Below are 57,671 nucleotides of genomic sequence, written 5' to 3' on the forward strand. Positions count from 1 at the left end.
CAGTTAACAGTGAATAGTTAACAGCCACGCGATCAGCGTTGGGCTGTATCTGAAACGCAAGAGGCCGCGCCCAGAATATGGGCGCGGCCTCTTGTGTTTCAGACCCCACGGCGAGATCGCCGCGCGCTGTTAACTGTTCACTATTAACTGTTAACTATCCAACGCCTTCCTATACGCCTGCGTATGCAGCAACTCCACCAGCTCTTTCTCCGGCACCGGGCGGCTGATCAAAAAGCCCTGGATGCTGTCGCAGTGCATGTCGCGCAGGATGCTCAGGTGGGCTTCGGTTTCCACCCCTTCGGCGACTACGTTCATCTGCAGGCTGTGGGCCATGTCGATGATGGCGCGGGTGATGGCAGCGTCGTCCGGGCTCTTGTCCAGATCCATGATGAAGGAACGGTCGATCTTCAGGGTATCCACCGGGAAACGCTTCAGGTAACTCAGTGAGGAATAGCCGGTGCCGAAGTCGTCCAGGGCCAGCTCGATGCCGCGGGTACGCAGTTGCTGGAGCAGTTCGATGTTCTGCTCCATGTCTTCCATGATCAGGCTTTCGGTGAGCTCCAGTTCCAACAGGTGGGCGGGCAACTCGGTGCTTTCCAGTACCCGGTCGACGATCTCGGCCACATTGCCCTTGCGGAACTGGTGCGCCGACAGGTTCACCGATACACAGATATTGCCCAGCCCCTGTTTGTACCACTGGTGGGCCTGGCGGCATGAACGTTCCAGCACCAGCTCGCCAATGGCGGAGATCAGCCCGGTTTCCTCGGCCAGGGGAATGAAATCCGCCGGCGGCAGCAGGCCCATGGTCGGGTGTTGCCAGCGCACCAGCGCTTCTACTGAGGTAATGCGGTTGCTGGCCAGGTCCATCTTCGGCTGGTAATAGACCACGAATTCGTTCTTGAAGATGGCCTTGCGCAGGCTGGTTTCCAGGGCCAGCTGTTCCACCGAGGCCACGCGCATGTTGCTGCGGTAAAACTGGAAGTTGTTGCCGCCGCTGCGCTTGGCCTGATACACCGCCATGTCGGCCTGATTGATCATGCTCTGGGCTTCCTTGGCGGTGTCCGGGAACACGCTGATGCCAACGCTGGCGCCGAGCAGCAGTTCGTGGCCGTCAATCATGAAGGGCTTCTTCATGGCATTGATCAGCTTCTGGCAATGCTGGCTGATGGCCCCTTCGCCGCCGTGGTTTTCCAGCAGCAGGGTGAATTCATCGCCGCCCACCCGGGCGAGATTTTCTTCGCCCCCGGCGTGCTGGGCCATGCGCTCGGCGGCGGCCTTGAGCAGACGGTCACCGATTTCATGGCCCAGGGATTCGTTGATCGGTTTGAAGCGGTCCAGGTCGATCATCAGCAGCGCCACCTTTTCCCGGTTCAGTCGTGCCAGGGTCAGGGACTTGTGCAGGTGTTCGCGGAACTGGGTGCGGTTGGCCAGGCCGGTGAGGCGGTCGTAATTGGACAGGAACTGCAGCTGCTGTTCGGTTTCCTTGCGGGTTGTCAGGTCGGACATCATGCCGACAAAACGGATCACCTTTTTGTGTTCGTCGCGAACCGCACTGACCTGCAGCCATTCCGGGAAAGGCTCGCCATTTCGGCGGGTCTCGCTGATTTCCCCTTCCCAAAAACCGGTCTCTCGCAACGCGGCGGTAATCATCTTGTAGGTGTCGCGGTTGGCGGCGGTTTCCTGATGATCCAGCACCTGCTTGCCCAGCACCATGGATTCGCTGTAGCCGGTAATCTGCTCGAAGCGGGCATTCACTGCCAGGAAGCGGAACTTGTGGTCGAGGATGAAGATGCCTTCCGGGGCGTTGTCGAAGACGGTGGCAGCCAGCCGCAGCTGCTCCTGGCTCTGGCGGTCTTCGGTGATATCCCGGCGGGTGCCGATCATGCGCAGAGCGCGGCCCTGATCAGACCAGGTCACCACCCGTCCCTCATCCTCGATCCAGCGCCAGCTGCCATCCGCATGGCGGAGCCGATACACGGCATGGTAACGGTCATCCTGGCCCTTGAAGTGGGACACCATGGCGCGGCGGATGCGGGTCAGATCTTCCGGGTGAACCAGGGTTTCCAGGTCGCCGAAGAAATTCTTGAAGTAGGCGCCGTCGTAACCCAGCAGGCGGTCGAAGTTGGTGTGGTAGTTGCGCCCGGTATCCAGCATCCAGTCCCACAGGCCGATATTGCTGGCTTCCAGCGCCAGTTCCAGTCGTTCACCGGTGGCTGCCAGGGCCTGGTTGGTTTCGCCCAGGGCCCGGGTGCGCTCCTGCACCATGGATTCCAGTCGCTCGTTGGTCTCCTGCAGGCGCTGGCGGGCTTCCTTACGCTCGTAGATTTCCTGAGCCAGCTTCTCGTTGAGGGCTTCCGCATCGCTGCGGGCCCGGTTCAGGTAGTCGATCAGCGACCGGTTGCTGGCCTGCAGCATCATGGCCTGGTGGCCGGTCTGGTTGATGCGGCGGGCGGCGAACAGGAAGAACAGTCCCAGCAGGGACATCAGCAGCATCAGCGAGAGCTGGCCATGGGCCTGGGTCTCCGACAGTCGCAGCATGCCGGGGCCGAGCAGCATCAGCAGATACAGGAAAACGGTGGGAAAGTGGCTACTGTAGGCGGCCAGAGCCATGGTGCTCAGGCCCAGCCCCAGGCAGGCAATGGTGAGCTGGGCGGCCAGCATGTCGCTGGCGAACAGGGTATCCAGGGGATTGAACAGGTAACCGGCGGTGCCCAGGATCAGTGGGGTGCTCAGGGCGACGGCAGAAAGAATGCGACGGCAGTGTGGGGTGGCCAGATCGTTGCGCAGGCGCCGATGGCAGAAGGGCAGGGCGATCAACTTGCCGACCTGGACGGCAGCTACCAGTCCCAGCCAGATCAGCAAGTGCTGCCGGGGAATGGGGGTGCTCCAGTAGGCCCATACCAGCGTGACGGCACTGGCTATTTCCAGCAACATCAGCACCGCAATGCCACTGAGTAACAGTTGGCACTGTTCAGTAAGCACGCCATTGAACGGCGGAGCGGTTCGGGTTTGCGGAGACTGCGAAGACACCTTGATTATTATCCTCTGGCGTTTAGCCGAGTGTTTTTCTTTGTCAGTTTACCTATCGGCGATGCCAAGGGAAACCGCCATCTCACTCTTGATAGTGGCGTATTGCCATGCTGCACGGGTTCATCTAACCGGGTTCAGTATGCAGGCATCGCGCCAGCGGACATTCTGCTAAACTCCCGCGCCATGGATGACGTAACTTCCCTTATTGATGGCTTGAACCCGGCCCAGCGCGACGCGGTGGCTGCCGATGACCGACATTTACTGGTGCTGGCTGGTGCCGGCTCGGGCAAGACCCGGGTGCTGGTGCACCGTATTGCCTGGCAGATCGCCACCGAGCAGGCCTCGCCGTTCGGTATTCTAGCGGTGACCTTTACCAACAAGGCCGCTGCCGAAATGCGCGGGCGCATCGAGCAGTTGCTGGACATGTCCGCCGACGGCATGTGGGTGGGCACCTTCCACGGCATTGCCCATCGCCTGCTGCGCGCCCACTGGCAGGAAGCGGGCCTGCCCCAGGGCTTCCAGATCATCGATGCGGATGATCAGATCCGGCTGATCAAACGGGTGATCAAGGAGCTGGGGCTGGACGAGCAGCGCTGGCCGGCCCGTCAGGCCACCTGGTTTATCAATGGCCAGAAGGATGAGGGCCTGCGTGCCAAGCACATGGACGCCAATGGCGATCTGTTCGTGCAGACCATGCAGAAGATCTACTTCGGCTACGAAGAAGCCTGCGAGCGCAGCGGCCTGGTGGACTTCAACGAAATGCTGCTGCGGGTGCTGGAGCTGTTCCGCGACAACGATGGCCTGCGTGGCCATTATCAGCGTCGCTTCCGGCACATTCTGGTGGACGAGTTTCAGGATACCAACAGCATCCAGTATGCCTGGCTGCGGTTGCTGGCCAACGACGATAATGCCGTCACCATCGTCGGCGATGATGACCAGTCCATCTACGGCTGGCGCGGCGCCAAGATCGAGAATATCCACAAGTTCAGCCGCGATTTCCCGGATACCCGCACCATTCGCCTGGAGCAGAACTACCGCTCCACCGGCACCATCCTGAAAGCGGCCAACGCCGTGATTGGCAACAATGCCGACCGGCTTGGCAAGGAACTGTGGACCGAGGGCAGCGACGGTGATCCGATTCGCCTCTATGCCGGGTTCAATGAAGTGGACGAAGCCCGCTTTATTGCCGGGCGGGTGGAAAAGCTGTTTCAGGAAGGCACCGCGCGGCGGGAAATGGCGGTGCTGTACCGCTCCAACGCCCAGTCCCGGGTGCTGGAAGAAGCTTTTTTGCAGGCCGGTATTCCCTACCGTATTTACGGTGGTCAGCGCTTCTTCGAGCGGGCGGAAATCAAGAACGCCCTGGCCTACCTGCGCCTGCTCAGCCATCGCGATGCGGATGCCGCCTTCGAACGGGTGGTGAACACCCCCACCCGGGGCATCGGCAACAAGACTCTGGAAAGCCTGCGCGAGCTGGCACGTCAGCGTGGCGTGTCCCTGTGGGCTGCGGCTCAGGCGCTGATCAGTGAGCAGTTACTTACCGCCCGGGCCACCAATGCCCTGGCGGTGTTTCTGAACCTGGTGGCGCAGCTGGAGCAGCAATGCGATGGCTTGTCGCTGGCGGAAACCACCGAACATGTAATCGAAGCCAGTGGCCTGGTGGATTTCCATGGCAAGGAAAAAGGCGAAAAGGGCCAGCAACGGCTGGAAAACCTGCGCGAACTGGTCTCCGCCACTCGGGAATTCGGTGACGAGGATGAAGACTCCGAACTGGATAGCCTGACTGCCTTTCTCGACCACGCCGCCCTGGAATCCGGCGAGGGCCAGGCCGACGCCCATGAGGACGCGGTGCAGATGATGACCCTGCATTCCGCCAAGGGCCTGGAATTTCCGGCGGTATTCATCTGTGGCATGGAGGAAGGTCTGTTCCCCCACCAGATGTCCAGCCAGGAGCCGGGCCGCATGGCCGAAGAGCGGCGCCTCTGCTACGTGGGCCTGACTCGCGCCATGCGCGAGTTGTACCTGACCCATGCGGAAAGCCGTCGCCTCTACGGTAATGAAAACCATAACCCGCCCAGTCGTTTCCTGCGCGAAATTCCTGCCGAGTTTCTGGAAGAAATCCGCGCCCGGGCCGGCTTCAGCCGGCCGGTGGGCGGCGCGTCGCGGCCGATTCGGGAAACCGAGTCCAATGGCATCAACCTGGGCGCGCGGGTATTGCACCCGAAATTCGGCGAAGGCACCGTATTGCACTTCGAAGGCCAGGGCCCCAACGCCCGGCTGCAGATCAATTTTGACGGCGCCGGCACCAAGTGGCTGGTCAGCCAGTACGCCCGGCTGGAAGTGATATAACGCCGGATACTTGACGCAGGACGTGAGAAGCGTCGTGCATCAGGCCTCAGGTCGAAAAAAATAACCCGAAAGCGGCAGAGCGCTGCCGCCCTTTATCGGAGGAGCTACCTTGGATCGTCGTAAATTTGTTTCCGCCCTGGGTCTTGGGCTGGGTGGCCTGGCACTGGCTGGCTGCGAACAGAAAGACTGCCCGCCCGTGGAGGGTCAGGCTGCTGCCGGCGCGGAGCCGGAAAAGAAAAAGCCTGAACAGCAGACCTACGAATGGAAAATGGTGACCACCTGGCCGAAGAACTATCCCGGCCTGGGTGCTGGCGCCAACCGGTTTGCCAAGCGCGTGGAAGAAATGTCTGCCGGGCGTATCAAGATCAAGGTCTATGGCGCCAAGGAACTGGTGCCGGCCTTTGAAGTGTTCGATGCGGTGCGCCAGGGCAGCGCCGAGATGGGCCACGGGGCCGCCTACTACTGGAAAGGCAAGCACCCGGCCGCGCCGTTCTTTACCGCCGTCCCCTTCGGGCTTACGGCCCAGGAAATGAATGGCTGGTTGCACCATGGTGGCGGTCAGAAACTGTGGGACGATCTCTATGCCCAGTTCAATCTCAAGCCGTTTGCCTGTGGCAACACCGGCACCCAGATGGCGGGTTGGTTCAACAAGGAAATCAACAGCGTGGAGGACCTGAAGGGTCTGAAGATGCGTATGCCGGGCCTCGCCGGAGAGGTGCTGGGCAAGGTGGGTGCCACGCCAGTGCAGTTGCCGGGTGCCGAGGTGTTCACCTCCATGCAGACCGGTGCCATTGATGCGGCGGACTGGGTCGGCCCCTACAACGATCTGACCTTTGGCCTGCACCGGGTCGCCGAGTACTACTATTACCCGGGTTGGCAGGAGCCGGGCCCGACCCTGGAACTGACCATCAACAAGACGGTATGGGACAGCTTGCCGGCGGACCTGCAGGCGATCATCCGTTACGCCGCCCAGTCGGAAAACCAGGACATGCTCGACGAGTATACCGCCCAGAACAACGCGGCCCTCCAGGAGCTGGTCAACAAGCACGGAGTGAAACTGCGCCGGTTGCCCGATGATGTCCTCAAGGCACTGAAGGAGGCCAGCGACGAGGTGATCGAAGCGCTGGTGGCCGACAACAGCGAAGCGCGCAAGGTGTACGAGTCCTACCGCAGGTTCCGCGACCAATCCGTGGAATACATGGCGGTGGCGGAGCAGTCGTATATGAACGTGCGCAGTGAGTTAGCCAAAGGTTGAGCGGAGGCGCCTCAAGAGGCGTATCTACGAAGCCGCTGTAGGAGCACCGCTTGAGGTGCGAACCGCGCTTGCGCGGAAATCGCCCGTAGGGCGATCAGGGATCTCAGTGCCCAACAGACCTTTCCGGAAAGAATAGCGCCAACCTCAATCCTCAGGCCTCGCTACGCTCGGTTCGCACCTCAAGCGGTGCTCCTACAGAAAACCGAACCCCAACCGTAGGAGCGCCGCCGGCGGCGCGATAACCAAACGGCAGGCTTCGGTCAGTCCCTCGGCACCGCCCGGGTCCGCCCGGTGTCATCAATGGCCACGAAGGTGAAGTGCCCTTCGGTCACCTTGGACAGGGTGCCGGTGTCTTCGCGGATCCACACTTCCACCAGAATCTGCATGGAGCTGCGGCCCACATCCTGCAACTGGGTGTAGCAGCTGACCACGGCGCCCACCGGCACCGGGCGCAGGAAGGCCATGGAATCAATCGCTACGGTGGCCACCCTGCCACGGGCTTTCTTGCGGGCGGTGACAGCACCGGCGAGATCCATCTGCGATACCAGCCAGCCACCAAAGATATCGCCATTCCAGTTGGCGCTCTGCGGCATGGCGATGGTCTGAATAGCCAGGGTGCCGATGGGCTGGGGCATGTCGTCGGTGTTATCGGTCATGTTTGTTATCCGTAATATTTTGAGCCGGTTTAGATTGCAGTCTATACACTGCCGCGCCGCAGTTCATTTACCCGTAAAGTTGATCGGGGAGCCAGGTGGCCAGTTCCGGGAACAGCGCCAGTATACCCAGCATTAGTAGCTGGATAATGATAAAAGGTATCACGCCCTGGTAAATCTGCGTGGTTTTTACCTCTGGCGGCGCCACCCCGCGCAAGTAAAACAGGGCAAACCCGAAGGGTGGGGTCAGAAAACTGGTTTGCAAGTTCAGGGCGATCATTACCCCCAGCCAGATCGGGTCCAGACCCATGGCTAGCAGTACCGGGCCGACGATGGGCACGACGACAAAGGTAATCTCGATAAAGTCGAGGATAAAGCCGAGCAGGAAGATCAGCAGCATCACCAGCAGGGTGGCGCCGATCACCCCACCGGGCAGGCTTTCGAACAGGGCATGGACCGCCTCCTCGCCACCGAAACCGCGAAACACCAGGGAAAACAGGCTGGCGCCGATCAGGATCATGAACACCATGGCGGTGACCCGGCTGGTGGCGCGCACCACCTGGCCGAGAATCTGTCCGTTGAGGTGCCGGTTGCCGGCAGCCAGCAGCAGCGAACCGAAGGCGCCGACGCCGGCGGCTTCGGTGGGGGTGGCCTTGCCGGTGAGAATGGAGCCCAGCACCGCTGCAATCAGCAGCAGCGGCGGAATCAGGCCGCCCAGCAGGGGCCGCCAGCCGCGCGGTTCGTCATCACGAAACTGAAACGCCGGCGCCCACTCCGGTTTCAGCAGGCTGATGGCCACCACATACAAGAGATACAACCCCACCAGAATCAGGCCGGGAATCAGCGCGCCCACAAACAGATCGCCTACCGACACCGTATCCAGTGACCACAACCCCTGCTTGAGCTGGGCTTCCTGATAGGCGTTGGCCAGCACATCGCCCAGTAGCACCAGGGCAATGGAAGGGGGGATGATCTGCCCCAGGGTGCCGGTGGCACAGATCAGCCCGGTGGAAAGCTGTGGCTGATAACCCTGACGCAGCATGGTCGGCAGCGACAGCAGGCCCATGGTCACCACGGTGGCACCGACGATGCCGGTGCTGGCGGCCAGCAGCGCCCCCACCAGAATGATGGCCACACCCATACCGCCGGGCAGGCCGCCGAACAGCTGGCCCATACTGGCCAGCAATTTTTCCGCCACCCGCGATTTCTCCAGCATGACCCCCATGAACACGAACAGGGGCACCGCCATCAGGGTGGTGTTGTCGATGATGCCGAACAGGCGGTTGGGCACAAAGGTCAGATCCGCCGGGTTGAACGTGCCGGTCACCATGCCGGCGGCGGCGAACAGCAGGGCGGTACCGCCCAGCACAAAGGCCACCGGGTAACCGCTGAGCAGCACCAGGCACACCACCACAAACATGATCAGGGGAACCCATTCCATCACAGGCCCTCCCCGGGGTGGTCCTGGGGAGCGGGCGGCGCCGCCCCCAGCAAGGTCAGGCCGTGGCGCAACAGCTCCGCAAGCGCCTGCACGGTGAGCAGGGCGGGCAGGATCAGCAGCAGGGTTTTCAGTAGATAGACAAACGGCAGGCCGCCATTGGCGGAGGCTTCCTGCTCGCGCCAGCTACTGACCACATAGTCCAGCGATAGCCAGAAAGTGGCCGCACACACCGGCAGCAGCAGAAACAGGGTGCCCAGCAGATTGACCCAGGCCCGGCCCCGGGGGCTGAAGCGCTGGTAGAGCACATCCACGCGCACGTGCTCGTCCTCGGCCAGGGTATAGGCAATTGCCAGCATAAAGAGGCTGCCGTGCAGATAGGTGAGCGATTCCTGCAGGGCGATATTGCCGATGCCGAAGCCGTAGCGCAGCACCACCACCAGCACCATGCCCAGTACCAGCAGCAGGGCCAGCCAGGCGCTGCTGCGGCCCACCAGGGTGGTAAAACCGGCCAGACGTTGCTGCCAGCGTAATAGTTGTTGTGTCATAAAAACCTGTGCCCCGGGAGACTGGCTCCGGTGCCATCTGTGATACGGATGCATCCCGCGAAAACCCGCATTATACGGGGGCTGCCGGCTAGAACCAGAGTATCGGGCGGGATTGCCGGTAAAACTGACAGATCACAGGGGCGCAATGATCCTGTAATGTTGCTGTCATAAACCCTCTCTAGCATGCGCTGTGCTGAAACATGAACTGGTTTGCAAAGATTGCAAGAACAAAACCGGGGTGGGGTCAAACCTGACAAGCGCCGGTGCCATGTAACTAGGAGGCTTAACCGTGAACTTCAAGATGAAAGCAACTCTGGCAGGTGCCGCCGCTGCACTGGCCATGGCCAGCGTACCGGGTACTGCCATGGCGCGTGACACTATCTCCATCGTGGGTTCCTCCACGGTATATCCGTTCGCCACCGTGGTGGCCGAGCGTTTCGGTCGTACCGGCAACGCCACCCCGAAAATCGAATCCACCGGTTCCGGCGGCGGCATGAAGCTGTTCTGCCAGGGCGTTGGTACCCAGCACCCGGACATCACCAATGCGTCACGTCGCATGAAGAAGTCCGAGTTCGAGCTGTGCCAGAGCAATGGCGTGAAAGACATCACCGAAGTGAAGGTCGGCTACGATGGCATCGTTATCGCCAACTCCGTGAAGGGCGAGCACATCGATCTGTCCCTGCGTGACATCTTCCTGGCCCTGGCCAAGGATGTACCGAACCCGGATGGCAGCGAAGAGCTGGTTGCCAACCCTTACAAGACCTGGAAAGACGTGAACCCGGCGCTGCCCAACACCGAAATCGAAGTGCTCGGTCCGCCGCCGACTTCCGGTACCCGTGATGCCTTCAACGAGCTGGCCATCGAGGGTGGTTGCAAGACCTTCCCCTGGCTGAAGGCCATCAAGAGCGAAGACAAGTCCAAGTACAAGGCCATCTGCCGCAGCGTTCGTGAAGACGGTGTTTATGTGGAAGCCGGTGAAAACGACAACCTGATCGTGCAGAAACTGGAAAAGAACCCGGCCGCCTACGGTGTGTTCGGTTACTCCTTCCTGGATCAGAACCGCGGTGTGGTACAGGCTGCCAACGTGGATGGTGTTGAGCCGACCTTCGAAGCCATCGGCTCCGGCGACTACCCGGTATCCCGCTCCCTGTTCTTCTACGTGAAGAAAGCCCACGTGGGTGTGGTACCCGGTATCGAAGGCTACGTGAAAGAGTTCACCAGCGAGAAAGCCTGGGGCGACCAGGGTTACCTGGGCGAGAAAGGCCTGATCCCGCTGGGTGATGACCTGCGCAAGAGCATGGCCAAGCAGGCCCGCAGCCTGAAGTCCATGACTGGCGAAGAGTTGTAAGGGAATAACAAAAAGCATGGATGCTTTCGGCCCGGTGGTGTTTGCCACCGGGCTTTTTCGCCCCTGAAAAACCTGTATTTGTTCCACCAAGATCATTGCGGTGATTTTGTTTGAGCAAATCCGATCGGAGTACTACATGCAAACCGGAAACCTGCTGTTACTGCTGGTGGTGATGGTGGCTGGCGCCTACTTTGTGGGGCTTCGCCGCTCCTACGCGCTGGCCCGTCCCCTGGGGGGGATTCGCCACCTGCACTCGCTGCCGTTTTACTTTGCCATGCGTTCGGCCATGTGGTGTGCCATTCCTGCTCTGGTGGTGCTGGGCCTGTGGCTGGCGTTTGATGACAGCATTATCCGCCAGCAGGTGCTTGCCGGCTTGCCGGCGGAGCTGCAGCCGACGGATGCGTCCAGCTATAACCTGACGCTCAGCAAGATCCAGAACGTGGCCAGCGGTGCGCTGCCTGCTAATTTCGTCGAAGCGCCCATTGCTGCCGCGGCAGAGAACCTGCAGGCCCTGCGCCAGACCAGCGCCATGGCCCTGACCGTGGTGATTATCGTGCTGTGCATGTTCGGCGGCGCCTGGGCCTGGCTGAAAGTGTCACCGCAGTTGCGCGCTCGCCAGCAGGTGGAGCGGGTACTGCAGACCCTCTTCATGCTGTGTGCCACGGTGGCGATCCTGACCACCGTGGGCATTGTGCTGTCGGTCCTGTTCGAATCCATCCGCTTCTTCGGCAAGGTGCCGGTCACCGATTTCCTGTTCGGGTTGCAGTGGAGCCCACAGACTGCCCTGCGCGCCGATCAGGTAGCGTCCGGCGGTGCCTTCGGTGCCGTGCCATTGTTCATGGGCACCATGCTGATTTCCGCCATTGCCTTGCTGGTGGCGGTGCCGGTGGGACTGATGTCCGCCATCTACCTGGCGGAATACGCCAGCAACCGGGTTCGTACCGTGGCCAAGCCGGCACTGGAAGTACTGGCCGGGGTGCCCACTGTGGTGTACGGCTTCTTTGCCGCCCTGACGGTGGCGCCTTTCATTCGTGGCATGGGCGAATCCATCGGCCTGGATGTGGCGTCGGAATCGGCTCTGGCTGCCGGCCTGGTGATGGGCATCATGATTATCCCCTTCGTGTCTTCCCTGGCGGACGATGTGATTACTGCCGTGCCCCAGGCCATGCGTGATGGTTCTCTCGGGCTGGGCGCCACCAAGAGCGAGACCATCAAGAAGGTGATTTTCCCGGCGGCCCTGCCGGGCATCATGGGCGGCATCCTGCTGGCCGCCTCCCGGGCCATTGGCGAAACCATGATCGTGGTGATGGCCGCTGGCCTGGCGGCCAATCTGACCGCCAATCCGCTGGAAGCGGTGACCACCATCACCGTACAGATTGTGACTTTGCTGACCGGCGACCAGGAATTCGACAGCGCCAAGACCCTGGCGGCCTTCGCCCTGGGCCTGATGTTGTTCATCACCACCCTGGTCATGAATATCTTCGCGCTGCATATCGTGAAGAAATACCGCGAGCAGTACGACTAGGAGCCGGAGAGAGACCATGAGCGAAACCACGGAAAAAGTTCGCAAGACGCTGGCCCGGCGCTACCGGGCCGAGAAGCGCTTCAAGGCATTTGGCATCGGCTCCATCGGCATTGGCTTGATGGCCCTGGTGCTGCTGTTCACCGACATTATTGGCAAGGGTCACAGCGCGTTCTTCGAGTATGAAGTCCAGCTGCCGATCACCTTTGACGCCGAGGTGCTGGATGTCAGCGACCCCCGCGACGAGGATGAACTGAACTACGGTAATTATCAGGGGGTGATCCGCGACGCCCTGGCAGAGCGCTTCCCCACCGTGGAAGGCCGCCAGGATACCCGGGCGTTGAACCAGCTGGTGAGCACCGGCGCCGGTTATGCCCTGCGCGATATGTTGCGCGAAGATCCTTCCCTGCTGGGCGAGACTCGCACCCTGTGGTTGCTGGCCGATGACGACGTGGACCTGTTCCTCAAGGCCAGTGAAAAGCAACGCGAAGACAGCCGCCTGAATACCAAGCAGCAGCAGTGGGTCGCCGAGCTGGAAGCCTCCGGGGAAACCCGCATGGTATTCAACCAGTCCCTGTTCAGCTACGGCGATTCCCGTGAGCCGGAACAGGCCGGTATTCTCGGCGCCATTCTCGGGTCGCTGTTCACCATGATTGTGACCCTGGTGTTGAGTTTTCCGGTGGGTGTGGCCGCGGCGATCTACCTGGAAGAATTTGCCCCGAAGAACAAGTTCACCGATTTCATTGAAGTGAACATCAACAACCTGGCGGCGGTACCGTCGATCATCTTCGGCCTGCTGGGTCTGGCGGTGATCATCGGCCTGTTCGGCCTGCCCCGCTCGGTGCCACTGGTGGGCGGTATCGTACTGACGTTGATGACGCTGCCGACCATCATCATTTCCAGCCGCGCCGCCATCAAGGCGGTGCCGCCCAGCATTCGCCAGGCGGCCATGGGGCTGGGGGCGTCGAAGATGCAGGTGGTATTGCACCATGTGCTGCCGCTGGCGCTGCCGGGCATGCTCACCGGTGCCATCATCGGTATGGCCCAGGCCCTGGGTGAAACCGCACCGCTGCTGATGATCGGCATGGTGGCCTTTATCGTCGATCTGCCCGCCGGCCCGCTGGATGCTGCCACGGTACTGCCGGTACAGATCTACCTGTGGGCAGACAGCCCGGAGCAATCTTTCGAAGCGTTGGCGTCCGCCGCGATCATGGTGCTGCTGGCCTTCCTGATCACCATGAACACCCTGGCGGTGGTACTGCGCAAGCGTCTTGAGCGGCGCTGGTAACGGACCGGTAACGAGGATTTGAGTGATGGAAACCGCACAGCAACTGGACAAACCGTCTCTGGGCAACAATGATGCGGCCAAAGACAAGGCCATAAACGAGCGTGACGCAATGACACAAGACACTCCCTATCCCGATCAGACCGTGGGTCAGCCCTTTGTGGACAACCCGAAAATGCGCCTGCGTGATGTGGAGGTGTTCTACGCCGATAATCAGGCTATCCATGGCGTCAGCCTGGATATCGGCAAGAACGAAGTGGTCTCGCTGATTGGTCCGTCCGGTTGCGGCAAGTCCACCTTCCTGCGCTGCCTGAACCGCATGAACGACACCATTGATATCTGTCGGGTGAAGGGCGATCTGCATCTGGAAGGGCAGGATCTTTACGACCCGAAACTGGATGTGGTGGAGCTGCGTGCCCGGGTGGGCATGGTGTTCCAGAAACCCAACCCGTTCCCCAAATCCATCTACGATAACGTGGCCTATGGGCCGCGCATCCATGGCCTGGCCAACAAGAAATACGACCTGGATGAGATCGTGGAAAACAGCCTGCGCAAAGCCGGCCTGTGGGATGAGGTGAAAGACCGCCTGCATGCGTCCGGCACCGGCCTGTCCGGTGGCCAGCAGCAGCGTCTGTGTATTGCCCGCACCATCGCGGTGAGCCCGGAAGTGGTGCTGATGGATGAGCCCTGCTCCGCGCTGGACCCCATCGCCACTGCCAAGATCGAAGAGCTGATCAGCGAACTGAGCGAGTCCTACACCATCGCCATCGTTACCCACTCCATGCAGCAGGCCGCGCGGGTGTCACACCGCACCGCCTACTTCCACCTGGGTCGTCTGGTGGAAATGAATGACACCGAGACCGTGTTCACCAAACCGGAACACGATCTGACGGAAGCCTATATCACCGGGCGCTTCGGCTAAGCGCCGCTCGGAGGAAAACAGATCATGGATCGCATGCATTTTGGTGAGCACAGCTCAACCCAGTTCAATGAGGCGCTGGAATCCATCCGCAACAATCTGATGGAGATGGGTGGCCTGGTGGAAAAGCAGGTGGTGGATGCCTTGCAGGCGCTGCTGCATGCAGATTCCGACCTGGCCCAGAAGGTGCTGGAGACGGAAGACAAGGTCGACAAGCTGGAAATGCTGATCGACGAGGAATGCACCCGGGTATTGGCCTTGCGCCAGCCTGCGGCCTCCGACCTGCGTCTGATCATTGCCGTGACCAAGGCCGTCTCTGACCTGGAACGGATCGGCGACGAATCGGCCAAGATTGCCCGCATGGGCCAGCAGCTTGCGGAAGAAGGCGAGTCCCCCCGTGGTTACGTGGAAGTGCGGCACATCGGCAACCACGTGCGCAACATGCTGCGCGATACCCTGGACGCGTTCGCCCGTTTCGATGCCAAGAAAGCCCTGGCAGTCGCCGCCGAAGACAACGAAGTGGACATGGAATACCGCAGCGCCATGCGCTCGCTGGTGACCTTCATGATGGAAGATCCGCGCTCCATTACCCGGATCCTAAACATCATCTGGTCCCTGCGCGCCCTGGAGCGCATCGGTGACCACGCCCGCAACATCGGCGAGCAGGTCATCTACCTGGTGGAAGGCAAGGACGTACGCCACATCACCGTGGACGAGATCGAAGCCAAGCTGAAGAAATAAAGGCAGCTACAAGCTACGAGCAAAACCTGCTACGAAGCCGCTGTAGGAGCGTCGCTTGAGACGCGAACCGAGCCTTCGCGAGGAATGAGCTTCAATCTAGCCATAACCTTTATATGGATATGGATAGCCCTGTGGAGCTCTACAGTCCTGATCGTCCTGCGGGCGATTTCCTCGCTGCTCGAGGTTCGCGTCTCAAGCGACGCTCCTACGGCCCTTTCAAAGGCCGCGCCTTACCTTCAGGCACGGCCTTTGCCTTTCCAGCATCGTCACAAAACCTTCCCGCGTTGAAACTTGTATCTTGCAACGTGCCTCTTTAATATCCGTATTTCCGAATATACGAATACAGGGCGACCCATGCTCACTCCCACCCAGCTCTGCAAATGCCTCGGCGATGACCTTCGCCTGAGTCTGGTCTGCCTGTTGCACGGTCAGGGCGAGGTCTGTGTGTGCGACCTGGTGGATGCGGTCAGTGCGCCGCAGTCCACGGTATCTCGCCACCTGGCTCAGCTGCGCCAGTGTGAGCTGGTGGTGGCGCGACGGCAGGGTACCTGGATGCATTACCGCATTAACCCGGAACTGCCTGCCTGGGCCCAACAGACGTTGGCGAGTCTGGTATCACCGGCTTGCGAGGCCCTGTCTCTGAACCTTCCTGTCCCTGCCTGCTGCGAGAACTGACATGCAACTGCAACCCATGACGATTCTGGTGCTGTGCACCGGCAACTCCTGTCGTTCCATTATTGGCGAAGCATTGATCAATGCCCTGGGCAAAGGCCGTTTCCGGGGCCTCAGTGCCGGTAGCCATCCTACCGGCCAGGTGAACCCGGGAGCGCTGGCAGTGCTGGCCCGCCATGGCATTACCCCGGACAACCCCGGTTCCAAATCCATGGATGATCTGGCCGGTGAAGATATCGATCTGATTATTACCGTCTGCGACAGCGCCGCCGGGGAAGCCTGCCCAGTGTGGCTGGGGGATGTGCCCAAACTGCATTGGGGCCTGCCGGACCCGGCTCATGTGGAAGGCACGGAAGAGGAGATTGCTGCGGCCTTTGAGGCTACCTACCAGCAACTGGAAAGTCGTCTGCAGGCACTGTTCGACGTTTCGCTGGATGACCTCAACGGCAAAGGCCTGGTGGCCTGCGGTGAGCAGATCCATCGGGACATGGAGGATCACTGATGCCGTTTTTCGAACGTTACCTGAGCGTCTGGGTGGGCCTGGCGATTATTGCCGGGGTCGCCCTGGGCTTGGCAGTACCGCCTCTTTTTCAGGCGGTGGCAGCGTTTGAGTACGCCCACGTGAATCTGGCGGTGGCGGTGTTTATCTGGGTGATGGTCTACCCGATGATGATCCAGATTGATTTCACCGCGATCAAGAAAGTAGGACAGAACCCACGGGGGTTGCTGCTCACTCTGGCAATCAACTGGTTGATCAAGCCGTTCACCATGGCGGCGCTTGGCTGGCTGTTTTTCAAGGTATTGTTCGCCGGCTGGGTGGACCCACAGACCGCCACCGAGTACATCGCCGGCATGATCCTGCTGGGCGTGGCGCCCTGTACCGCCATGGTGTTCGTGTGGAGTCACCTGACCAAGGGCGATGCCAACTACACCCTGGTACAGGTGTCGGTGAACGACATCATCATGGTATTCGCCTTTGCCCCCATCGCGGCCCTGTTGCTGGGTGTCAGTGACATCACCGTTCCCTGGGATACGCTGTTGTTGTCCGTGGTGCTCTATGTGGTGCTGCCGCTGATTGCCGGTTTCCTCACCCGCCAGATGCTGGTGGCTAAAGGGGGCGAGGCGAAAGTGGAACGCTTCGTTGCTGCCCTCAAGCCGATCAGTGTGATGGGGCTGCTGGCCACGGTGGTGCTGCTGTTCGGCTTCCAGGCGGAAACCATCCTCGCCAAACCCATGGCCATCGTGCTGATCGCTATCCCGCTGCTGATCCAGACCTACGGCATCTTCGTGATTGCTTACTGGGCGGCCCGTCGCCTGCGGCTGAAACACAACGTGGCCGGCCCCGCCTGCCTGATTGGCACCAGCAACTTCTTCGAGCTGGCGGTGGCCGTGGCCATCAGCCTATTCGGCCTGCACTCCGGTGCGGCGCTGGCCACCGTAGTGGGCGTTCTGGTGGAAGTGCCGGTGATGCTGACGCTGGTAGCGATTGTGAATCGTACCTCGCACTGGTTCGAAGAAAATCCTGCGTAATCCTGTAGGAGCCCATGCTTGCATGGCGAAAGTCTGTCAGATTCATACCTGCTTTCAGGAAACAGAACCCTTCGCCATGCAAGCATGGGCTCCTACAAAAAATGAGAGCTTCGATGAAAGATCTACCCAACCTCGATAACGATTGCTTCCAGGTCCCCGCTACCGACAGCGTGTTCCGGGATCAGCCGTCTACCCATAAACCGCGCATCCTGTTGTTGTATGGATCGCTGCGTCAGCGTTCCTTCAGCCGTCTGGTGGTGGAGGAAGCGGCTCGCCTGCTGGAAGCCATGGGCGCGGAGCCGAAAGTGTTTCATGCCGATGGCCTGCCGCTGCCGGACAGCGAGGATGCCAGCCATCCCAAGGTGCAGGAGCTGCGCGATCTGGTGACCTGGAGTGAGGGGATGGTGTGGTGTTCGCCGGAACGGCATGGCGCCATGACCGGCATCATGAAGGCGCAGATCGACTGGATTCCATTGTCGCTGGGCGCAGTGCGCCCCACCCAGGGAAAGACCCTAGCGGTGATGCAGGTGTGTGGTGGCTCGCAATCGTTCAATGCGGTGAATCAGCTACGGGTGCTGGGCCGCTGGATGCGCATGCTCACCATCCCCAACCAGTCGTCGGTGCCGAAAGCGTTTCTGGAATTCGATGAAAACGATCGTATGAAAGCCTCCGGCTTCTACGACCGTATCGTGGATGTGCTGGAAGAGCTGGTGAAGTTCACCTACCTGACCCGCGACCGCAGTGACTATCTCACCGATCGTTATTCCGAGCGTAAGGAAAGCGCCGAAGAACTGATGAAACGGGTTAATCAGCGCAGCCTGTAAGGGGATGCCGGGCCCGGGACGTTCGCCTTGTGAGCAAAGCTCCCGTTGGAGCTTTACTCGCAAAGCCAAAGATCAGCCGTTAGCGCTGCACAGGAAAAAGCCCTTCGCTTTGCAAGCAAGGCCCCAACGCTTGATCAGTGCTCTGTCAGACCGCGCGGATCACAAACCCCTGGCGCGGCAAATGCACATGCACCCGACCTACGGCGTCCTCGTCCCGCGCCACGATCCAGCGTTCATCGGTGCTGGCCACCAGGGTGCCTTCCACCGGAATGCGACCGTAGTCGTTGGGGACCACGCTCACGGTCTTGCCGATCAGTGCCTGGTCCTGGGTGGAATCGGGCAGTGGGCGAGGGGTGGCAGCCCGGGCCTGCTCCAGGGCCTGGTCGGCGCTGATCTGGGTGCTGTTGCCTTGGCCATAGGCCTGCAGACGATCCAGCCAGGCATTCACTTTCGGGTAGCGTTTGAAGCGCGGTTGTTCCGCCAGGTCACGCTGGAACCACAGGCTGTGGTAGGCGGAAAAATCGCCGGCGTTTGGCGTGTCGCCAAACAGGAAAGGGTGTGATTCCAGTTTCCCCTCCAGATCGGTCAGATGGGCTTCCACCATGCGTTTCATCTGTTTTGGGCTGTTGGTTTTTACCTTGGCCTTGCTGCCCATGGCGATGCGGTCCCACAACAGGCGACCCAGATCCAGCAGCGACGACTCCTTGAGCACCTTGCGCAGCAGAGTCATGTTGCCTGCAGAGATGATGCAGGCGAGGAAGATGTCCAGGTCCACCCTGGCGACAAAATCCTGTACGTCGACACCGGCGTTGCTGGCTACCAGCTCCGGCTTGCCGGCCAGTGCGGCAATCTCCGCGCCGATAATACGAGTGTCGCAGAACACATCGGCGCCGCTCTGTGCCACCGGAATTTTCCGGTAGCCGCCTGCCAGTGGCGCCAGCATCGGCCGTGGCGGCATTTCCCGCACGGTGACGGACTGCCAGTCCAGACCGGCATAGCCGAGCATGGCCCGCACCTTTTCGGAAAAGGGGGACAGGGCGTAGTGGTGCAGAATCAGGTCTGACATGGAGTCTCCGTTGTAAAAGAAATAGCGGCGACATTACTAACATGGGGCGCTTGTGCACTGCGTGAAGATTTAGTGATGGGGGCTGGCACCAAACCAGGTTGTCAGGCCCATCTCCATGGATTGCTCGGTGCTGCCGAACCAGATTTGTCCATCCTGAATCATGCATTGCAGCTGCATGGTGCGCTGCATGAGTGGCTCCAGGGTTGCTTCGCTGTCCGGATCCACATGAACGATGTGCAGGTTGCTGAAGCGGGTCACCTTGTTCTTCATGCTCTCCCACCATACCTGTGGTGCCCGGGCGCCATAGGTATAAAGCGTCACGTGTCGGGCCAGGCCGCACGCCTTGCGCAGGCGTTTTTCATCTGGCATGCCCAGTTCAATCCAGTGTTCCAGAGTGTCGTCCGGATTGCGTTGCCACAGATCCGGCTCGTCGGTGCTGGACAGGCCGCGGGTAAAGGCCAGAGCTTCGTGGGCATTCAACGCAAAGGCCAGCAGTCGCAGCATCATCCGTGATGGGGTTTCCGACGGGTGCAATGCCACGGTCAGGTTGTGGGTGGCGTAGTAGTCCCGGTCCATGTCGGACACAGTCAGTTCGGCTTTGTAGATGGTGGCGGTGAGGGCCATGGGCAGGACTCGCAAACAGGCAGCACGCAACACGCATGCACGCAAAAAGAGGCCAGATTGTATCAGGCTTTATGCGTGTCGCGTGGGGCCTGTTTTACACCAAGGCCCACACCCCGAAGCCTACAAATAGCACGGCACTGATGCGATGGGCCCAGATTTCAAAGCGTTGGCCGCCAAACTGATGTGCCAACCAGATGACCGGCAGGTTGGCGGCGATCATGCCCAGGGTGGAGCCACCCAGCACCGGCCAGAACTGATCCTTGAATTGAACCGCCAGGGCAATGGTGGCGAACTGGGTCTTGTCGCCGATTTCGGCAATGAAGAACAGCACCAGGGCGGTCAGGAAGGGGCCGAAGCGGGGGTTCTCATCCACTTTCTCATCGCCGTCGGGGATCAGCATCCACAGGCCCAGGCCGATAAAGCTGATACCGAGAATCCAGCGCAGCCAGTCTCCGGGAATGGCGCCGGCCAACCAGTCACCAAACCACACCGAGGCGCCATGGTTGAGCAGGGTAGCCACCACCACGCCAGCCAGAATCGGCCAGGGTTTACGGAATTTGAGGATCAGGGCCAGGGACAGTAGTTGGGTCTTGTCGCCGATTTCGCCAAGGGCAACCAGCAGAAAAGAGCTGAACAGGGCTTCCATGAACGTTTCCAGAGGGGCGGGATTGCGACACAGAGACACCACCGGTCAATCCCGCCCCAGCGGAATACCAGCGATGTCTCAGGTCTCGTCAATCCGGAAGGACGCGGACGCGGCCACCATGCGCATGCGGCGCAACTATGTTGATGACCGCCAAGGGGTGAAAACCGAGCGACTACTCCCCCAAGACGGGCAAACCTTAGCGGCATTATTGCGTGCGGGCAAGTACAATGGGGCCAATGTTAATGACACACATTGTAGGAGCTATGCTTGCATGGCGAACCTGCTTGCGGTGATCGCCTTCGGCGGTTCGCCATGCAAGCATGGCTCCTACAGTAAGAGGGTACTTCATGAGCGACGCAGAACGGCTGGTCGATATCGAAACCAAGCTGGCCTACCAGGAAGACCTGGTCCAGCATCTGAACAAGGTGGTCAGTGACCAGCAGGGCAAGATCGACGAGCTGGAAAAGGTGTGCCGCAAACTGGTGGACCGGGTATTGGATTTGTCCGAGGAAATGGCTGCGTCACGCATTGAAGATGCACCGCCGCCGCATTATTGAGTTGCAAGTTTCAAGTGACAAGTTGCAACGCGATAAAGGGTTTTTCTAAGGTAAAAGCAAAGAGGCCGCGCCCAACCTTTGGGCGCGGCCTCGTCAGTTCAAGTTCGCAATAATATTGTCCGCGTTGCAACTTGATACTTGAAACTTGCCGCTCTTCAGGCAGGAACCGGCTCGCCCTGGGCGGTTTCGCCGTTGCGCTCGGAGACCTGGCCGTTCAGGGTGAACAGATCATAGATTACCCCAAAACCCAGCAGGCCCAGCGTCAGCAGGTAAAGTACCCCGGTGCCGATCTTGCCCATGTAGAAGCGGTGGGCGCCGAAGATACCCAGAAACAGCATCAGCACCCAGGCCACGCTGTAATCGGTCTCGCCGGACTTGAACTGGTTATTGGCGTCCCGGTTCATGCCAGGAATCAGGAAGGCATCCACGATCCAGCCGATGAAGAAGATCCCGGCGGTAAGCATCCACAGCAGGCCGGTGAGCTGGCGACCATAGTAGAAACGGTGGTAACCGAAGATACCGCCAAAAAACCACAGCAGATAGCCGATGGGTGTCAGGTGTGTTTCTTTTTGTTGTTGCATGGGTTTCCCCCTCCATTGGTAAAGTAAAAATCGTCCCTGTTATCGCGGGCAAGGCCCGTCAGTCCCTGACGAGCTCACCCGCGCAACTATTAACTATTCACTGTTAATTATTAACTGCCTTTACTCAGTGTCCTCGATACTCAATCCCCGCGTGGCGATGTCCAGGCTGGAGGAATCCGTCTCGTTACCCAGCTTGATCATCAGACGCAGGTCATTGGGTGAGTCCGCGTGCAGCATGGCGTCTTCGTAGGTGATTTCACCAACGGAGTAGAGGTCGTAGAGGGCCTGGTCGAAAGTCTGCATGCCCTGTTCCCGGGACTTGCTCATCAGCTGCTTGAGCATGTGCACTTCGCCCTTGCGGATGTGGTCCTGTACCAGCGGCGTGCCCAGCAGCACCTCGATGGCGGCGCGGCGGCCCTTGCCGTCCGGGGTGGGGATCAGCTGCTGAGCGACGACGCCTTTCAGGTTCAGGGACAGGTCCATCCACAGCTGGCCGTGACGATCTGCCGGGAAGAAGTGGATGATCCGGTCCAGCGCCTGGTTGGCGTTGTTGGCGTGCAGGGTGGCCAGGCACAGGTGACCGGTTTCCGCGAAGGCAATGGCCTTGTCCATGGTTTCCGGGGTACGGATCTCGCCGATCAGGATCACGTCCGGCGCCTGACGCAGGGTGTTCTTCAGTGCCACATCAAAGGACTCGGTATCAATGCCCACTTCACGCTGGGTAACGATACAACCCTGATGCTGATGGATGAATTCGATGGGGTCCTCAATGGTGATGATGTGGCCCTTCGAGTTCTTGTTGCGATAGCCGATCATGGAGGCCAGCGAGGTGGACTTACCGGTACCGGTGGCGCCCACGAAGATCACCAGGCCGCGCTTGGTCATGGCCAGTTCCTTGATCACTGGCGGCAGACGCAGGTCGTCCACATTGGGGATCTTGGTTTCGATACGACGCAGCACCATGGCCACCAGGTTGCGCTGGTAGAAAGCGGATACCCGGAACCGGCCGATGCCCCGGGCGGAGATGGCGAAGTTGCACTCGTGGTGTGCCACGAATTCCTTGCGCTGCTGTTCGGTCATTACGCCGAACACGATGTCCCGGGTCATGTCCGGGGTCAGCGCGCTCTTGGTCACAGGCAGGATCTTGCCGTTCACCTTCATGCTGGGCGGCACACCGGCAGTAATGAACAGGTCGGAGCCGCCTTTCTGTACCATCAGTTTGAGGAGCTCTTCGAATTCCATCTGTTCTTCTCCTCGTTAGATTGAGTCCGGGCTCTTGGCTTTTTCGCGGGCCACATCGCGGGCCACGAGGCCTTTATTGACCAGACCCTGCAGGCACTGATCCAGGGTCTGCATGCCCAGCGCACCGCCGGTCTGGATGGCCGAGTACATCTGCGCCACCTTGTCTTCGCGGATCAGGTTACGGATCGCCGGTGTGCCCATCATGATTTCGTGGGCGGCCACCCGGCCGCCGCCGTTTTTCTTCAGCAGGGTCTGGGATACCACCGCCTGCAGGGATTCCGACAGCATGGAGCGGATCATGGATTTTTCTTCGGCGGGGAATACATCCACCACCCGGTCAATGGTCTTGGCAGCGGAGGTGGTGTGCAGGGTGCCGAATACCAGGTGACCGGTTTCCGCCGCGGTCAGCGCCAGGCGGATGGTTTCCAGATCCCGCAGCTCGCCCACCAGAATGATATCCGGGTCTTCCCGCAGTGCGGATCGCAGGGCTTCGGAAAAGCCGAGGGTATCGCGGTGGACTTCCCGCGGGGTGACCAGGCATTTTTTCGATTCGTGCACGAATTCGATGGGATCCTCAATGGTGAGTATGTGCTCGTAGCGTGAATCGTTGATGTAGTCGACCATGGCCGCCAGGGTGGTGGACTTACCGGAACCGGTGGGCCCGGTAACCAGCACAATGCCCCGGGGCATGTCGGAGATTTTCTGGAATACCTTGCCCATGCCCAGGTCTTCCATGGTCAGCACTTTCGAGGGAATGGTCCGGAATACGGCGCCGGCACCCCGGTTGTGGTTGAAAGCGTTGACCCGGAAGCGGGCCACGCCGGGCACCTCGAAGGAAAAGTCGGTTTCGAAGAATTCCTCGAAATCCTTGCGCTGCTTGTCGTTCATGATGTCGTAGATCAGCGCGTGGACTTCCTTGTGCTCCATGGCCGGCAGATTGATGCGGCGCACGTCGCCGTCCACACGAATCATCGGTGGCAGACCGGCGGACAGGTGAAGGTCGGAAGCGCCGTTTTTGGCGCTGAAAGCGAGCAGCTCGGTAATATCCATGGGTTTCTACTTGCGTTGTCTGGTATTGAAAGGGAGCCCGAAGCCCCCTTTTGTTATTATGGCGAGCGCCGGAAATTGGCTTTCTCAGAAATTCGTCGCATGCCTAAAGTAACCCGACCTCTTGAGCCGTTCAATAATGACAGACTCCAAAAGCCCACTGATAGAGATCAATGCGCAAATTAGTGCAATTTGTGAGCAATCCGGCCGTGATTCCGGCAGTGTGCAGCTTCTGGCGGTCAGTAAGACCCGTACAGCGGACGAGTTGGCCCGCCTGGCTGACCAGGGGCAGCGGCATTTCGGCGAAAACTACCTGCAGGAAGCCCTGGAAAAGATAGCGGCACTGCAAGGCCGCGACCTGGTGTGGCACTTCATCGGGCCTATCCAGTCCAACAAGACCCGCGATATCGCTGCTCACTTTGACTGGGTGCACTCGGTGGACCGGCTGAAAGTGGCTCGTCGCCTCAGTGAGCAGCGACCGGCAGAGCTGCCCCCGCTGAATGTCTGTATTCAGGTGAACGTGGACGACGAAGACAGCAAGAGCGGTATTGCGCTGGAGGCGGTGCCCGCCCTGGCCGCCGAGATCGCCACTCTGCCCAACCTGCGTCTGCGTGGCCTGATGGCCATTCCCCGGGCGGACAGCGGGGACAACAGCCGGGGTGCTTTCCGACAGCTCGCCATGACACTGTCACAATTGCGCAATACAATGCCGTCCCTCGATACGCTCTCCATGGGCATGAGCGCGGATTACGGCGTGGCCATCGAAGAAGGCGCCACCATGGTTCGTGTGGGCACCGCCCTGTTTGGTCCGCGCACCGCCTGACGACAACAGAGCCGCGTCGTCAGCGCCTCGGGGCATCGTACGCGTTACAACACAAGACAAGGATTGCGCAGTTATGGCACAGCAAAGCATCGGATTTATCGGCGCCGGCAACATGGCCACCAGCCTGGCCGGCGGCATGGTGGCGAAAGGAATTCGCCCCGCCCGCATCTGGATGAGCGACCCCTCCCGGGATCGTCTGGAAGAGGTGTCCCAGCTGCACCGTGTGCACGTGAGCACCGAGAACCGTGACGTGGCCGGCCGGGTGGATGTGCTGGTGTTAGCGGTGAAACCACAAATGATGCAGGCCGTGTGTGAAGATCTGCGTGACCTGATTGCCGATCGCCAGCCGCTGGTGATCTCCATCGCCGCCGGTGTCACCGTGGCCAACCTGCGAAGCTGGCTGGGCGAGACGCCGATTGTGCGTTGCATGCCCAACACGCCGTCGCTGGTTCAGGCCGGTGCCACCGGTCTGTATGCCGCTGAGGGCGTGAGCGATGAGCAGAAAGCCATGGCCAAGGAGATCCTCGGCTCCGTGGGGCTGACCTTCTGGTTTGCCGAGGAAAAGGAACTGGATGCGGTCACCGCCGTCTCCGGCTCCGGCCCGGCCTACTTCTTCCTGTTGATGGAATCCCTGATCGAAGCCGCCAAGGCGCAAGGGCTGGACCCGGCCACTGCCCGCCAGATGGTGCTGCAGACGGCCTGGGGCGCGGCGCAACTGGCCATCGCCAGTGAAGCGGGCCCGGATGTGCTGCGCCAGCAGGTCACCAGCCCCGGCGGCACCACCGCTGCCGCGCTGAACGTGTTCGAGGAAGCGGGCTTCCGCGAACAGGTCCAGGCCGCCGTGGCGGCGGCCCGGGAGCGTTCGGAAGAGCTGGCGGGGTAAAGCGTTTTTGTAGGAGCTCCTCTTGAGGGGCGAACCACGCGTCATCGTGGAAATCGCCCGCAGGGCGATCAGGAATATCAGCGCTTGGCGGGTTCCATTGCGAGCCCGCTAAGCTATGCGGCCTAGCTACGTTCGGTTCGCCCCTCAAGAGGAGCTCCTACAGTGCTTCGAAACAGCCCGGGGCAGCATGATCCAGGTTATCGCGCCGCCAGCGACGCTCCTACAAGCAACTGCCCCTTTGAAATTTCCGCCCCTTGCCCCAAACTCTTAGCCTGTTGCGAACCACGGAGTAATCCATGAACCCCCAGGGCGCCCTGTTTTTCCTGCTGGACTTTGTTTTCAGCGCCTACATCTTCATCGTACTGACCCGCTTTGTGCTGCAGCTGGCCCGGGCGGATTTCTATAATCCCATCTCCCAGTTCGTGCTCAAGGCCACCAACCCGCTGCTCAAGCCCCTGCGTCGGATTATTCCCGGCTACGGTGGGCTGGATATTGCCGCGCTGGTACTGGTGGTGGCGTTGATCATCCTCAAGACGGTGATCCTGCTGAGCATCCAGGTGGGAGGCTTCCCCAGCGGTATCGGTGCCGCCCTGGTGCTTCATGCCCTGCGCGAACTGGCCAGCCTGATTCTCAATTATGTGTTCTGGACAGTGCTGATCCGCGTGCTTCTCAGTTGGGTGGCCCCGGACCCCTACAGCCCGGTGGTACGCATCATTGTGCAAGTCACCGAGCCGATCATGGCCCCGGTGCGCAAGTTGCTGCCGCCCATGGGTGGGTTTGATCTCAGCCCGTTGTTTGTACTGTTGGGCATTCAACTGCTGCAGATCCTGTTTCAGCTGCATTGATGGCTGCCGGGCCCTGCTGTTAATGGCTGAATGGCAGGATCAGGCGATGGTCAATATGCCGTTACGTCCAGGTTTTCATTTTCCGGCTGCCCGACAGCCAGTAGAGTGATCTTTCTATCAACGGACTTCTCAGGACCGCACAGTGGATGATCTGCGGGATTTCAGCGTGACCAGCATGCGCGCGCTGCATCAATTATCGTTACAGGATCGGACCGACCTGCCCGCCCTTTTTCAGGCTTACATTAAACGGGGCTGCGAGCTGCTGGGGCTTTCCATCGGCATTGTCAGTGAGATTCGTGATAGCCGTTATACCGTGTCGGCAGTGGAAGGTGGCGGGGCTGCGATCCGCAGGGGAGAGGTGTTCGCACTGGGTGAGACCTACTGCGAATCGGTGGTCAGCAAACGCGGTACGGTTGCCCTGCATCACGTGGGTGCGCTGGAGAAAATGCGCAGCCACCCGGTTTATCTGGGAATGCAGCTGGAATCCTACATCGCCGCGCCGTTGCGCGATGGCGACGAGATTGTCGGCACACTCAATTTCAGTGATACCCAAATTCGCCCTGAGCCCTTTACCATGGAGGAGCTGGAATTTGTCGAGCTGATGGCCGAGAGCCTCAGCCATGCCCTGGCACAGGATCAGCTGCGTTGCCAACAGGGCCAGAACTATCCTGCCCGGGAAGCCAGTGAAGCCCTGTTCGAGGCGGCCTTCCAGCATGCAGCCATTCCCATGGCCATTGTGGCTCCGAATGGCCGATGGTTGCGGGTCAACGATGCCGTCTGTGACCTGCTGGGTTACTCCAGCGTTGAACTGCTGGGCATGGACTTCCAGAGCATTACCCACCCGGAAGACCTGGACAAGGATCTCGCCCACGTGCAATCCCTGCTGTGCGGGGACAAGAACCAGTACTGGATGCAGAAGCGGTATTTTCACCGAAACGGTGAGCTGGTGTGGGCACTGCTGGCGGTGTCCATCGTGCGTAATGCCGATGGCTCTCCACGCTGTTTCCTGTCTCAGATCAAGGATGTCTCTGCTCAGCGTGAGGCCGAAGCGGCCCTGCAGGCAAACCGTGATGAGCTGGAACAGCTGAACGTGGAGCTGGCCGAGCTGGCGCGCACCGATGGCCTGACCGGCCTCAGCAATCGTGCGGTGATGATGGAATTGCTGCGACAGGCTCACGGTAGCTGCACCCGCAGTGGCGAACCCCTGGCCTGCCTGTTCATGGAAGTGGACGGGTTCAGGGGGATCAACGAGGCCTGTGGTCACAGCGAGGGGGATGCCCTGTTGTCCACCCTGGCGGTCTGCCTGCGCGACGTAGTAGGAGGCAAGGGCACGGTGGGCCGCTACAGCGCCGATGTCTTCATGGCCCTGTTGCCCGAGCACGGCATTAACCAGGCGTTGCAGCTGGCTGAGGGCTGCCGGCAAGCGGTGGCCAGTTTGAGCGAGCTGCCCCGGCCGGTCACTCTCAGTATTGGCGTAGCAGCCCTGATGCCGGAAGAGGGAGCGAGTCTGCCGGATACCGATGACCTGTTGCGTACTGCCGACCAGGCTCTTTACGCGGCCCGGGAAACCGGAGGTGATGGGGTGCGGGCGGTACGGGTTGAGCGCGCAGGGTTGACGAACTGAAATCGTAGCGCCCCCAGTGATGGATGGTCCCGTTCATATCCGTCGCAACGACGGGAATGATCTCCCCTTCGCCGAATTGCCCCCCTGTTCAGGGGGGTCACGTTCCACAAATAGCCAAGTAGCATGTGACAGACTTCTCCTCCAGGGAAGTGGTCATGGCAATGGAGCTGTTGGTCTCAGACTTGGCCGGCAGGGATGCCTATTAAGCTATCTGGCGGCTCCTTTCCCTTTCCTCTCCCCTTGGATGAAGGCCGTTCATTTTCTTCTGGCTGAAATGCGGATACGCCGTGTATGACCCGTTCCAAAAACCGGCAACTGCGGCGCGGATTAAATCGCCAGTGGGAAGCGTTGGGCGACTAAAAAATCCAATTACATCCATGGGGTAAACACATGAAAATGATGTCAGGGAACAAGACGATTTCGGCGGTGGCGTTGGCCACATTGGTATCCGGTTGTGCGACCACTGTCAGTAAGGCGCCCAGCTACGATGCCAATGGCAGTGCGGCCAGCCAGGCAGACAGCTTCATTGCAGCAGAAAACGAAAAGTACATGTCGGGTGTCGACAAGGTCGGTGTTTTGTCCTGCAATGTCATGTTCGGGGTGAACAGTTCTGCATCGGCTTCTACCAGCGGTGGTTTCCGGTCTGATGCCACCCGCGCTACAGGCACGACCCGGCGCTCCGATGTGACGGTTTCAGTTACCTATGCTGCCAAAGGTGTGGATGAAGCGGAAATGCAGCGCATTGCCAACGAAGCCTGTGATAACGCCGAGAAGCAACTGTCAAACGCGGGTTTTCAGGTAGTGCCACACGCCACCATCAAGGCAAATCCTCACTACCAGGCAATGCATGCAGAAGGCCGTGAAAGCCCCTTTGAATACAAAGGCAATGCCGGTACCCGGTATCTGGTATTGGGGCGAGAAGGAGAGAGCATCTCTGATCCGCGTTACATCGGCACCGCCAGCGGTTTGGGTCAGGCTTTTAAGGCAGCCGGAGGCAGTTCCGCGCAGCAGCACGAAGGTCGCCTCATGAAGGATCTGAGTCTGACCGGCGTCAACGTTAATATCCTGATTGACTTTGCACAGCTGGAATCAGACGGGCACAGCAGCTTTGGCGGTTTTGCCAGCAAGGATTCCGCAAAGGTAGATGCCACCATTCAGTTGGCCGCGAGCGGTGATGTGCGCTTCCAGCCGCTCTCGAAGCAAAAATGCTGGAGCCGTTTCGGCAAGGAAGAGTGCATGATCAAGCCCAATCACATGCCGGTTTTCAGCACCACCAACGCCTTGGCTACGGCCAACACCTTCTACAGCAGCATTGAGGATGTCACGACCACAAGTGACAAGCTGACTTCCGGATTCACTAAAAGCCTGGGTTTTTTGAGTGCCATGAGCGGTACCTCCAGTTCCACGGCCAGGGATATTACCCGTTATCAGGTTAACCTGATTCCTGCGTCCTATGATGCAGAGAGCAAGGAGCTGGCAAGTGGATTGCTTGAGATGGCGGCTAGCAAGGCAGCGTCATCCCGCTAATCAGGGCAGAGAACGGGCCGTATTTCGGCCCGTTTTTTCGTTTATCGTCAGAAAAAAATGCGAAGAACGTCCCGCACTGAAACGGCATGTTAGCGAGAGAAAAAATGGCGGGCACTTCCCCGCCATTTTTTATTTATCTGTTAACAGGAACGGATAGCAAAACCTGCCAGTGTTGATCCGCAATACCAAATTCGAAGCCGCCACCGATCTTGCTCGCGCGGAACTGCATGATATTCAGTCCTCGTTGTGGCCCGGGCGTGGCTGACGGGTCGAGTCCACTGTTGGCGATGATGATATTCAGTTTGTCAGTATCGCCATGCAGGGTGACAGACAGGAGGGGCGTCTCGGAATGCTTGAGAGCATTGCTCACCGCTTCACGAATAATGCGGGTGGTTTCGCTGAATTGCATCGCGTGTAGCGTGGCGGGGATGATGTTTTCGTTCCACTGCAGGGTAACGTCGTGATCCCTGCAGCGCCGGGAGGTTTCTTCGCGCCATTGCGAGGCTGCGGCATCCAGTGACAGGGCGTGCCCTTCCATGGCCTTGAGCAGATCACGCAGATCAGCGATGGCTTCGCGAACCAGCGGCTTGCTATCAGCAGGAGACTTATGCAGCAGGTGCAGGAGTTTGGCGCCGAGATCATCATGCATGTCCCTGCGAATGCGATTGCGTTCCTCGCTGGCACCCTCTTCGCGAGCTGTACGTGTCTGATTGACCAGCGTGTGTAGAGCCAATACCAGTTTGCTGGTTTCCACGTCGTGCCGACTGAAAACCCGTTGCCCGTCGTGGGGGTGAAGTAATTCGAAATGGTGGGGTTCTTTGGAATCAGGCACCAGCAAACGGTTGCCGTTGTCCTCAATGCTAACGTTTGCCACAGGCCCCTCTGCGCGCTTTAGGGACAAGGGTGAGAATACCGCTTGCAGAGCGGCTGCAATGCCGGACTGTTCCGGGGCGTTCTGTTGCTCCTGCAACATGGCAGGCAACGCCTGGGACAGCCAACTGTCCAGACCCTGCCGCTGATTGCGGATTAGTTTGCCCCAAAGGTACTGCCGAACCGGGAAATACAGCCAGCCAATCAGTGCCACGGAGAGGGCAAGCGTGGCAGGACCGGAGAGGGTGAGCAGGGTGGCGAGCAGCAGGTCGGTGAGCATGATGACCAGGCCGCCCAGTAGCCAGGACCAGAGAGAAAACCACCAGGGTTCCAGGTTGAAAAGACGATGGCGCACAACGCCCATGGCCATGCCCAGGTACATCAGCAGGAAGGTGGTAAACAGCAGTCCCTGGGACGCCGGGGTTGGCATGGTCAGCATGGCAGGAACAATCATGCCGCCTGCAAAGAAAACGGTACCCAGAACAATGGACAGCACTGTCCAGCGCAGGGCGATGCGATCCTGCCGATGCCCGCGTGTTTTCCAGGCCTGCCAGAATGCCCCTCCCAGGCCGAGCAGGAAAATTCCCATCACCCATGAATGGAAGCCGGCGGCGGGGGTGGTCACCAGTTGAGCCTGATCGACCACAATGGCAACGGCAAATAACAGATAGAACATGCCGCTAAACCAGATCGAGGGTGCCTGGCGCGGGTAGTTCCACAGAAAAGCGCCCAGTGAAGCGGAGAACAGCAAGGCACCGAAATGGTTGATACCAGAGAGCAGTGCAAAAAGCTGTCCGGGCATGAACAGTTCACGGGTGCTGTAGATGGCGGCGGCAGAGGAGAACAGTACGTAGCTGAGCCCGGTGAGGGCAAAGGAGTTAATGGCAATGTCGCTGCGTGCAGGCACCCACACCAGCAAACAGATCACCATGCCGGACAGACCGCAGATCAACTGTAGCCAGAACAGTCCGGGCAACGACACCAGAGAACGTGACGATGATGAAATCGCCACTGCATTGCCGTTTTCATCCTGCAGCGACAAGCTTCCTGATGTCAGGGCACTTTCCAGGAACTGGTGGGCACGGAAGAAATCATTCATTGCCGCATAACCGGGCAGCACATCCGGTTCTTCCAGCAGCAATATCGGGTCGGCGGGAATGCGCTGCCGGTCGTTACTGAACTGTGTCACCGAAATTTCTCGGCCATCCTCAAGGGTGGCAACAATGGTATCTTTATCGGTCCGAAAGTGAATTTCACTGACAGGCAGGGACAGTGCGACAATGATGGTCATCAGCCCGTAAGCGACCACCAGCAGAAAGCCCATCGCAATCCGGGTCTTGAGTGAAAACATGAAAATCCCTTGTCTGATGTGGCGCCCTCGCCCCCTTGTTTTGGGGGTTGCTCCCATGGGCTGGTACTTATTATAACTGTCTTCAATGAATGACTAATCAGTGTCATCCACTTTTCCTGATTGAGCTATATTGCCTGCCTGAAATTATAATCTGGTTCTAGTAGGACGCCCAGTCTTATCACATGGAGTGTAAGCATGCTGTCAGTCAAACAGGTGTTGATCGTGGAAGACCTCCCTGATGTGGCTGACTGGTTGCACCAGCAGGTAGTGATCATGCTTGATCCAGATCAGGTGCACCGCGCCAGCAATCTTGCCGATGCTTCCCGCTGCATGGAGCAGCACCGATATGATCTGGCACTGATCGACCTTGGATTGCCAGATGGCAGTGGCATGTCCCTGGTGCGTCCATTCAAGAAAGCCAACCCCGCCGCGCAATGCATCATTACCACCATCTTTGATGATGCCGAGCATCTGTTCGGCTCATTGCGAGCCGGTGCTGATGGCTACCTGCTCAAGGACGACACCGAAGAGGCGTTTGCTGGCCACCTCTCCGGTATCCTGCAAGGGCGGCCACCGCTGTCCGCCTCCATTGCCCGACGTTTGCTCGAGCACTTCCATCCGCTTGCCGGTGAGAAGGATGTGGCCCTGACGCGTCGGGAGCAGGACATGCTGACACTGATTGCCAAAGGGTTAAGCGTGAAGCATGCGGCAGAAAAACTGGGTATTTCCCATTACACCGCAGCAGGATACATGAAGGATGTGTATGCCAAGCTGCAGGTGAATACCCGGGCCGAGGCGACACTCAAAGCCATTCACATGGGATTGGTTAATCCGTCCTGACGGCCTGTTCAGTGGGGCGATTTCCAGCGTTGTGCAGCCAGCGGCAGACGTTTGCCGGTGAGCAAGCCGGACACGAGGCCAGCAAAAAATAGTCGTGCCGATACCCTCCCAGCCGCGGAAAACCAGAATACGACAGCGCCGACAGGTGCGTTTCGTCAGTCACCTTGTCGTTATTCCGGTCGGTAGCGAGCCTGCCCCTTTCTGAACATGCCTCCTGATTAAATAGTGATGTGCTTATTTATGGTACCCCCATGTTTGGGGGGTGCTGCTGTTGCCCGTTCAATCCTATGCTGAGGTATCTATTTCAAACAGGCAGTGTGGGGATCGGGTATGCAGCCAATCAAAGGGAAGTTGATTTTTGGTGCTGGACTGTTGGGCGTCATCCTGACGATAGCAGGTTGTGGCGGGGGAGGAAGCAGCGGTAACGGCAGCGCAGCAAACGGTGGTGGTCCCGCCGCACCATCGTCATCCAGTCTTGCCGGTACTGCGGCAGTAGGCGCTGCCATCCAGACCGGTACCGTAACCGCAGAATGTGCCGATGGCAGCGGGTTCACCTCCACCGTGACTACCAATGCCGATGGCACCTGGAGTGGCAATGTAGGGAATGCTTCACTCCCCTGTGTGCTCACGGTGACCGGAGGCACCCCCCCGGTTACCTTGCGCAGCTATGCCAGCCAGCCGGGGACGATCAACATTACCCCGATCACCGACATGGTGCTGGCGCTCACCACCGGCCTGGCGGACGGTAGCTGGATTGCCACACCGGCCAACTGGCCAGATGCCAGCACCATTGCCAGCAAGAAAACCGAGCTGCTCGCCGCCATGACCAATGCTGGCTTTACCTTGCCTGGGGGAGATCCGTTCAGCACAGCCCTGGTGATTGGTGATGCCTGGGATCAGGTGTTGGATGCGATCCAGGAAGCCATTGATGATGACCCGTCCATCGCCGATTACAGCGCCCTGCTGAATCTGGTCAAGGACGGCAACCTGAACCAGTTCCCTGACGCGCCGGAAGATGAAGAACCGGTTGACCCTGAATTGCCAGCGAACCTGGATGTGCTGACCGATTATGCCGGTACCTATACGGTCATTGGCAGCGGCGAGGGAGACCCCGGTTACTGCGCAAGCTGTGGCACCGCCACGCGCGATCATGAGCGTGGTACCGTCACAATTTCTCCGCAGGGCGATATTGATTTCGATACCGGCATTAGCTTTACCGTTGACGATATTGTTGAAATTTACGATCGCAAGACCGTTGACGCGGATCGTCGGGTGGCTGTGAACTATGGTCAGTCAGATAGCGATGAGCGGGTTCGTCTATATCTCAATACCGATCTGGAAGTCATGGAAATCATTCATGACGACGGTGCCGGTGCAACCACTCGCGCCTTAATTCAGGAAGAGAGCACTGATCCGGAGCCGGAGCCTGGCGCTGAGTTGCTCGACATGCGCAATGGGGTTGCCATTGTGCATGACGGTAAGGTGTGGGCGATGGAACAACCTTTTATTGAATCGTTCATGGCGACCACGGCCAAGCGTCAGATCCGGGCGCATAACTATGACAGTGATTTCAACACCATCGATACCAAGCCGTTTAATGGTGATGATCTGATATGGGCCCAGGTGAACGTGGCACATGGGATGCTAGGCACCCAGTTGTGTGGTACCAGCACGGGAGTATCGTTGCTGACGGTTGATTATGCTTCTGCACCGCCCGTTCAGAAAACCTGGACTGCGACCGAATGCGAACTGGATGTGGATTATCACTTCAGCAACGGTGCCACGGAAGGGCACATCATCAGTGCCACGCTGGTCAACAACAAGGATGACGACCAGGTCACCCTGAGCGGTGGCCAGTTCCGTATCTTTATTCATACCGGCACGGAAGGCGAAGCACCGGCCCTGACAGACGAGGTCTTTTGGGATATCACTATTGATAATGGCACCCGTGAGATGCGTTCCGGACATTTTCTGGGTGGCCGTCCGTTGCTGGATGGTTCGCATCCCGATCACGCGCTAAAGCTTAGAATTCAGGCTGGCAGCAGCATCAGCCCCAGCGCAGGTGAGTACAGTTGCGATGATGGCGACACAGAAGTGACCCTGAAGATGGGCTGGATAACTATTAGCGATCCGCTGTTCAAATTCCAGAGTGCCAACGGCGGTAACTGCACCGTAACCATCGAGCAGAACGCCGGGCGAAAGTATCTGGGTTCTTATACGGCTACCCTGTTGGGCCCCAGTAACGGTGGTGGTGCGGCATTTGGTTCCGGGTTGGCTACCGGCGATATTGAACTGCCAGCTGCCGAGCGGACCCTGGTGGTGCACGGCAAGTTCCGCAACTTCACCACCCAGACTTTCCATGCTGGCAACAATGGTGATGATGGTGTGCTGGGCAGTGAAGCCGAGGGGGTGAGCATGACCATCGACGATGGTAGCACCCATTTTGTGGCCGGAGAGCGGTTCCTGCTGGCATCGGAGGTGTCGTCCAATGGCAGCAATGGCTACTTCTTCCGCCAGTTTGATGATCAGGGATTCCCGAACAATCAGATGCGGATGGTGTGGTCCAACATTCCCATGCAGGTCGGAAGCTTTACCTGCAACACGGAAGTCGGCGGTCTGAAACCGACCATGACGATCTCTACCCCGGCGGATATTCCATACGGTGCCACTTATACCCAGTCAGGCATTCAAAACCTGTCTGAAGGGGCGTCTTGCACCATCAATGTCACCAGTGTCAGCGATGGTCTGGTAGAAGGGACTTATATTGCCACGCTGGTAGCGAGGAATATGGGGCCTGTCCTGCCGGACAATGATAATTCGATTTCGTTGTCAGGTGAGTTCCGCTATCCGTATACCCCCTGATAGCAGGAAAGTAACGACTAAAAAACGCCGGGCAGTTTTACTGCCCGGCGTTTTTTACAACGGGGTTTGGTGCGCAAGGGGTCGATTACCACAGGCAGGGCGTCTTGCCCTGTTTTTCCTGGGAGGCCATCCAGTCGAGAATGCGTCCGCCCAGCGGGCGCTGGGTGGCTTCGGCGGCCAGTGCCACCGCCTCACGCAGGCCTTCAATATTGATGCCGGTATCCAGACCACAGCTTTCCAGCAGGTAGACCAGGTCTTCCGTGGCCATATTGCCGGTGGCACCCGGCGCGAAGGGGCAGCCACCCAGGCCGCCCACCGAGGCATCGAATTTTCTTACCCCCAGATCCGCGGCTTCCCAGGCCATGGCGGCGGCCAGCCCACGGGTGTCGTGCAGGTGCACATAGAACCGTTCTGCGCCGAAGTCGCGAATCAGCGGCGTCATGATGGCTTTCATCTGCTGCGGGTTGCCGGCGCCGATGGTGTCGGCAATGGCCACCTCGTTACTGCCGGCGGCGAACATGCGCTCGGCCAGCTGCTGAGGCAGGCTCACCGGCACCGGGCCGTCGTAGGGGCAGGCGAAGGCGCCGGAGATATAGGTGCGGGTGGCAATACCGTCTTCCCTAGCCGCCGCAATAATGGTCTCGCAGCTCTGTGCCGCCTGCTCCAGGCTCATGCGCAGGTTGCGTTCGTTGAAGGAATCCGTGGTGGACAGCACCAGCGCCACCGTCGGGTAGCCTGCTTCTTTGGCAAGCTGATAGCCCTTCAGGTTGGGGATCAGGGCGGTGTAATGCAGATGGTCACCCTGTGGCAGCAGAGGGGTCAGCGCGGCGGCGTCAGCCATCTGCGGAATCGCCTTGGGGCTGACAAAGCTCACCGGTTCCAGATAGCGCATACCGGCATCCACCAGCAGCCGGGCCAGCCGGGCCTTGGTGTCCGTGTCCACGGTGACCGGTTGATTCTGCAGGCCGTCGCGGAGGCCTACTTCGTTGATGATTGCCTGGTCTGCCATTTGCGTTGCCGTGCTGCCAATAAAGGGGCGGACAGTTTGCCACCGTCGTCGGCCCGGCGCGAGTGGCCAGAACTGACAGGTTCTTGGTGGTTTCGGTTTTCAGTTCCCGGCAAGCCTGTGGCAACAATGGCACCCGAATACAACAACAATCGGGAGCCAATCATGAGCAGCCTGCCGGATTGCGCCATGCTCAAGCATGTGCACCACAGCGCCTACCGTTGCCGCGATGCGGAGCAGACCCGCTGGTTTTACGAGGATGTGCTGCGCCTGCCGCTGACCCTGGCCATGGTCTTCGATGAAGAGCCGGGCACCGGTCGCAAGATCGACTACATGCACCTGTTCTTCAAGATGGGTGACGACAACTTCATCGCCTTCTTCGACGCCCCGGATGGCGCCGATGAAAAATTGTTCCGCCCGCGCAGCGCCTTCGACCTGCACCTGGCCTTCGAAGTGGATACCCGGGAAGAACTGAAGGACTGGCGTCGCCGCATCAACCAGGCCGGTCGCCCCTGCTTTGGGCCCATCGACCACGAGTTCATCCATTCCATCTATTTCTTCGACCCCAACGGCATCCCGCTGGAAATCACCATCAAGGACGCCAGCTACGAGGCCGTGGTGGCCGAAGACGCCGCCAACGCTCACAGCGTGCTCCAGGGATGGACCGAAAAGACCCGCGCCCTGAAAGAACAGACCTTTGGCGCCGCCGCCCTGGACCTGCGCGGCATCGACATGAGCAAGACAGACTTTTCAAAACTGAAGGGCTCCAGCAAGAAGGACGCGCCGCAATGAGCAAGCATTATGACCGTACCCCCTATCTGGTGACCTTCACCGAGCCATCCAGTTTCAAGGATACCTATGCTGGCCCAATGGGTCTGGTGGCCCTGGAGGCCCATCTGCTCACACCCAGCGCAGGCCCGGGCAAGACCGTGGTGATCTTCATGCACCCGGTGGGCGGCGGCGCCTACCTGCCCATGGTATCGGCACTGGCAAAGGCCGGGCTGTCGGTGATCTATTGCAACAGCCGCTACCGGGGAGCGGACAGTGCCCTGCTGATGGAAAAGGTGGTGGCGGATTTGGGCGCCTGCGTGCGCGATGCCAAAGAGCGCCTCGGCTTTGAGAAAGTGGTGCTGGCGGGCTGGTCCGGCGGCGGCTCCCTGAGTCTGCTCTACCAGGCGGAAGCGGAAGACCCGCAGATCACCGAGACCCCGGCCGGCGACCCCTATGATCTGACCGCACAGAAACTGATCCCCGCCGATGGCATCATGCTGCTGGCTGCCCATGTGTCCCGGGCCATCACCATGACCGAATGGCTGGACCCGTCCGTGCTGGATGAGAACAACCCGGACCAGCGGGACCGGCAACTGGATATCTACCATCCCAACTGCCCCAACCAGCCGCCTTATAGCGATGACTTCGTGGCCCGTTTTCGCCAGGCGCAGATCGACCGCAACCGGCGCATCACCGACTGGGTGAAAGGCAAGTTGGCGGACTTTCGCGCCAAGGGTCTGCCCAACGAGGAATATGGTTTTATTGTTCACCGCACCATGTGCGATGTGCGCTGGCTGGACCCGCAGCAGGACCCCAATCAGCGTCCTCCCGGCACCTGTTATCTGGGTGACCCGCAAACGGTTAACAACGGCCCGGTAGCCTTGGCCCGTTTCAACACCCTGCGCGGCTGGCTGAGCCAGTGGAGCTATGATGATTCCCGCGCCAACGGCCCGGCCTGCGCCGGACGAATCCGGATACCTGCTTTTGTGATTGGCAACACCGCAGACAATGCCTGCACCCCCAGCCATACCCGCCGGCTCTTAGACGGGTTCCAATCAGGACAAGCCACCCTGCGTGAGGTGGCCGGGGCCAACCACTATTACTTTGGTCAGAACGACAAACTGGCTGAAGCGGTGGCGCACTGTACAACCTGGCTGCAAGAGCAGGGGCTGCTTGCCTAGCCGAAGAAAGCCGCCGTTGGAGCTTTGCTCGCAAAGCTAAGGTTTGAGATTACCCTTGGACTTCGCTTTGCGAGCAAAGCTCCAACAGGTAAGGGGGCGACCAATTGTGAATTCTCTTCACACCTTGTCCGACAGTCATACCAGCGGCGCTTCATGGTCCCCGGCACTGGCCTAGCGTCGGTAAAAACAACAACGGAGTAATTACGGGATGGGTCTGATCATTTTTCTTCTGGCACTGGCGATACTCACGACAGTGTCCATCACCCTGTTGTTCTACATGTGCTGGTTCTACGACCGTCGCAGCTTTCCCGAGCAGGCGCAGCTGCCCGGTGAGCAGCCGCTGCGTTTGTTGCCCACCGTGGTGGGCATCATCAAGGAAGCCGCCAGCCTTACCGTGCTGGTGTTCAGCTACCCGCTGCGTCTGATCCACGATGCCTCACCGGTGCGCAGCCGCCACCACGGGGAAACCCCAGTGATTCTGGTGCACGGCTACGGCGGTAACAGCGCCAACTTCCTGTTCATGCAGTGGCGGCTGAAATGGCGTGGCTGGGGCAATGTGTATTCGGTGAGCTACACCCCGCCGCACATCAACGCCCGCAAACTGGCCCAGCAGGTCAACGACCATGTGGAGCGCATCCTCGCCTCCACCGGTGCGCAAAAAGCCCATATCGTCTGCCACTCCATGGGCGGGCCGCTGACCCGCTACGCCCTGAAAAACCTGGGTCTGGCCGGCAAGATCGACCGGGTGATCACCCTCGGCAGCCCTCATTATGGCTCGCGCATCGCCGGCCTGTTCCCGGCCCAGGGCTCTGCGGCGCAGATGCGCTACCAGAGTCCCTTTGTGCAGGAGCTGGCAGAAGGCGGTAGCTGCCCGGGCGGCGCCCGTTTCTTCTCCATCTACTCCAACCTGGATAACTACGTGCTGCCGGTATCCACCGCGGTGCTGGATGGTGCTGAAGCCAACATCAACGTTCCTTACCTGGGGCACTGCGCCTTGCTGTACAGCAACCGCGTGCTGGATCAGGTGGAGCGCTGCCTGTTATCGCCGAAGCCGGAGGTTTGATCCACGACAATCTTGCATTGGCGACCCGGCAGTATCATGGTTGAAACAGGAGAACAGAAACCTTGATGCAACAGAGGGAGCGAATCATGAGTGAATACGGTGCAACGGTCGCCTGGCATCTGAAGCCGGGCGCGTCGTTCGATTACGAACACTTCAACCGGGGACACGAGTGGACTTTCGCCGGTGGCGAAGTGGTGCAGGCCTCGGCCTCACCGGAATACTTCGGCAGCGGTAACAGGGTGAACCCGGATGAGGCAGTAATCGCCGCCACGGCAAGTTGTCACATGCTTACCTTCCTGTCGATTGCCGCCAAACAGGGCCACAAGGTGCTCAGCTATATCGATCAACCAACCGGCACGGTGGAGAAGGGTAGCGACGGGCACCTGGCCATCACCCGCATCGTCCTGCGTCCGCGGGTGGTGTTCGATGATGGACAGGAACCGGAAGCCGCTGCCTTGGACAAGCTCCACGCCAGTGCCCACCGCAATTGTTTTGTGGCCAATTCCCTCAAGGCCGATATCAGCATCGAGCCGATCTGATGTAACCCATCGCTCCTGCGGCGGGAAAGTCCGTTGCAGGGGCGGAAGCGGCGTTAGCGCCCGGGAAAACGGTATACAGCGGACCGGACAGTCACTCGCGGATGATGTTGCCTTCACACCGTGCCGCTAGAATGTTGGCCATAGATTTGCCGGCCCCGACCTCGGGGCGGTGCCGTTGACCAACAGGACTGTCTGAAATGCTTGATCAAAACGAAATCGAACTGTTCCGCGACAACGTCAAAAAATTCCTCGAAAACGAAGTGGCTCCACACTACGACCAGTGGGAAAAAGCCGAGATGTTCCCCCGTGAGCTGTGGAACAAGATGGGCGAGAATGGCCTGCTGTGCGTGGACGTACCGGAAGAGTACGGCGGCTTCGGCGCCAATTTCCGCCTGTCTGCGGTGATCGTGGAAGAGGCCTCCCGCGCCGGTTACGGTGCCCTGGCCTCCAACATCTCCGTGCACTCCGATATCGTTGCCCCCTACATCCTGCACCTGGGCACGGAAGAGCAGAAACAGACCTGGCTGCCGAAAATGGTTACCGGTGAAGCCGTGGGCGCCATCGGCATGACCGAGCCTGGCGCCGGTTCCGACCTGCAGGGCATGAAAACCCGTGCCGACAAGGATGGCGACGGCTACAAGATCAGCGGCCAGAAAACCTTTATCACCAATGGCCAGCACTGCGACGTCATCGTGCTCGCCACCAAGACCGACCCCAACGCCGGTTCCAAGGGCATGACCCTGTTCACCGTGGATTGCTCCCTGCCGGGCTTCGCTCGTGGTCGTAACCTGGAAAAAATGGGCCATCACGCCGCTGACACCTCCGAGCTGTTCTTCGAAGACGTGAAAGTGGGCGCCGACCAGATTCTCGGTGGTGAAGGCAAAGGCTTCGCCAACCTGATGAACGAACTGCCCCGCGAACGCCTGATCCTGGCCCTGGGCGCCATCGCTGCCTGCGAAGGCATGATCGAGCGCACCATCGAATACACCAAAGAGCGCCAGGCCTTCGGCAAGCCGATCTCCAGCCTGCAGAACACCCGCTTCGTGCTGGCGGATCTGCACGCCCAGGTGGTGGTTAACCGCGCCTACGGCGAACAGTGCATCGACCAGTACGACCGCAGCGAACTCACCGCCACCAACGCCTCCATCGCCAAGCTCACCACCACCGAGCTGCAAGGTGTGGTCGCCGACAAATGTCTGCAGCTGTTTGGTGGTTACGGCTACATGCAGGAATACCCCATCTCCCGCGACTACGTGGATGCCCGCATCCAGCGTATCTATGGCGGCACTAGCGAAATCATGAAGGAAATCATCTCCCGGGAAATTATCGGGCGATAAATCCTCAGGATTTCAGCATCAAAAAAACGCGGCCCCGGCCGCGTTTTTTTATGCCCTCCCGACCTGCGCACTGCGATAACTTCCATATCCCGTTGGAGCTATGCTTGCATGGCGAACACCCCGCCCATCACAAACATGCCCACTTCCCCGTCTTCACCAGAACCAGCCCGGGATTTGTAGGATATGGCTTACAGAAAATGCTAACTGGCTGATATAAAGTGGATTTCTAAAGGGGAGGCACTTTGCCAAAAAGCACGCTCGTACTAGCATTATGTCGAACGTTCGCGATTTTTCAGTTGGGATAAATTCTCAACTTGGTGGTAAGTCACTAACCAATATCAAATTATTCGTGGCCAATGTGATAAGCCAAAAACAATTATGTCGAATTGAATTAAGTCGAATCGTTCGTCTTAATACGCTGTTATGAATATGAGTAAACGACCCAACTTCATATATATGGCCGGAATGATCCCTGTTCTCTTCGTGGTGGGCCTTCTGGTATTCCTTACGTTCGATAACCTGCTCTCTAGTAGGGCTGTGTATGGAGACAAGTTTGGGAATGCATATGAGGTTGATGGGCTTGCTGCAATTTTAGTGAACCTGGGCATATTTGGGCTTATTGCTTGGCTGGGCTCTTACTTGGCATTCCTTGTAAAGCGCAGCGCAAAGCTCATGTGGGCTCATAGAGCTATCGGGGTTGTTAGCGGTGTTTTTATAGCGGTTGGGCTGGTCTATGGCCTTTCATAACAAGCGGCGGCAGGCGGATCAAATTTCCGCTCGTTCCTCGCTCCAATTTTCCCGCTGCGCCGGGCGTTATAAGCTCGTTTACCCATGAGATATTTTTTAGCAGTTGTAGCGAATATATTTATTCTTGCTATTTCGGTAGTCGGGCTAATGTCTACCTGTATGTGGGGCTGCCCCAATACAGGCATACAGCTTATGTTCAAAATTTCTTCGGTGTGCTTGTTGGTAAGCCTTGGGCTGCTCATATATCTTTGGGTAACAAGCAAGAGCAGCAAAAAATATTAAGGCGGACATTGATGCTTTACCTAAATCTTATAACAAGGCCAGGCAGCATCGACCCTGCGGGGCTGGACCTCGTTTCACTCGGCTGATCTGTAACCACTTTAGTGGACACCTTCCCTTAACCAGAGGGGGTGAAAAATGCCCCGATACAACAACCCAAGAAAGACCTGGCAGTATTCAGATGAATTCAATGCCTAGAATCAAAATTGAACCGCGGCGGTAACCTCTCTGTCCAGGTCCGTGGTGAAAAAGAGAGTATGCCCCGAAATGATGAAGCCTGTTTTTCTCCTCCTTATCGTCTTTGTTTTCGTCGGCTGCACAAATGTGACGGGCGATGCCCCCAAGACTATTTCTTCGCTACCAGATGATCGCCTAAGCACAGAGCATCTGTTCGCTACTGCGGATACATTTTTCTCCGACGCGGGCTATACCTGCAGCATTGATGCCGAGGCTGGCCAGTTTCGTTGTTCCAGAGCGCTTCGGGATCTTTATATTCATCAGACAACCGCCGAGGTGAACATTTTCCCCGGTGACGAGGGTGGCAAGGCCCACAGGATCATAGCGAACCGCTGGGATGAGGGGTTGATTCCCAGTGAGCTGATTTCCAATACCTATGCCAACGATGACGTTGAGGCGTTCTGCGCGTATCTCGCCAGCGAGAAGCTTGGGTTTTGCAGTGACTATCAGGGCTGAGAGCCTGCTGGTCTGATCCGCAAGTGTCTGGATGATACTGACTTGATGAACGGTAGTGTGCCGTTGGGGCTTTGCTGGCAAAGCGAATCTCTGCGGAATGGATAAGCGCCTTCGCTTTGCGAGCAAAGCTCCAACGGGGGTGGTGCTCTCCTATCTGGTGTTGCTTCCTGGATTCAATCATCCCCATCCCCTCAAACGTTACAATCGCTTCGCTTTCACCGTCGCGAGCTTCATTCGCCATCGAACGATGGCTCCCACTGTTACGCCCTGGCGGTGATGATGTAGCGCAAGGGACCGCCGGCGGTGATGGCGTCGAAGGGGTAGCAGGTGATCAGCACTAGCTGCTGGTTGTCACGGGGGATATGCAGGGGGTGCTGCTGGCTGTTGATGACCTGCTGCGAGCTGACCTGAAAGCGCTGCTGTGAGCCGTCGGTAAATTCCACGGTGAGTGGGTCGCCGCTGTTCAGGGTTTCTAGAAAGGCAAAGTGAGTATCCCGGTGGCCGGCCAGTGTGAGGGCCTGGTCGCTGCCGATTCCCCCTGTCAGTCGGCCGGGGCCGAAGGCCAGGGCTTCGCCGCTGGTACTTTCAAGCACGTAAAGGGTTTTGCCGGCGGGGGTGGTAAGGCGTGCCACTGGCCAGGTGTCTGCCCAGGGCCAGGGGCGCTGGGGGGCGCCCTGGTCCAGGGTGGTTTGCCAGGCGTGGGCGATCAGGTGCTGGGCCAGCCAGGCCTTGCCATCCAGCCAGCTAGCCCAGCCTACCAGCCCCAGCAGGGCGGCGAGACTCAATACCAGCGAGCCTCGTTCAAGCCGTCCCATGGTTTAGCCTCCGCTGACGCAGCCAGAGCAGCAGGGTGACGATCAGCAGCACGCCGGCCAGCCGCCATAACAGGGGTGCCGGTGTTGCGGTGCTGGGCCAGGCGGTGCCATGAGGTGCCTGGTTGCGGACGGTGTCTTGCAGCAGGGGTTCATAGGCCGGGCGGGAGACGGTCTCTTCCACGGCGATAAAGCTGGTGTAGCGGCTGACCAGTTGATGGCGCAGGGCCACCTGGGTGATCTGCGGGGCGATATCGGTTTCCGGGGCACCCAGAGTGATGCGGTCCATCAGGTCGGCGATCTTACGCCGGGCCCACAGGCTGGCGGTGCCCGGGTGGTTACTGCTGACGGGCAGGGTGACCGCCTGCTGCCAGTGCTGGTGGCTGTAGCCGCTGACGGTAACCCGGTCGGTGGGGGCGGACAGTTTCATGGTCACCAGCAGGGGCTCACCGGCGTACAGATCTGGCAGCTTTTGCGGCCAGCGTTCGGCGACCACGTTGTCCGGGAGCTGCACCTGCAGGTTGCGCATCAGCGGTGATTCCAGGCGGCGGAAGAGCGTATCCATGCCCTGTTGGACCTGGTTCTGGTCGTTGATGTAGGTAAAGCTGCCGCGCCCGAACTGGGCGGCACGGGTCATGAAGTGGCTGTTGGGGGCGGAGCCGATGCCCACGGTGAACAGGCGCGCTTCACCGAGCTGTTCGTGCAGGGCGCGGAAAATACCGTTCTCGTTGCCCACGGCGCCGTCGGTGATAAAGATCACCTGGCGCAGGTAGCCGTCGCTGGTTGGCTGGGCCAGGGTGGCGCTGAGGGCGGGCAGCATGTGGGTGCCGCCACCGGCATGCAGGCTGTCCACGAAGCGTTGAGCCTGTTGGCGGCTGGCGTCGGTGACTGTGGCAGTTTGATCAAACAGCAGGGTGTGCTGGCTGTCGAAGTCGGTGATGTTGAAGCGGTCGCCGGGTTTCAGGCGTTGCAGGGCCAGCTGCAGGCTGGCCTTGGCCTGGCGCATGGGGGCGCCGCCCATGGAGCCGGAGCTGTCGATAATAAATAAGGTTTCCCGTGGCAGCGTTGTCACCTGCCCGGTTTCCGGCGGGACCACCATCAGCAGGGCGTAGTGCTCGCCATCGATCTCTTCGTGAAAGCTGGTGACCAGTGGTTCGCCCTTGTCTTCCAGTTCCCAGCTGAGCAGCAGATCCCGGTCCATGGGCACGGAGCCGCCTTTCGGGGTGATGGTGTAGTGTCTTCCGTGGCGTTGTGAGTGGATGGCGTGGCTGGGGCTACCCAGGGTTGCCAGGCGGTTGCCAGCGTCCAGATCAATGCGGATCGAAGCGGTGCCGGCCTCGGCCGGGCCGCCGGGGTTGGCCACGGTATTGCGCAGCAGCGAATCCAGGGGATGGGGCGTTTCCGTGGCTGGGGTGAAGCGCGGGGTCAGGGTGAGCGGCAGGCGCAATTGAAAGCGGCGTCCGTCCACGTTCAGGGTCTGCTGGTAATGCAGTTCCACCTGCACGGTTTCGCCGGGAGCGATATTGGCCACGGCGGTGGTGAACAGGTTGGGGCGCTGCTGGCTGACCAGGCTGGCTTTCTTGCCGCTGGCGCGGGCCTGACGATAAGCCTCTTCCGCCTCGGCTTTCCTGTCGATGCGGCCGACGATGCGTCTTTCTCCGACGGTCAGCACCATGCCGTCCACGGCGGCGTTTTCCGGCAGAGGAAACAGATAACGGCCCTCACGAAACTGCTGGCTGGGATTGTGAAATCGTTGCGTCAGGGTGACCCGCGCCAGCGGGCCGCTGACGGTGATGTGAGCATCGGTATCGAGCAGGGTGGCGGCGGTAATGTCTCCCTGGTCATCGGCCAGCAGCAGCGCGCCGGTGGCGGCCTCGTCCTGCCAGTCCGCCTGGGCGGTGAGGGTCAGTAGCAATAGCGAGAAGAAAAGCGTCAGTTTCATGGTGGCCTCCTTGTGATGGAGGTCAGCATGGCAATGGAGCAAGGAGGCTTTGTGGGGATTGTGTGGGGAAGCAATTAATAGTTAATGATGAATAATTAATAACGCGCGAAGCAGGCGCCTCTGTTTTTCTAATGCATGAGGCCGCGTCTACGAGGTAGGCGCGGCCTCATGCGTTTGCTCTTGGTGCTCGCCTCAGCTCGCGAACTATTAATTGCCTTTTAAGCCGCGTTGCGGCGTTTGGCGATGGCGCGCAGGACGATCTGGCACTGGTTTTCGCCGTATTCGCGGATGTCTGCTTCGGCATCGGCGGTGTTGCGGCCGACCACGTTGATCAGCAAGCGCTTGAACAGCTGCAGAGAAACGTCGAACTCGGAGGTGTCTTCCTGCAGGGCGATAAAGGTGTAGCGCTTGAGCAGGGGGATCAGATCGACGATGTCGGTGGCCAGGTAGCGGTTGTTGGCGAATCGTTCGGTGGCGATTTCCACAAAGCGGAACGCCAGCTGGTGGGCGGCGGGCAGGTCGTTGTTCTGATAATGCTGGTCCAGCTGGGGCAGTAGCTCCACCAGGTCTTCTATCTGGCCGGGCATCCAGTTGCTGGCAGCCTGGCCGGCCAGCCGCGACAGGAGCATGAAAAGGAAGTCGTAAAGGTCGTGAACCTGCTCATCTGTGACGTCGCACACTCGTGCGCCCTTGCGCGGCTGCAACTCAATCAGGTGCTGCTTTTCCAGGACACGAAAGGCCTCGCGAAGTGAGTTGGTGCTCACATCAAGTTGCTTGGCCAGATCATTTTCCGGCAAACGAGCTCCGGGTGCCAGGGTGCCTGTGATGATTTGCTCGGCCAGGTGCTGGGCAATCTGCTCACTCAGGCTGACGGCTTTCAACGACATGAAAAGGTCCTTTTCGGCTTCGGCGGGAATTATCCTCCAAGGTCGATACTATGGCACTAAATGAGTTGTTTGACAATTCAAGAAATCAGGGATAACCTGATCCTCACATTGAAGACTGTTACTTTTGGCTTGAACTAGCGAGGTATAAGCCATGTTCGAGAGCATGAACGCTGACGTAATGCTAAAAATGAAAAAATACGGGTACCTGACTTTCTGGGCATTCATGGTGCCGCTTGTGCCTTTCTCGGCCTATGTGGGTGTGGATAGCGGCACTCAGGATTATTGGGCTTGGTTCATGTATGCCTTTATTTTCGGGATTATCCCGGTACTGGATTATCTGGTGGGGAAAGATCCGACCAACCCCAGTGAAGATGTGCAAGTCCCCAGCATGAGTGAAGAGATTTTTTACCGGGTGTCTGCCATCGCCATGGGCTTTGTGTGGATCGCGGTGCTGTTTTACGCCGGCCATGTTTTCATGACCAATGATTACGGCCTGCTCGGCAAGATCGGTTGGATCGTGTCCATCGGTACCGTGGGCGGCATCATTGCCATCAACCTGGGTCACGAGCTGATCCACAAGGACCCGAAGGTGGAAAACTGGATGGGTGGGCTGTTGCTGTCCACTGTGACCTACGCCGGCTTCAAGGTGGAGCACGTGCGTGGTCACCATGTCCATGTATCTACGCCGGACGATGCGTCTTCCAGCCGCTACAATCAGAGCCTGTATGACTTCCTGCCCAAGGCGTTTGTGCGCAACTTCAAGAATGCCTGGAGCCTGGAAAAGAAATACCTGGAGCGTAAGGGCAAGAAGAACATCAGCGTTCATAACGAACTGATCTGGTGGTACAGCATTTCTGCTTTGTTCGCGGCGACCTTCGGGCTGCTGTGGGGCTGGCAGGGTGTGGTGTTCTTCCTGGGCCAAAGCTTCTTCGCCGCACTGGCACTGGAAATCATCAACTATATCGAACACTACGGTCTGCACCGTCGTGTGAACGATAAAGGTCGCTTCGAGCGGGTAACGCCGGCCCACAGCTGGAACTCCAACTTCCTGCTGACCAACCTGGCCCTGTTCCAGCTGCAGCGTCACAGTGATCACCACGCCTATGCCAAGCGTCGTTATCAGGTGCTGCGTCACTACGAGGAAAGCCCGCAGCTTCCTGCCGGTTACGCCACCATGTACGTGCTGGCCCTGATCCCGCCGCTGTGGAAGAAAGTGATGAACCCGCGGGTGGAAGCCTACTACGAAGGCGAACTGGACCAGCTGTTCCGCGAGTCCAAGCGGGTGAACAATATCGCGTAAAAGCAGTTAACAGTGAATCATGAATAGTTAACAGCTAGAACAAAAAAGCCCCGGCAACCGCCGGGGCTTTTTTGTGTCTGCGGAGCTGCTGTCAGAAGCGAGACTAGCGTCTGGCTTTGGCAGCTCTTCGCGCTTAAAGCTGCGTATTCGTTACGCCCATCACTTCGGGCGGGCCAGCGGGTGGTTACGGCAGGAGTCGTGATGTTGCCTGGCGCCGCTTGTTATGCATTTCTCTCTAGAACCTCTAAAACCACATTTTTAGAGCTAGTCCAGATGCGTAGTTCTTGGCCGAGATACTTTGGCGATTTATAAAGCACGCCATTGGATAAAACTCCGTCGCCTCTCTCAACCTTTACGCTATTTCTTGGGATGGTGTAACAGCCACCTAGGCACTTGATAACAATGAAGTCATCATAGATGGAATGACGAACTAATGGCCAAGTGTAGTTCATCATTCCAATCCTTCCGCCACAGATTTCTTCAAACTGCGGGGTTAAACCAACTTCTTTATCGGTACGAGACTTGGGTGAGCGAACGGCCCACACTGCCAGAATGATAAAAAGCCCCACGAATGCCAGCGGAATGAAAGCCATAAGGGATAACCTATGTGGACTGCATAACGGTGCGGTTTTGTTGGCGTGGGCACGGCCTTTCCGTTGGCAGGGCTCCCCACGCGCAACTATTAACTGTTAACTAGTAACTGCCCTTTTATTGTCGCCAGAACATGGGCGTAAACAGCACCAGCAGGGTAAATACTTCCAGTCGCCCGGCCACCATCAGTACCGTCATCATCCACTTGGCGCTGTCGGTAATGTTGGCAAAACCGCCGCCGACCTGGCCGATACCTACACCCAGGTTATTGAGGCTGGCGGCCACGGCACTGACGGCGGTGGTCAGGTCCATGCCGGTCATGGTGAACAGCAGGGTGAAGATGACCGAGAGGGTGATGTAGACCCCGACAAAGCCCCACACGGCCTGTAATACCCGATCCGGGACCGAGTGGCGGCCAAAGCGAAGGGCAAAGATGCCGTTGGGATAAATCAGCCGACGCAACTCGCGCACGCTGTGATGGAATACCAGGGCGGCTCGCACTGCTTTCATGCCGCCGCCGGTGGAACCGGCGCAGCCGCCGATGAAGCTGGTGAAGATCAGCAGGTAAGGAATAAAGCCCGGCCAGGCGGCGGCGTTGGTGCTGGTGAGCCCGGTGCCGGTGCTGAAGGAAGCTACCTGGAAAGCGGAGTGGCGCAGTGCATCATCGGCAGTCACATCCACCTCGAAGGCCAGCAAGCCGACGGTAATCAGCCCGGTGTAAAGCAGGAACAGGGTCATGAAAAAGCGGAATTCAGGATCAAGAATATAGGCGATCAATGAGCGCCCCCGCCAGACGGCAAAGTGCAGGGCAAAATTGACGCCGCCGATCAGAATGAACAGGGTGGCGGTCCAGTCGATCCAGGGGTTGTCCCAGTAGGCCATGGAGGCGTCGTGGGTGGAAAAGCCGCCGGTGGCCACGGTGCTGAAGCTGTGGCAGATGGCATCAAAGATGGTCATCCCCGCTGCCCAATAAAGCACGGCACAGGCGACGGTGATAAACAGGTAGAGCAACCACAGGGCCTTGGCCGTTTCGGCGATGCGCGGGGTGAGCTTGGCATCCTTCATGGGGCCGGGGATTTCTGCCTTGTAAAGCTGCATGCCACCCACGCCGAGCATGGGAAGAATGGCAACGGCCAGCACTACCACGCCCATACCACCCAGCCACTGCAGTTGCTGGCGGTAGAAAAGAATCGATTTAGGCAGGAAATCGATGCCGGAAAGGATGGTGGCACCGGTGGTGGTCAGCCCTGACATGGATTCGAACACGGCATCGGTGAAGCCGACGGGGACGTCATTACTGATATACAGTGGCAGGGCCCCGATCAAACCCAGTACCGACCAGAACAGGGTCACCACCAGAAAGCCGTCGCGGGTCTGCAGTTCTTCCTTGTGCTTGAAGAAGGGGAGCCACAGGGCCAGCCCCAACAGCAGGGTGATCACGAATGACACCAGGAAGGGGCCTTCGCTGCCTTCCTGATACCAGTAGGACACGGCCACCGGCGGCATCATGGTGAAGCTGAACACCACCAGTAGCAGGCCGAGAATTTTCGAGATCAGTGCAAAATGCATGCGCTGGCGTGGCCTCGGCCGTTAGAAGAAGGTAAACCCGACCTGGAACAGTTTTTCCACGTCCCGGGTGCGGCGTTTGTCGATCAGGAACAGGATCACGTGATCATCCGGTTCGATCACCACGTCATCGTGGGCAATCAGCACCTTTTCGCCGCGCACGATGGCACCGATGGTGGTGCCTTCCGGCAGGTCGATGTCTTCAACGGCGCGGCCCACCACTTTCGAGGATTTGCTGTCCCCGTGAGCAATCGCCTCGATGGCTTCCGCTGCACCCCGGCGCAGGGAATAGACGTTGACCACATCACCCCGCCGTACATGGCTGAGCAGGCTGCCGATGGTGGATTGCTGGGGCGAGATGGCGATATCGATATCGTGGCCCTGGACCAGATCCACGTAGGCCGGGTTGGAGATCAGCGTCATCACCTTTCGCGCGCCCAGCCGCTTGGCCAGTAATGAAGCCATGATGTTGGCTTCGTCATCGTTGGTGAGGGCGCAGAACACGTCGGTATTTTCGATGTTGGCTTTGAGCAGTTCGTCCCGGTCTGTGGCGAGCCCTTGTAACACCACAGTCTGATGCAGTTTTTCGCCGAGCCATTCCGCGCGGCCGGGGCTGCGCTCAAGAACTTTCACGTTGTAACGGTGCTGGATGCTCTTGGCGAGCCGGTAACCGATGTTGCCGCCGCCGGCAATCAGAATGCGTTTGTAGTTGTGCTCCAGACGGCGCAATTCACTCATCACCGCACGGATATCGTTCTTGGCGGCGATGAAGAAGACTTCATCATCCGCTTCGATCACCGTGTTGCCTTCGGGAATGATGGGCCGGCCGCGGCGGAAGATGGCGGCCACCCGGGTGTCCACATTGGGCATGTGCTTGCGCAGTTCGCGCAGCTCGTTGCCCACCAGTGGCCCGCCGTAGTAAGCGCGCACGGCCACCAGCTGTACCCGGCCACCGGCAAAGTTCACCACCTGCAGGGCGCCGGGGTGCTCGATAAGCCGCTTGATATAGTCGGTGACCACCTGCTCGGGGCTGATGATCACATCAATGGGCAGGGCGTTTTCGTTGAACAGCTTGTCGGACCGGCTGGTGTAGTGGGCGGTGCGGATACGGGCGATTTTGGAGGGCGTGCGGAACAGGGAGTAGGCCACCTGACAGGCGATCATGTTCACCTCGTCGGAGTTGGTGACCGCGATCAGCATGTCTGCGTCTTCGGCGCCGGCATTCTTGAGCACCGCCGGATAGCAGCCCATGCCGCGCACGGTACCGATATCCAGGCGATCGCCCAGTTCGCGCAGCCGTTCCGCATCGGTATCGATGACGGTGATGTCGTTGCGCTCGTTGGCCAGGTTCTCGGCCAGGGTGCCGCCCACCTGGCCGGCACCGAGAATAATGATCTTCATGCGCTTTGCTGTCTCTCCAGTCCCCGAACAGCGCGATTCCCTTCCCTGTAAGACCAGGGGAGGATTGATGCCTCGAGCGGCGCTCTTACACGACTTTTCTCACAAAGGAGAAAACGCTGCCCGCTCAAGTGTCCTTTCGCAGGCACGCCAGATAGAAACCGTCTGGGCCATGGTGTTGCGGGAACAGCTGCCATCCCGCGCTGACCATTGTGGCCTCTTCCGGCCGTGGCGTCACATCCCGGGCCTGTGGCTGGCGTTGCAGGAAGGCGCTGACCTGATGATCGTTTTCATCCCGCAGTACCGAACAGGTGGCATACACCAGCATGCCGCCGGGTTTGAGCAGCGGCCATAGTGCATCCAGCATGCGCGCTTGTAAATCAACCAGTGCGTGGATGTCGGACGCTTTACGATGCCATTTCACATCCGGCTGGCGGCGCAGGATGCCGGTGGCGGAGCAGGGGGCATCGAGCAGGATGGCGTCGAAGGGGGTGCCGTCCCACCAGCTTGACGGGTTGCTGGCATCGCCTTGCAGCAGGGTGACCTCGGCACTGAGGCGGGCCAGGTTCTCCTTGATGCGAGTCAGTCGCTTGCCTTCCAGCTCCAGGGCGACCAGCTCCGCGTCGGGGAATTTCTCGCAGAGCTGGCCGGTCTTGCCGCCAGGTGCAGCACAGGCATCCAGGATGCGGCCGGTGGGTGGACACTGAAGGACTTCGCCGGGCAGCTGGGCGGCTTCGTCCTGCACCGACAGGGCGCCCTGTTCAAAACCTGGCAGCTGGAATACCGGGCGGGCCGGGCTCAGGTAGACGCTCCAGGGGGACAGCTCGCCGGGGCGGGCGCCGTCGCCGAGGGCGGCAATGGCTCCGGCGCGCTGCTGCTGGCGCCGGTTCACTCGCAGGGTGAAGGGCGGTGTTTGCAGGTTGGCCCGGGCCATGGCTTCCGCGTCGGCGGGCCAGTCTTGCTGCCAGCGCTTGAATAGCCAGTCCGGCAGGCTGAGCTGGATGTTGGGGTTGGCGTCGGCGACGGCCTCATCCATCGTCAGTTTGCTGGCCTTGCGGAGAATGGCATTGCTGAGCCCGGCGGCCCAGGGGGCTTTCAGTTTGCGACACAGCTGTGGGTAGGCGTTGACGATGGCGTGGGCGGGGCGCTCGCTGAACCACAGTTCGTAGAGCCCGGCGAGTAACGCTAGCCGCACCGGTTGGGCGCTGGCTTTAAGGGGTTTGCCCAGTTGCTGGTTGAGCCAGTGGTTGAGCGGACGCAGGTGGCGGCAGACGCCGAAGCAGATATCGCGCATCAGGCCGCCGTCGGCGCCCTGCAGGGGAAAGTCACGCAGCACTTCGCGCAGGCTTTCCCCGTCGCCTTTACCGGGCAGTACCCTGTTGAGGACACGTACCGCGGTCAGGCGCGGGTCAGACGTTGTCAATGGAGTCACCCAGCGGTTCGCCTACCTGGAACAGATCCGGGTTACCGCGCAGCAGATCGGCCACGGCCATGCGCCGCTTGCCGGGCAGTTGCAGTTCTTCAAGAATCAGTGCGCCATCGCCGGTGGCCACATGGATGCCGCTGTCGTCCACGTTGAGAATATGGCCGGGCTCATCGTTATCCCGGCCAGGTTGCGGGCTTTCGCTGGCTTGCCAGATACGCATGGGCTGACCGTTCAGTGGGACCCAGCTCACTGGAAAGGGATTGAAGGCGCGAATGCGGTTGTAGAGGGCGCGGGTGGGCAGGCGAAAATCCAGGCGCGCTTCCGCTTTGCTCAACTTGTGGGCGTAGGTGACACCGTCGTCCGGCTGCGCGGTGGCGTTGGCCAGATACTGCTCCAGATCGTTCAGTACGGTGACCAGCAGGCGGGCGCCCTGGGCGGCGAGTCGGTCATGCAGTTCGCCACCAGTTTCGCTATCGCCAATCGGCAGGCTTTCGCTGAGCAGCATGGGGCCGGTGTCCAGGCCCGCTTCCATCTGCATGATGGTGTTGCCGGTTTCGGTGTCACCCATGGTGATGGCGCGCTGGATAGGGGCAGCACCGCGCCAGCGGGGTAGCAGGGAGCCGTGCACGTTGAGGCAGCCCAGGCGCGGCATATCCAGCACCTCCTGGGGAATGATCAGGCCGTAGGCCACCACGACCAGGGCATCCAGATTCAAGTCACGCAGTTGCTGGCGGATCTCGTCGCCCTTCAGGTTTTCCGGTTGCAGTACCGCAATGCCGTGGCGTTCGGCCAGTACCTTGACCGGGCTTTGTTGCACTTTCTTGCCGCGCCCGGCGGCCCGATCCGGCTGGGTGAGCACGGCAACCACCTCATGGTCGCTGTCCAGCACCGCTTGCAGGCTGGCGGCGGCGAAATCCGGGGTGCCGGCGAAGGCAAGGCGTAAGGGTTTCAATGAAAAGCCTCTTGTTTGAGAGCTATGAGCTTCTAGCTTCTAGCTGCGAGCAACTACGCGGTTGCAGGTGTGAGCCTATACTTAGCTGTCAGCCGCGCTTCATGGTCGGGCGCGGGCATCAGCTCCCCAAGACAATGACAAAACATGATCGCGCCTAGCCGCTAGAAGCTCGTAGCTAGTCACTGCTTTCATGCCTGCTGGCGGTGGATCTTTTCCAGCTTTTTCTTGATGCGATCACGCTTCAGCCGGGAGACATAGTCCACGAACAGCTTGCCATCCAGGTGGTCGATCTCATGCTGGATACAGGTGGCCAGCAGCTCGTCGGCCTCTTCCTCGAAGGTATTGCCGTCCCGGTCCAGGGCCTTGATATGTACCCGCGCCGGGCGTTGCACCTTCTCGTAGAAGCCGGGCACGGACAGGCAGCCTTCTTCATATGGGGCCACCTCATCGGTGAGCGGGGTGATCTCCGGGTTGATGAACACGCGAGGCTGGGTCTGGTCCTCGGACAGGTCCATCACGATCAGCCGCTGATGCACATCCACCTGGGTAGCCGCCAGGCCAATGCCCGGGCAGGCGTACATGGTTTCGAACATGTCGTCGATCAGTTTGCGAAGCTCGTCATCTACCTTTTCCACAGGCTTTGCTACCGTGCGTAGCCGGGGGTCAGGGAATTCCAGTATTTCCAGTTTGGCCATGTACCTTCTCGGAAGTTGCGATAGCACTCGAATTTCGGTTGCTAAATATATGATCGCATTGCTAATATCCAAAAGAAACCGTGTCCGTGAAACTCGGTCCACGGCCGCTCTCGGGGATGAGTCTAATAATGATAAAAGGAATCCGATGATGATGAAATCGGTCCAGCGCGCCCTGGCCTTCGGGCTGTTAGTGTCTTTATCCGGCCTGGCTGCTGCCCAGGTCATGCTCAAAGAGGGGCATCCCGGCAAGTATTTCGTCAAGAACGGCGATACCCTCTGGGATATCAGCGCCCGTTTTCTGCAAGAGCCCTGGCAATGGCCGGAAATCTGGCAGATCAACGAAGAAATCAGCAATCCCCATCTGATCTATCCCGGTGATGAGATCCGCCTGACCTATGTAGATGGAGAGCCCCGGCTGTCGGTGAAGCGCGGTGTGGAAGAGAAAACTTTACCCAACGGCACGGTCAAACTCACTCCTAAAGTGCGCGAGATCGCCAACGATGAGGCTATTCTCGCCATTCCTGCCGGCGCCATTGCCGCGTATCTGAAGGAAGGTTTGGTGGTCAGTCGTCAGGAGATTGCCGAGGCGCCCTACATCGTTGGGGGCCGTGATCGTCGGGTGATCTTTGGCGAAGGTGACACCGTTTATGCGCGTGATGCCATGACCCAGTGGGAAAATCTGGAACAGGGCTACGGTTTCTACCGGACCGGCGAGCAATACGTGGACCCGGATACCAACGAAGTGCTCGGCTACGAAGCCCGTCAGATTGGTCTGGGGCGTGTGGCCGGCCATGAAGAGGATATGCTGACTCTGCAGGTGACCAAGACCAGCGAGGACCTGCGGATTGATGACCGGCTGTTTTCCACCGAAGATCGCAGGGTTCGCTCCGTGCTGTACCCGTCGGCGCCGGATACCAAGATCGAAGCCAAGGTGATCCGTTTCTTTGATCGCATCAATAGCGTGGCACGTAACGATGTGGTGGTGGTCAACAAAGGTCTGCGTGACGGACTGAAAGAAGGCAATGTGCTGGATGTCTTTGGTCAGGGTGAGGCGGTCCGTGATCGCCAGCGTGGGGATATGGTGCGCCTGCCCAGGGAAAGGACTGGTTCCATGGTGATCTTCCGTGCCTTCGACAAGGTCAGCTACGGCTTGATCATGGAGTCCAAGCGTCCTATTTACATGCATGATATCGCCGAAAGCCCGGCGGGCAGCTACTGATTCATTAAGTTGCGGTAGCGCTCACCGCCGGAGTTTCGGCTCCTGACAACCCGTCAAACGCACACAAGGAGGTGGGCGATGGACGGACAATACAAACGCCTGCTATTGCAGGCGTTGTTTTCCCCGTCTTCCGCGGCTCTGGGCCGCGCTCTGAAACAGCAATCCATCGACCGCACTGCGCTGGCCGATTATCTCCCCCTGTTGCCGGCTGGCCTGAAAGAGCGGAGCAAGCTGCTGGATCACACCGGTTCCCTGACTGTGCATTACGAGTATCTGCGAGAGCAAGGTTGGCGCTGGCTGGCGCTGGGAGATGCGGACTATCCCTCCTTGTTGGCCCAGCTCGGGGACGCTCCCGGTGTGTTGGCGGTGCGTGGCAGTGTGGCGGCGCTCAATGCGCCCGGTCTTGCCATCGTCGGTGCGCGCAATGCGTCAGCGGACGGACTGGACAACAGTCGCCGTTTTGCCCGGGATCTGGCGGGCAGTGGTTTTGTTATCGTCAGTGGCCTGGCCCTGGGTGTGGATGCTGCTGCGCATCGGGGCGCGATCAGTAGCGGGCGCACGGTGGCCGTGCTGGGTAGCGGGCCGGATCGCATCTATCCGCCCCGCAATGCGGTGCTGGCCGGCCAGATCGTGGAGTCCGGCGGTGCCCTAGTCACGGAGTTTGCCCCCGGTGCGCCGCCGCTGCCGGCCCAGTTCCCCCAGCGCAATCGGGTGATCAGCGGGCTGAGTCTGGGCACTATTGTGGTGGAAGCTGCCATCAAGAGTGGTTCCCTGATCACCGCTCGCACCGCTCTGGCCCAGGGGCGCGAGGTATTCGCTATTCCCGGCAGTATTCACAATCCCTTGAGCAAGGGCTGCCATCAGCTATTGCGTGATGGTGCCAGCTGGCTTGAATCCCGGGAGGATATATTTCATGCCTTCGGTGACTTCCGGCGGAGTGTCGAAGCGGTGGGTATCAATGAGCCGGACTTGCCTGACTTGCTCCAGCACCTGACCGGGGGGCTCAATTCCCTTGATGTTTTGCAGGAGCGCACCGGCCTGCCGATCACCGATCTGGCAGGGCAGCTTTCCGAACTGGAACTGGAGGGCTGGGTAGAGCGAGTGGCCGGCGGCTACCTGAAACGCAGCGGTGAGACCTAGATCGGACTTGATGGCCCTTCCCTGCATACCTGCCCTGGCTCCCGTCTGATATTTGACCTTTTCTCGCCAGGGGCGGAATGTTGAAGGTGCCAGGGAGTCTGAATTCGAGGTGTGCCATGTTCGAGATCTATGTGCCCCTGCTGCGAGGACAAGGAGAATGGCGTGCAGTAGAGGCGGTCCATGTGGGAGGTATGCGCTACCGGATTATCGGCACCATGCCGGAAGGGGAGGAGTGGGCGTTCACCCCAGGTGAGGAGGTCGAGTGTGACACCACTGAGGTGAAGAAAGGCAAAAAGGTTCTGACGGCAAAACATCTGGCCCCTGTGCCTCTTTAACCAGTGCAATCCTGGGCTCTCTCTTGAGCCGGCTTCCTATGCAGGGTATTTTCCCGTCTTTCTTTCAGGGCGAGTTTCTCATGTACCAGCATCTGCATAGCGCGGCACAGATTATCCAGGCCGGTGGCGTGGTGGCTTATCCCACCGAATCGGTCTATGGACTGGGCTGTGATCCTTTCAATGAAGAGGCGGTATTGGATTTGCTGGCGATCAAGGAGCGGCCGGTGAGCAAGGGGCTTATCCTGATCGGCGCAGACCTGGCGCAACTCGAACCCTATATCCGCCTTACCGAC

Annotated in this window: 52 protein-coding genes (1 of these 52 running past the window's edge); 31 read left to right on the top strand and 21 right to left on the bottom strand. The window is 59.3% G+C overall.

The annotated features are described in order from the left end of the window. Positions 1–150: 150 nt before the first annotated feature. Positions 151–3,030, bottom strand: coding sequence for a GGDEF domain-containing phosphodiesterase (locus T9A_RS14200; protein ID WP_035249699.1), 2,880 nt, complete (start codon positions 3,028–3,030; stop codon positions 151–153). A 183-nt stretch (positions 3,031–3,213) separates the two neighbouring features. On the opposite strand from T9A_RS14200, the gene uvrD reads away from it, so the two are divergent. Together uvrD and T9A_RS14210 are read left to right on the top strand one after the other, a co-directional pair. Next, a complete protein-coding gene (gene uvrD, locus T9A_RS14205) occupies positions 3,214–5,376 on the top strand; it encodes a DNA helicase II (protein ID WP_035249701.1) in 2,163 nt (720 codons plus the stop codon). 109 nt (positions 5,377–5,485) lie between these two features. Continuing rightward, a complete protein-coding gene (locus tag T9A_RS14210) occupies positions 5,486–6,631 on the top strand; it encodes a TRAP transporter substrate-binding protein (RefSeq protein ID WP_035249703.1) in 1,146 nt (381 codons plus the stop codon). 260 nt (positions 6,632–6,891) lie between these two features. Here T9A_RS14210 and T9A_RS14215 read toward each other — a convergent pair whose 3' ends face one another. From T9A_RS14215 to T9A_RS14225, 3 genes are all read right to left on the bottom strand, one after another. Continuing rightward, positions 6,892–7,287, bottom strand: coding sequence for an acyl-CoA thioesterase (locus T9A_RS14215; protein ID WP_035249705.1), 396 nt, complete (start codon positions 7,285–7,287; stop codon positions 6,892–6,894). Between the two features lie 67 nt (positions 7,288–7,354). Then, on the bottom strand, positions 7,355–8,725 hold the full coding sequence (locus tag T9A_RS14220) for a TRAP transporter large permease (protein ID WP_198030673.1): 1,371 nt from the start codon (positions 8,723–8,725) through the stop codon (positions 7,355–7,357). After that, the gene (locus tag T9A_RS14225; RefSeq protein WP_035249709.1) at positions 8,725–9,270 is read right to left on the bottom strand and encodes a TRAP transporter small permease subunit; all 546 of its coding nucleotides are present in this window, start codon (positions 9,268–9,270) and stop codon (positions 8,725–8,727) included. The genes T9A_RS14220 and T9A_RS14225 overlap by 1 nt, the downstream gene beginning before the upstream one ends. 301 nt (positions 9,271–9,571) lie before the next feature. On the opposite strand from T9A_RS14225, the gene T9A_RS14230 reads away from it, so the two are divergent. The 9 genes from T9A_RS14230 to arsH all read left to right on the top strand — a co-directional run bounded on the left by T9A_RS14230 (position 9,572) and on the right by arsH (position 18,111). Then, a complete protein-coding gene (locus T9A_RS14230; protein ID WP_035249897.1) occupies positions 9,572–10,618 on the top strand; it encodes a substrate-binding domain-containing protein in 1,047 nt (348 codons plus the stop codon). A 136-nt stretch (positions 10,619–10,754) separates the two neighbouring features. Next, on the top strand, positions 10,755–12,143 hold the full coding sequence (pstC, locus tag T9A_RS14235; RefSeq protein ID WP_035249711.1) for a phosphate ABC transporter permease subunit PstC: 1,389 nt from the start codon (positions 10,755–10,757) through the stop codon (positions 12,141–12,143). A gap of 16 nt (positions 12,144–12,159) precedes the next feature. Further along, positions 12,160–13,428: a phosphate ABC transporter permease PstA gene (gene pstA, locus T9A_RS14240; RefSeq protein ID WP_035249713.1), complete on the top strand. Its 1,269-nt coding sequence runs from the start codon at positions 12,160–12,162 to the stop codon at positions 13,426–13,428. A 25-nt stretch (positions 13,429–13,453) separates the two neighbouring features. After that, positions 13,454–14,347 carry a phosphate ABC transporter ATP-binding protein PstB gene (gene pstB, locus T9A_RS14245; protein WP_035249715.1) on the top strand — a complete coding sequence of 298 codons (894 nt, stop codon included), beginning with the start codon at positions 13,454–13,456 and terminating at the stop codon, positions 14,345–14,347. A gap of 24 nt (positions 14,348–14,371) precedes the next feature. Next, positions 14,372–15,085, top strand: a complete 714-nt coding sequence (gene phoU / locus T9A_RS14250) for a phosphate signaling complex protein PhoU (protein WP_084573518.1) — start codon at positions 14,372–14,374, stop codon at positions 15,083–15,085. A 354-nt stretch (positions 15,086–15,439) separates the two neighbouring features. Next, positions 15,440–15,760, top strand: a complete 321-nt coding sequence (locus tag T9A_RS14255; protein WP_035249719.1) for a metalloregulator ArsR/SmtB family transcription factor — start codon at positions 15,440–15,442, stop codon at positions 15,758–15,760. Between the two features lies 1 nt (position 15,761). Beyond that, positions 15,762–16,259, top strand: a complete 498-nt coding sequence (locus tag T9A_RS14260; protein WP_035249721.1) for an arsenate reductase ArsC — start codon at positions 15,762–15,764, stop codon at positions 16,257–16,259. After that, positions 16,259–17,287, top strand: coding sequence for an ACR3 family arsenite efflux transporter (gene arsB / locus T9A_RS14265; protein WP_035249723.1), 1,029 nt, complete (start codon positions 16,259–16,261; stop codon positions 17,285–17,287). Before T9A_RS14260 ends, arsB begins: the two co-directional genes overlap by 1 nt. A gap of 113 nt (positions 17,288–17,400) precedes the next feature. Further along, positions 17,401–18,111 (top strand): arsenical resistance protein ArsH, encoded by a 711-nt coding sequence (gene arsH, locus T9A_RS14270; RefSeq protein ID WP_035249726.1) that lies wholly within the window; start codon positions 17,401–17,403, stop codon positions 18,109–18,111. 145 nt (positions 18,112–18,256) lie between these two features. Here arsH and T9A_RS14275 read toward each other — a convergent pair whose 3' ends face one another. From T9A_RS14275 to T9A_RS14285, 3 genes are all read right to left on the bottom strand, one after another. Continuing rightward, positions 18,257–19,177 carry a glutathione S-transferase family protein gene (locus tag T9A_RS14275; RefSeq protein WP_052043051.1) on the bottom strand — a complete coding sequence of 307 codons (921 nt, stop codon included), beginning with the start codon at positions 19,175–19,177 and terminating at the stop codon, positions 18,257–18,259. Between the two features lie 69 nt (positions 19,178–19,246). Further along, positions 19,247–19,801 (bottom strand): YaeQ family protein, encoded by a 555-nt coding sequence (locus T9A_RS14280; protein WP_035249730.1) that lies wholly within the window; start codon positions 19,799–19,801, stop codon positions 19,247–19,249. A gap of 94 nt (positions 19,802–19,895) precedes the next feature. Then, entirely contained in the window at positions 19,896–20,447 is a 552-nt protein-coding gene (locus tag T9A_RS14285; protein WP_035249732.1) for a TMEM165/GDT1 family protein, read from the bottom strand. A 347-nt stretch (positions 20,448–20,794) separates the two neighbouring features. Here T9A_RS14285 and T9A_RS14290 point away from each other — a divergent pair, with 347 nt between their 5' ends. Then, the gene (locus tag T9A_RS14290; RefSeq protein ID WP_035249734.1) at positions 20,795–21,004 is read left to right on the top strand and encodes a SlyX family protein; all 210 of its coding nucleotides are present in this window, start codon (positions 20,795–20,797) and stop codon (positions 21,002–21,004) included. Between the two features lie 155 nt (positions 21,005–21,159). On the opposite strand, the gene T9A_RS14295 is transcribed toward T9A_RS14290, so the two are convergent. The 3 genes from T9A_RS14295 to T9A_RS14305 form a co-directional block, all read right to left on the bottom strand. Next, positions 21,160–21,585 (bottom strand): TM2 domain-containing protein, encoded by a 426-nt coding sequence (locus T9A_RS14295; RefSeq protein ID WP_035249736.1) that lies wholly within the window; start codon positions 21,583–21,585, stop codon positions 21,160–21,162. A 120-nt stretch (positions 21,586–21,705) separates the two neighbouring features. Then, complete coding sequence (locus tag T9A_RS14300; protein ID WP_035249738.1) at positions 21,706–22,827, bottom strand: PilT/PilU family type 4a pilus ATPase; 1,122 nt, start codon at positions 22,825–22,827, stop codon at positions 21,706–21,708. A 15-nt stretch (positions 22,828–22,842) separates the two neighbouring features. Beyond that, positions 22,843–23,877 (bottom strand): type IV pilus twitching motility protein PilT, encoded by a 1,035-nt coding sequence (locus tag T9A_RS14305; RefSeq protein ID WP_035249741.1) that lies wholly within the window; start codon positions 23,875–23,877, stop codon positions 22,843–22,845. 136 nt (positions 23,878–24,013) lie between these two features. Here T9A_RS14305 and T9A_RS14310 point away from each other — a divergent pair, with 136 nt between their 5' ends. The 5 genes from T9A_RS14310 to T9A_RS14330 all read left to right on the top strand — a co-directional run bounded on the left by T9A_RS14310 (position 24,014) and on the right by T9A_RS14330 (position 29,576). Then, the gene (locus T9A_RS14310) at positions 24,014–24,697 is read left to right on the top strand and encodes a YggS family pyridoxal phosphate-dependent enzyme (RefSeq protein WP_035249745.1); all 684 of its coding nucleotides are present in this window, start codon (positions 24,014–24,016) and stop codon (positions 24,695–24,697) included. 73 nt (positions 24,698–24,770) lie between these two features. Further along, on the top strand, positions 24,771–25,580 hold the full coding sequence (gene proC, locus T9A_RS14315; RefSeq protein ID WP_035249748.1) for a pyrroline-5-carboxylate reductase: 810 nt from the start codon (positions 24,771–24,773) through the stop codon (positions 25,578–25,580). A gap of 296 nt (positions 25,581–25,876) precedes the next feature. Beyond that, complete coding sequence (locus tag T9A_RS14320; protein ID WP_035249750.1) at positions 25,877–26,425, top strand: YggT family protein; 549 nt, start codon at positions 25,877–25,879, stop codon at positions 26,423–26,425. A gap of 142 nt (positions 26,426–26,567) precedes the next feature. Next, complete coding sequence (locus tag T9A_RS14325) at positions 26,568–28,049, top strand: sensor domain-containing diguanylate cyclase (protein WP_035249753.1); 1,482 nt, start codon at positions 26,568–26,570, stop codon at positions 28,047–28,049. Between the two features lie 390 nt (positions 28,050–28,439). Beyond that, positions 28,440–29,576 (top strand): hypothetical protein, encoded by a 1,137-nt coding sequence (locus tag T9A_RS14330; RefSeq protein ID WP_035249755.1) that lies wholly within the window; start codon positions 28,440–28,442, stop codon positions 29,574–29,576. A gap of 133 nt (positions 29,577–29,709) precedes the next feature. Here T9A_RS14330 and T9A_RS14335 read toward each other — a convergent pair whose 3' ends face one another. Further along, positions 29,710–31,797 (bottom strand): ATP-binding protein, encoded by a 2,088-nt coding sequence (locus tag T9A_RS14335; protein WP_035249757.1) that lies wholly within the window; start codon positions 31,795–31,797, stop codon positions 29,710–29,712. 195 nt (positions 31,798–31,992) lie between these two features. Between T9A_RS14335 and T9A_RS14340 the strand changes: the two genes are divergently transcribed. Next, positions 31,993–32,637 carry a response regulator gene (locus T9A_RS14340; protein ID WP_035249759.1) on the top strand — a complete coding sequence of 215 codons (645 nt, stop codon included), beginning with the start codon at positions 31,993–31,995 and terminating at the stop codon, positions 32,635–32,637. A 330-nt stretch (positions 32,638–32,967) separates the two neighbouring features. Continuing rightward, complete coding sequence (locus T9A_RS16705; protein ID WP_156964912.1) at positions 32,968–35,499, top strand: hypothetical protein; 2,532 nt, start codon at positions 32,968–32,970, stop codon at positions 35,497–35,499. Positions 35,500–35,584: 85 nt separating this feature from the next. Here T9A_RS16705 and T9A_RS14350 read toward each other — a convergent pair whose 3' ends face one another. Continuing rightward, the gene (locus T9A_RS14350) at positions 35,585–36,508 is read right to left on the bottom strand and encodes a hydroxymethylglutaryl-CoA lyase (RefSeq protein WP_035249761.1); all 924 of its coding nucleotides are present in this window, start codon (positions 36,506–36,508) and stop codon (positions 35,585–35,587) included. Positions 36,509–36,670: 162 nt separating this feature from the next. Here T9A_RS14350 and T9A_RS14355 point away from each other — a divergent pair, with 162 nt between their 5' ends. The 7 genes from T9A_RS14355 to T9A_RS14385 all read left to right on the top strand — a co-directional run bounded on the left by T9A_RS14355 (position 36,671) and on the right by T9A_RS14385 (position 43,115). Beyond that, entirely contained in the window at positions 36,671–37,297 is a 627-nt protein-coding gene (locus T9A_RS14355; protein WP_035249763.1) for a VOC family protein, read from the top strand. After that, the gene (locus T9A_RS14360) at positions 37,294–38,457 is read left to right on the top strand and encodes an alpha/beta hydrolase (RefSeq protein WP_035249765.1); all 1,164 of its coding nucleotides are present in this window, start codon (positions 37,294–37,296) and stop codon (positions 38,455–38,457) included. Before T9A_RS14355 ends, T9A_RS14360 begins: the two co-directional genes overlap by 4 nt. Positions 38,458–38,665: 208 nt before the next feature. Beyond that, positions 38,666–39,520: an esterase/lipase family protein gene (locus tag T9A_RS14365; RefSeq protein ID WP_035249767.1), complete on the top strand. Its 855-nt coding sequence runs from the start codon at positions 38,666–38,668 to the stop codon at positions 39,518–39,520. 86 nt (positions 39,521–39,606) lie between these two features. Next, entirely contained in the window at positions 39,607–40,059 is a 453-nt protein-coding gene (locus T9A_RS14370) for an OsmC family protein (RefSeq protein ID WP_035249769.1), read from the top strand. Between the two features lie 197 nt (positions 40,060–40,256). Further along, on the top strand, positions 40,257–41,396 hold the full coding sequence (locus tag T9A_RS14375) for an acyl-CoA dehydrogenase family protein (RefSeq protein WP_035249771.1): 1,140 nt from the start codon (positions 40,257–40,259) through the stop codon (positions 41,394–41,396). 429 nt (positions 41,397–41,825) lie between these two features. Continuing rightward, the gene (locus tag T9A_RS14380) at positions 41,826–42,143 is read left to right on the top strand and encodes a hypothetical protein (protein WP_156964913.1); all 318 of its coding nucleotides are present in this window, start codon (positions 41,826–41,828) and stop codon (positions 42,141–42,143) included. Between the two features lie 546 nt (positions 42,144–42,689). After that, entirely contained in the window at positions 42,690–43,115 is a 426-nt protein-coding gene (locus T9A_RS14385) for a hypothetical protein (RefSeq protein WP_035249774.1), read from the top strand. Between the two features lie 260 nt (positions 43,116–43,375). Here T9A_RS14385 and T9A_RS14390 read toward each other — a convergent pair whose 3' ends face one another. The 3 genes from T9A_RS14390 to T9A_RS14400 form a co-directional block, all read right to left on the bottom strand. Then, positions 43,376–43,930 carry a class GN sortase gene (locus tag T9A_RS14390; RefSeq protein ID WP_035249776.1) on the bottom strand — a complete coding sequence of 185 codons (555 nt, stop codon included), beginning with the start codon at positions 43,928–43,930 and terminating at the stop codon, positions 43,376–43,378. Next, positions 43,917–45,869 (bottom strand): marine proteobacterial sortase target protein, encoded by a 1,953-nt coding sequence (locus T9A_RS14395; protein WP_052043054.1) that lies wholly within the window; start codon positions 45,867–45,869, stop codon positions 43,917–43,919. The genes T9A_RS14390 and T9A_RS14395 overlap by 14 nt, the downstream gene beginning before the upstream one ends. 218 nt (positions 45,870–46,087) lie before the next feature. Continuing rightward, positions 46,088–46,756 carry a GntR family transcriptional regulator gene (locus tag T9A_RS14400; RefSeq protein WP_035249779.1) on the bottom strand — a complete coding sequence of 223 codons (669 nt, stop codon included), beginning with the start codon at positions 46,754–46,756 and terminating at the stop codon, positions 46,088–46,090. Positions 46,757–46,907: 151 nt separating this feature from the next. On the opposite strand from T9A_RS14400, the gene T9A_RS14405 reads away from it, so the two are divergent. After that, a complete protein-coding gene (locus T9A_RS14405) occupies positions 46,908–48,056 on the top strand; it encodes an alkane 1-monooxygenase (protein WP_035249781.1) in 1,149 nt (382 codons plus the stop codon). A gap of 221 nt (positions 48,057–48,277) precedes the next feature. Here the strand turns inward: T9A_RS14405 and T9A_RS17115 are convergent, their stop codons facing one another. The 6 genes from T9A_RS17115 to def form a co-directional block, all read right to left on the bottom strand. Then, positions 48,278–48,649: a hypothetical protein gene (locus T9A_RS17115; RefSeq protein ID WP_156964914.1), complete on the bottom strand. Its 372-nt coding sequence runs from the start codon at positions 48,647–48,649 to the stop codon at positions 48,278–48,280. 115 nt (positions 48,650–48,764) lie between these two features. Next, positions 48,765–50,216 carry a TrkH family potassium uptake protein gene (locus T9A_RS14410; RefSeq protein WP_035249783.1) on the bottom strand — a complete coding sequence of 484 codons (1,452 nt, stop codon included), beginning with the start codon at positions 50,214–50,216 and terminating at the stop codon, positions 48,765–48,767. A 21-nt stretch (positions 50,217–50,237) separates the two neighbouring features. Beyond that, positions 50,238–51,614, bottom strand: a complete 1,377-nt coding sequence (gene trkA, locus T9A_RS14415) for a Trk system potassium transporter TrkA (protein ID WP_035249785.1) — start codon at positions 51,612–51,614, stop codon at positions 50,238–50,240. Between the two features lie 124 nt (positions 51,615–51,738). Next, entirely contained in the window at positions 51,739–53,043 is a 1,305-nt protein-coding gene (gene rsmB / locus T9A_RS14420; protein ID WP_232222126.1) for a 16S rRNA (cytosine(967)-C(5))-methyltransferase RsmB, read from the bottom strand. Next, positions 53,021–53,989 carry a methionyl-tRNA formyltransferase gene (gene fmt / locus T9A_RS14425; RefSeq protein WP_035249789.1) on the bottom strand — a complete coding sequence of 323 codons (969 nt, stop codon included), beginning with the start codon at positions 53,987–53,989 and terminating at the stop codon, positions 53,021–53,023. The genes rsmB and fmt overlap by 23 nt, the downstream gene beginning before the upstream one ends. Before the next feature lie 188 nt (positions 53,990–54,177). Next, positions 54,178–54,684 carry a peptide deformylase gene (def, locus tag T9A_RS14430; RefSeq protein WP_035249793.1) on the bottom strand — a complete coding sequence of 169 codons (507 nt, stop codon included), beginning with the start codon at positions 54,682–54,684 and terminating at the stop codon, positions 54,178–54,180. 145 nt (positions 54,685–54,829) lie between these two features. Between def and T9A_RS14435 the strand changes: the two genes are divergently transcribed. The 4 genes from T9A_RS14435 to T9A_RS14450 all read left to right on the top strand — a co-directional run. Continuing rightward, positions 54,830–55,903: a LysM peptidoglycan-binding domain-containing protein gene (locus T9A_RS14435; protein ID WP_035249795.1), complete on the top strand. Its 1,074-nt coding sequence runs from the start codon at positions 54,830–54,832 to the stop codon at positions 55,901–55,903. Between the two features lie 78 nt (positions 55,904–55,981). Then, positions 55,982–57,043, top strand: a complete 1,062-nt coding sequence (gene dprA, locus T9A_RS14440) for a DNA-processing protein DprA (RefSeq protein ID WP_035249798.1) — start codon at positions 55,982–55,984, stop codon at positions 57,041–57,043. A 116-nt stretch (positions 57,044–57,159) separates the two neighbouring features. Beyond that, the gene (locus tag T9A_RS14445) at positions 57,160–57,378 is read left to right on the top strand and encodes a hypothetical protein (protein WP_156964915.1); all 219 of its coding nucleotides are present in this window, start codon (positions 57,160–57,162) and stop codon (positions 57,376–57,378) included. A gap of 38 nt (positions 57,379–57,416) precedes the next feature. Next, positions 57,417–57,671: the start of an L-threonylcarbamoyladenylate synthase type 1 TsaC gene (locus T9A_RS14450; RefSeq protein WP_232222128.1), read on the top strand. Its footprint extends 336 nt past the window's final position; only the first 255 of its 591 coding nucleotides appear in the window; it begins with the start codon at positions 57,417–57,419; its stop codon lies off the right edge, out of view.

Source organism: Alcanivorax jadensis T9, assembly GCF_000756655.1.
In the GTDB taxonomy this organism is placed as follows: Bacteria; Pseudomonadota; Gammaproteobacteria; order Pseudomonadales; family Alcanivoracaceae; genus Alcanivorax; species Alcanivorax jadensis.

Bases quoted from the DNA above. Each gene is read 5' to 3' on its own strand.
- uvrD (WP_035249701.1), top strand. From the start codon at position 3,214: ATGGATGACGTAACTTCCCTTATTGATGGCTTGAACCCGGCCCAGCGC.
- T9A_RS14215 (WP_035249705.1), bottom strand. From the start codon at position 7,287: ATGACCGATAACACCGACGACATGCCCCAGCCCATCGGCACCCTGGCT.
- T9A_RS14220 (WP_198030673.1), bottom strand. From the start codon at position 8,725: ATGGAATGGGTTCCCCTGATCATGTTTGTGGTGGTGTGCCTGGTGCTG.
- T9A_RS14225 (WP_035249709.1), bottom strand. From the start codon at position 9,270: ATGACACAACAACTATTACGCTGGCAGCAACGTCTGGCCGGTTTTACC.
- T9A_RS14230 (WP_035249897.1), top strand. From the start codon at position 9,572: ATGAAAGCAACTCTGGCAGGTGCCGCCGCTGCACTGGCCATGGCCAGC.
- pstC (WP_035249711.1), top strand. From the start codon at position 10,755: ATGCAAACCGGAAACCTGCTGTTACTGCTGGTGGTGATGGTGGCTGGC.
- pstA (WP_035249713.1), top strand. From the start codon at position 12,160: ATGAGCGAAACCACGGAAAAAGTTCGCAAGACGCTGGCCCGGCGCTAC.
- pstB (WP_035249715.1), top strand. From the start codon at position 13,454: ATGGAAACCGCACAGCAACTGGACAAACCGTCTCTGGGCAACAATGAT.
- phoU (WP_084573518.1), top strand. From the start codon at position 14,372: ATGGATCGCATGCATTTTGGTGAGCACAGCTCAACCCAGTTCAATGAG.
- T9A_RS14255 (WP_035249719.1), top strand. From the start codon at position 15,440: ATGCTCACTCCCACCCAGCTCTGCAAATGCCTCGGCGATGACCTTCGC.
- T9A_RS14260 (WP_035249721.1), top strand. From the start codon at position 15,762: ATGCAACTGCAACCCATGACGATTCTGGTGCTGTGCACCGGCAACTCC.
- arsB (WP_035249723.1), top strand. From the start codon at position 16,259: ATGCCGTTTTTCGAACGTTACCTGAGCGTCTGGGTGGGCCTGGCGATT.
- arsH (WP_035249726.1), top strand. From the start codon at position 17,401: ATGAAAGATCTACCCAACCTCGATAACGATTGCTTCCAGGTCCCCGCT.
- T9A_RS14275 (WP_052043051.1), bottom strand. From the start codon at position 19,177: ATGTCAGACCTGATTCTGCACCACTACGCCCTGTCCCCCTTTTCCGAA.
- T9A_RS14280 (WP_035249730.1), bottom strand. From the start codon at position 19,801: ATGGCCCTCACCGCCACCATCTACAAAGCCGAACTGACTGTGTCCGAC.
- T9A_RS14285 (WP_035249732.1), bottom strand. From the start codon at position 20,447: ATGGAAGCCCTGTTCAGCTCTTTTCTGCTGGTTGCCCTTGGCGAAATC.
- T9A_RS14290 (WP_035249734.1), top strand. From the start codon at position 20,795: ATGAGCGACGCAGAACGGCTGGTCGATATCGAAACCAAGCTGGCCTAC.
- T9A_RS14295 (WP_035249736.1), bottom strand. From the start codon at position 21,585: ATGCAACAACAAAAAGAAACACACCTGACACCCATCGGCTATCTGCTG.
- T9A_RS14300 (WP_035249738.1), bottom strand. From the start codon at position 22,827: ATGGAATTCGAAGAGCTCCTCAAACTGATGGTACAGAAAGGCGGCTCC.
- T9A_RS14305 (WP_035249741.1), bottom strand. From the start codon at position 23,877: ATGGATATTACCGAGCTGCTCGCTTTCAGCGCCAAAAACGGCGCTTCC.
- T9A_RS14310 (WP_035249745.1), top strand. From the start codon at position 24,014: ATGACAGACTCCAAAAGCCCACTGATAGAGATCAATGCGCAAATTAGT.
- proC (WP_035249748.1), top strand. From the start codon at position 24,771: ATGGCACAGCAAAGCATCGGATTTATCGGCGCCGGCAACATGGCCACC.
- T9A_RS14320 (WP_035249750.1), top strand. From the start codon at position 25,877: ATGAACCCCCAGGGCGCCCTGTTTTTCCTGCTGGACTTTGTTTTCAGC.
- T9A_RS14330 (WP_035249755.1), top strand. From the start codon at position 28,440: ATGAAAATGATGTCAGGGAACAAGACGATTTCGGCGGTGGCGTTGGCC.
- T9A_RS14335 (WP_035249757.1), bottom strand. From the start codon at position 31,797: ATGTTTTCACTCAAGACCCGGATTGCGATGGGCTTTCTGCTGGTGGTC.
- T9A_RS14340 (WP_035249759.1), top strand. From the start codon at position 31,993: ATGCTGTCAGTCAAACAGGTGTTGATCGTGGAAGACCTCCCTGATGTG.
- T9A_RS16705 (WP_156964912.1), top strand. From the start codon at position 32,968: ATGCAGCCAATCAAAGGGAAGTTGATTTTTGGTGCTGGACTGTTGGGC.
- T9A_RS14350 (WP_035249761.1), bottom strand. From the start codon at position 36,508: ATGGCAGACCAGGCAATCATCAACGAAGTAGGCCTCCGCGACGGCCTG.
- T9A_RS14355 (WP_035249763.1), top strand. From the start codon at position 36,671: ATGAGCAGCCTGCCGGATTGCGCCATGCTCAAGCATGTGCACCACAGC.
- T9A_RS14360 (WP_035249765.1), top strand. From the start codon at position 37,294: ATGAGCAAGCATTATGACCGTACCCCCTATCTGGTGACCTTCACCGAG.
- T9A_RS14365 (WP_035249767.1), top strand. From the start codon at position 38,666: ATGGGTCTGATCATTTTTCTTCTGGCACTGGCGATACTCACGACAGTG.
- T9A_RS14370 (WP_035249769.1), top strand. From the start codon at position 39,607: ATGAGTGAATACGGTGCAACGGTCGCCTGGCATCTGAAGCCGGGCGCG.
- T9A_RS14375 (WP_035249771.1), top strand. From the start codon at position 40,257: ATGCTTGATCAAAACGAAATCGAACTGTTCCGCGACAACGTCAAAAAA.
- T9A_RS14380 (WP_156964913.1), top strand. From the start codon at position 41,826: ATGAGTAAACGACCCAACTTCATATATATGGCCGGAATGATCCCTGTT.
- T9A_RS14385 (WP_035249774.1), top strand. From the start codon at position 42,690: ATGATGAAGCCTGTTTTTCTCCTCCTTATCGTCTTTGTTTTCGTCGGC.
- T9A_RS14390 (WP_035249776.1), bottom strand. From the start codon at position 43,930: ATGGGACGGCTTGAACGAGGCTCGCTGGTATTGAGTCTCGCCGCCCTG.
- T9A_RS14395 (WP_052043054.1), bottom strand. From the start codon at position 45,869: ATGAAACTGACGCTTTTCTTCTCGCTATTGCTACTGACCCTCACCGCC.
- T9A_RS14400 (WP_035249779.1), bottom strand. From the start codon at position 46,756: ATGTCGTTGAAAGCCGTCAGCCTGAGTGAGCAGATTGCCCAGCACCTG.
- T9A_RS14405 (WP_035249781.1), top strand. From the start codon at position 46,908: ATGTTCGAGAGCATGAACGCTGACGTAATGCTAAAAATGAAAAAATAC.
- T9A_RS17115 (WP_156964914.1), bottom strand. From the start codon at position 48,649: ATGGCTTTCATTCCGCTGGCATTCGTGGGGCTTTTTATCATTCTGGCA.
- T9A_RS14410 (WP_035249783.1), bottom strand. From the start codon at position 50,216: ATGCATTTTGCACTGATCTCGAAAATTCTCGGCCTGCTACTGGTGGTG.
- trkA (WP_035249785.1), bottom strand. From the start codon at position 51,614: ATGAAGATCATTATTCTCGGTGCCGGCCAGGTGGGCGGCACCCTGGCC.
- def (WP_035249793.1), bottom strand. From the start codon at position 54,684: ATGGCCAAACTGGAAATACTGGAATTCCCTGACCCCCGGCTACGCACG.
- T9A_RS14435 (WP_035249795.1), top strand. From the start codon at position 54,830: ATGATGATGAAATCGGTCCAGCGCGCCCTGGCCTTCGGGCTGTTAGTG.
- dprA (WP_035249798.1), top strand. From the start codon at position 55,982: ATGGACGGACAATACAAACGCCTGCTATTGCAGGCGTTGTTTTCCCCG.
- T9A_RS14445 (WP_156964915.1), top strand. From the start codon at position 57,160: ATGTTCGAGATCTATGTGCCCCTGCTGCGAGGACAAGGAGAATGGCGT.